Origin of the sequence: Leptospira adleri (genome assembly GCF_002811985.1) — a bacterium.
In the GTDB taxonomy this organism is placed as follows: Bacteria; Spirochaetota; Leptospiria; order Leptospirales; family Leptospiraceae; genus Leptospira; species Leptospira adleri.
The window spans coordinates 57,672-106,966 of sequence record NZ_NPDU01000004.1 but is presented as its reverse complement, the minus strand read 5'-3'; the positions used below and the strand labels follow the sequence as shown (position 1 = coordinate 106,966).

At 43.5% G+C, this 49,295-nt stretch carries 44 protein-coding genes, 2 tRNA genes and 1 pseudogene (1 of these 47 only partly in view); 19 read left to right on the top strand and 28 right to left on the bottom strand.

Annotated features, from left to right (window positions below; translation table 11 throughout):
• The 6 genes and pseudogenes from CH376_RS02805 to CH376_RS02780 all read right to left on the bottom strand — a co-directional run.
• Nucleotides 1–184, bottom strand: a pseudogene (locus CH376_RS02805) (ABC transporter permease); the annotation flags it as partial.
• A complete protein-coding gene (locus CH376_RS02800) occupies nucleotides 181–1,116 on the bottom strand; it encodes an ABC transporter ATP-binding protein (protein WP_100786711.1) in 936 nt (311 codons plus the stop codon). The gene CH376_RS02800 and the pseudogene CH376_RS02805, both read right to left, overlap by 4 nt.
• A 113-nt stretch (nucleotides 1,117–1,229) precedes the next feature.
• Nucleotides 1,230–3,602 (bottom strand): SpoIIE family protein phosphatase, encoded by a 2,373-nt coding sequence (locus CH376_RS02795; protein ID WP_100786710.1) that lies wholly within the window; start codon nucleotides 3,600–3,602, stop codon nucleotides 1,230–1,232.
• 90 nt (nucleotides 3,603–3,692) lie between these two features.
• A complete protein-coding gene (recD, locus tag CH376_RS02790) occupies nucleotides 3,693–5,552 on the bottom strand; it encodes an exodeoxyribonuclease V subunit alpha (RefSeq protein WP_100786738.1) in 1,860 nt (619 codons plus the stop codon).
• Complete coding sequence (locus CH376_RS02785; protein WP_100786709.1) at nucleotides 5,552–8,728, bottom strand: UvrD-helicase domain-containing protein; 3,177 nt, start codon at nucleotides 8,726–8,728, stop codon at nucleotides 5,552–5,554. The genes recD and CH376_RS02785 overlap by 1 nt, the downstream gene beginning before the upstream one ends.
• Nucleotides 8,725–12,147, bottom strand: coding sequence for an exodeoxyribonuclease V subunit gamma (locus CH376_RS02780; RefSeq protein ID WP_100786708.1), 3,423 nt, complete (start codon nucleotides 12,145–12,147; stop codon nucleotides 8,725–8,727). The genes CH376_RS02785 and CH376_RS02780 overlap by 4 nt, the downstream gene beginning before the upstream one ends.
• Nucleotides 12,148–12,256: 109 nt before the next feature.
• Here CH376_RS02780 and CH376_RS02775 point away from each other — a divergent pair, with 109 nt between their 5' ends.
• Both CH376_RS02775 and CH376_RS02770 read left to right on the top strand, forming a co-directional pair.
• Nucleotides 12,257–13,708 carry a RecQ family ATP-dependent DNA helicase gene (locus tag CH376_RS02775; protein WP_100786707.1) on the top strand — a complete coding sequence of 484 codons (1,452 nt, stop codon included), beginning with the start codon at nucleotides 12,257–12,259 and terminating at the stop codon, nucleotides 13,706–13,708.
• 256 nt (nucleotides 13,709–13,964) lie between these two features.
• Nucleotides 13,965–14,975, top strand: a complete 1,011-nt coding sequence (locus tag CH376_RS02770; protein ID WP_100786706.1) for a hypothetical protein — start codon at nucleotides 13,965–13,967, stop codon at nucleotides 14,973–14,975.
• Nucleotides 14,976–15,287: 312 nt separating this feature from the next.
• On the opposite strand, the gene CH376_RS02760 is transcribed toward CH376_RS02770, so the two are convergent.
• The 10 genes from CH376_RS02760 to CH376_RS02715 all read right to left on the bottom strand — a co-directional run bounded on the left by CH376_RS02760 (nucleotide 15,288) and on the right by CH376_RS02715 (nucleotide 21,461).
• On the bottom strand, nucleotides 15,288–15,821 hold the full coding sequence (locus CH376_RS02760) for an SRPBCC domain-containing protein (protein WP_100786704.1): 534 nt from the start codon (nucleotides 15,819–15,821) through the stop codon (nucleotides 15,288–15,290).
• Nucleotides 15,818–17,350 carry an MFS transporter gene (locus CH376_RS02755; RefSeq protein ID WP_100786703.1) on the bottom strand — a complete coding sequence of 511 codons (1,533 nt, stop codon included), beginning with the start codon at nucleotides 17,348–17,350 and terminating at the stop codon, nucleotides 15,818–15,820. Before CH376_RS02755 ends, CH376_RS02760 begins: the two co-directional genes overlap by 4 nt.
• A gap of 5 nt (nucleotides 17,351–17,355) precedes the next feature.
• On the bottom strand, nucleotides 17,356–17,913 hold the full coding sequence (locus tag CH376_RS02750; protein WP_100786702.1) for a dihydrofolate reductase family protein: 558 nt from the start codon (nucleotides 17,911–17,913) through the stop codon (nucleotides 17,356–17,358).
• A gap of 89 nt (nucleotides 17,914–18,002) precedes the next feature.
• On the bottom strand, nucleotides 18,003–18,470 hold the full coding sequence (locus tag CH376_RS02745; protein ID WP_100786701.1) for an SRPBCC family protein: 468 nt from the start codon (nucleotides 18,468–18,470) through the stop codon (nucleotides 18,003–18,005).
• 65 nt (nucleotides 18,471–18,535) lie between these two features.
• Nucleotides 18,536–19,045: an SRPBCC family protein gene (locus tag CH376_RS02740; protein WP_100786700.1), complete on the bottom strand. Its 510-nt coding sequence runs from the start codon at nucleotides 19,043–19,045 to the stop codon at nucleotides 18,536–18,538.
• Between the two features lie 2 nt (nucleotides 19,046–19,047).
• A complete protein-coding gene (locus CH376_RS02735) occupies nucleotides 19,048–19,596 on the bottom strand; it encodes an SRPBCC family protein (protein ID WP_100786699.1) in 549 nt (182 codons plus the stop codon).
• A 15-nt stretch (nucleotides 19,597–19,611) separates the two neighbouring features.
• Entirely contained in the window at nucleotides 19,612–20,100 is a 489-nt protein-coding gene (locus tag CH376_RS02730; RefSeq protein WP_100786698.1) for an SRPBCC family protein, read from the bottom strand.
• A 42-nt stretch (nucleotides 20,101–20,142) separates the two neighbouring features.
• Nucleotides 20,143–20,628: an SRPBCC family protein gene (locus CH376_RS02725; protein ID WP_100786697.1), complete on the bottom strand. Its 486-nt coding sequence runs from the start codon at nucleotides 20,626–20,628 to the stop codon at nucleotides 20,143–20,145.
• Nucleotides 20,629–20,692: 64 nt separating this feature from the next.
• Entirely contained in the window at nucleotides 20,693–21,085 is a 393-nt protein-coding gene (locus tag CH376_RS02720; RefSeq protein ID WP_100786696.1) for a DoxX family protein, read from the bottom strand.
• Nucleotides 21,078–21,461 (bottom strand): ArsR/SmtB family transcription factor, encoded by a 384-nt coding sequence (locus tag CH376_RS02715; protein ID WP_100786737.1) that lies wholly within the window; start codon nucleotides 21,459–21,461, stop codon nucleotides 21,078–21,080. The genes CH376_RS02720 and CH376_RS02715 overlap by 8 nt, the downstream gene beginning before the upstream one ends.
• 246 nt (nucleotides 21,462–21,707) lie before the next feature.
• Here CH376_RS02715 and CH376_RS02710 point away from each other — a divergent pair, with 246 nt between their 5' ends.
• From CH376_RS02710 to CH376_RS02700, 3 genes are all read left to right on the top strand, one after another.
• Complete coding sequence (locus tag CH376_RS02710) at nucleotides 21,708–22,136, top strand: acyl-CoA thioesterase (protein ID WP_100786695.1); 429 nt, start codon at nucleotides 21,708–21,710, stop codon at nucleotides 22,134–22,136.
• Between the two features lie 247 nt (nucleotides 22,137–22,383).
• Nucleotides 22,384–23,199, top strand: coding sequence for a class I SAM-dependent methyltransferase (locus tag CH376_RS02705; RefSeq protein ID WP_100786694.1), 816 nt, complete (start codon nucleotides 22,384–22,386; stop codon nucleotides 23,197–23,199).
• Nucleotides 23,200–23,427: 228 nt separating this feature from the next.
• Nucleotides 23,428–24,807: a PP2C family protein-serine/threonine phosphatase gene (locus tag CH376_RS02700; RefSeq protein ID WP_100786693.1), complete on the top strand. Its 1,380-nt coding sequence runs from the start codon at nucleotides 23,428–23,430 to the stop codon at nucleotides 24,805–24,807.
• Here CH376_RS02700 and CH376_RS02695 read toward each other — a convergent pair.
• The 4 genes from CH376_RS02695 to CH376_RS02680 form a co-directional block, all read right to left on the bottom strand.
• The gene (locus CH376_RS02695; RefSeq protein WP_100786692.1) at nucleotides 24,785–26,362 is read right to left on the bottom strand and encodes an aldehyde dehydrogenase family protein; all 1,578 of its coding nucleotides are present in this window, start codon (nucleotides 26,360–26,362) and stop codon (nucleotides 24,785–24,787) included. The two genes, CH376_RS02700 and CH376_RS02695, sit on opposite strands and share 23 nt — an antisense overlap.
• Nucleotides 26,346–27,713, bottom strand: coding sequence for a proline dehydrogenase family protein (locus tag CH376_RS02690; RefSeq protein WP_100786691.1), 1,368 nt, complete (start codon nucleotides 27,711–27,713; stop codon nucleotides 26,346–26,348). The genes CH376_RS02695 and CH376_RS02690 overlap by 17 nt, the downstream gene beginning before the upstream one ends.
• 158 nt (nucleotides 27,714–27,871) lie before the next feature.
• Nucleotides 27,872–29,113 carry a M48 family metallopeptidase gene (locus CH376_RS02685; protein ID WP_100786736.1) on the bottom strand — a complete coding sequence of 414 codons (1,242 nt, stop codon included), beginning with the start codon at nucleotides 29,111–29,113 and terminating at the stop codon, nucleotides 27,872–27,874.
• 255 nt (nucleotides 29,114–29,368) lie between these two features.
• Entirely contained in the window at nucleotides 29,369–29,749 is a 381-nt protein-coding gene (locus CH376_RS02680) for a hypothetical protein (protein WP_100786690.1), read from the bottom strand.
• Nucleotides 29,750–30,076: 327 nt separating this feature from the next.
• Here CH376_RS02680 and thiM point away from each other — a divergent pair, with 327 nt between their 5' ends.
• From thiM to CH376_RS02630, 9 genes are all read left to right on the top strand, one after another.
• Entirely contained in the window at nucleotides 30,077–30,868 is a 792-nt protein-coding gene (thiM, locus tag CH376_RS02670; RefSeq protein WP_100786688.1) for a hydroxyethylthiazole kinase, read from the top strand.
• A 514-nt stretch (nucleotides 30,869–31,382) separates the two neighbouring features.
• The gene (locus CH376_RS02665) at nucleotides 31,383–32,516 is read left to right on the top strand and encodes a sensor histidine kinase (RefSeq protein WP_100786687.1); all 1,134 of its coding nucleotides are present in this window, start codon (nucleotides 31,383–31,385) and stop codon (nucleotides 32,514–32,516) included.
• A 225-nt stretch (nucleotides 32,517–32,741) separates the two neighbouring features.
• Nucleotides 32,742–33,326, top strand: coding sequence for a TetR/AcrR family transcriptional regulator (locus CH376_RS02660; protein ID WP_100786686.1), 585 nt, complete (start codon nucleotides 32,742–32,744; stop codon nucleotides 33,324–33,326).
• On the top strand, nucleotides 33,323–34,279 hold the full coding sequence (locus tag CH376_RS02655; protein WP_100786685.1) for an MBL fold metallo-hydrolase: 957 nt from the start codon (nucleotides 33,323–33,325) through the stop codon (nucleotides 34,277–34,279). Before CH376_RS02660 ends, CH376_RS02655 begins: the two co-directional genes overlap by 4 nt.
• Before the next feature lie 235 nt (nucleotides 34,280–34,514).
• Complete coding sequence (locus tag CH376_RS02650) at nucleotides 34,515–35,300, top strand: hypothetical protein (protein WP_100786684.1); 786 nt, start codon at nucleotides 34,515–34,517, stop codon at nucleotides 35,298–35,300.
• Between the two features lie 26 nt (nucleotides 35,301–35,326).
• Nucleotides 35,327–36,217 carry a fatty acid desaturase family protein gene (locus CH376_RS02645; protein ID WP_100786683.1) on the top strand — a complete coding sequence of 297 codons (891 nt, stop codon included), beginning with the start codon at nucleotides 35,327–35,329 and terminating at the stop codon, nucleotides 36,215–36,217.
• A 233-nt stretch (nucleotides 36,218–36,450) separates the two neighbouring features.
• Complete coding sequence (locus CH376_RS02640; protein WP_100786682.1) at nucleotides 36,451–37,041, top strand: CDP-alcohol phosphatidyltransferase family protein; 591 nt, start codon at nucleotides 36,451–36,453, stop codon at nucleotides 37,039–37,041.
• Entirely contained in the window at nucleotides 37,008–37,895 is an 888-nt protein-coding gene (locus CH376_RS02635) for a diacylglycerol/lipid kinase family protein (RefSeq protein ID WP_100786681.1), read from the top strand. Before CH376_RS02640 ends, CH376_RS02635 begins: the two co-directional genes overlap by 34 nt.
• Nucleotides 37,888–38,634 (top strand): phosphatidate cytidylyltransferase, encoded by a 747-nt coding sequence (locus tag CH376_RS02630; protein WP_100786680.1) that lies wholly within the window; start codon nucleotides 37,888–37,890, stop codon nucleotides 38,632–38,634. Before CH376_RS02635 ends, CH376_RS02630 begins: the two co-directional genes overlap by 8 nt.
• A gap of 261 nt (nucleotides 38,635–38,895) precedes the next feature.
• Here CH376_RS02630 and CH376_RS02625 read toward each other — a convergent pair whose 3' ends face one another.
• The 3 genes from CH376_RS02625 to CH376_RS02615 all read right to left on the bottom strand — a co-directional run bounded on the left by CH376_RS02625 (nucleotide 38,896) and on the right by CH376_RS02615 (nucleotide 42,215).
• Nucleotides 38,896–39,267: a hypothetical protein gene (locus tag CH376_RS02625; protein WP_100786679.1), complete on the bottom strand. Its 372-nt coding sequence runs from the start codon at nucleotides 39,265–39,267 to the stop codon at nucleotides 38,896–38,898.
• A gap of 3 nt (nucleotides 39,268–39,270) precedes the next feature.
• Nucleotides 39,271–39,507: a hypothetical protein gene (locus CH376_RS02620; RefSeq protein ID WP_125231955.1), complete on the bottom strand. Its 237-nt coding sequence runs from the start codon at nucleotides 39,505–39,507 to the stop codon at nucleotides 39,271–39,273.
• 425 nt (nucleotides 39,508–39,932) lie between these two features.
• Nucleotides 39,933–42,215, bottom strand: coding sequence for an NAD(P)-binding domain-containing protein (locus CH376_RS02615; RefSeq protein WP_100786677.1), 2,283 nt, complete (start codon nucleotides 42,213–42,215; stop codon nucleotides 39,933–39,935).
• Nucleotides 42,216–42,295: 80 nt separating this feature from the next.
• On the opposite strand from CH376_RS02615, the gene CH376_RS02610 reads away from it, so the two are divergent.
• Nucleotides 42,296–42,580 carry a hypothetical protein gene (locus tag CH376_RS02610; protein WP_125231954.1) on the top strand — a complete coding sequence of 95 codons (285 nt, stop codon included), beginning with the start codon at nucleotides 42,296–42,298 and terminating at the stop codon, nucleotides 42,578–42,580.
• Nucleotides 42,581–42,725: 145 nt separating this feature from the next.
• Here CH376_RS02610 and CH376_RS02605 read toward each other — a convergent pair.
• The 5 genes from CH376_RS02605 to CH376_RS02585 all read right to left on the bottom strand — a co-directional run bounded on the left by CH376_RS02605 (nucleotide 42,726) and on the right by CH376_RS02585 (nucleotide 46,122).
• Nucleotides 42,726–42,798 (bottom strand) — tRNA-Ala (locus CH376_RS02605).
• 15 nt (nucleotides 42,799–42,813) lie between these two features.
• Nucleotides 42,814–42,887: transfer RNA gene (locus tag CH376_RS02600), tRNA-Ile, on the bottom strand.
• Nucleotides 42,888–42,960: 73 nt separating this feature from the next.
• On the bottom strand, nucleotides 42,961–44,316 hold the full coding sequence (locus tag CH376_RS02595; RefSeq protein WP_100786675.1) for a YncE family protein: 1,356 nt from the start codon (nucleotides 44,314–44,316) through the stop codon (nucleotides 42,961–42,963).
• Nucleotides 44,300–45,511 carry an acyltransferase family protein gene (locus tag CH376_RS02590; protein WP_100786674.1) on the bottom strand — a complete coding sequence of 404 codons (1,212 nt, stop codon included), beginning with the start codon at nucleotides 45,509–45,511 and terminating at the stop codon, nucleotides 44,300–44,302. The genes CH376_RS02595 and CH376_RS02590 overlap by 17 nt, the downstream gene beginning before the upstream one ends.
• A complete protein-coding gene (locus CH376_RS02585) occupies nucleotides 45,508–46,122 on the bottom strand; it encodes a Crp/Fnr family transcriptional regulator (RefSeq protein ID WP_165781791.1) in 615 nt (204 codons plus the stop codon). The genes CH376_RS02590 and CH376_RS02585 overlap by 4 nt, the downstream gene beginning before the upstream one ends.
• Nucleotides 46,123–46,425: 303 nt before the next feature.
• Here CH376_RS02585 and CH376_RS02580 point away from each other — a divergent pair, with 303 nt between their 5' ends.
• From CH376_RS02580 to CH376_RS02565, 4 genes are all read left to right on the top strand, one after another.
• Nucleotides 46,426–47,511 (top strand): SMP-30/gluconolactonase/LRE family protein, encoded by a 1,086-nt coding sequence (locus CH376_RS02580; RefSeq protein ID WP_100786735.1) that lies wholly within the window; start codon nucleotides 46,426–46,428, stop codon nucleotides 47,509–47,511.
• Nucleotides 47,512–47,546: 35 nt separating this feature from the next.
• Nucleotides 47,547–47,846 carry an ArsR/SmtB family transcription factor gene (locus CH376_RS02575; RefSeq protein WP_100786672.1) on the top strand — a complete coding sequence of 100 codons (300 nt, stop codon included), beginning with the start codon at nucleotides 47,547–47,549 and terminating at the stop codon, nucleotides 47,844–47,846.
• Nucleotides 47,847–47,914: 68 nt separating this feature from the next.
• Nucleotides 47,915–49,090 carry an acyl-CoA dehydrogenase family protein gene (locus CH376_RS02570; protein ID WP_100786671.1) on the top strand — a complete coding sequence of 392 codons (1,176 nt, stop codon included), beginning with the start codon at nucleotides 47,915–47,917 and terminating at the stop codon, nucleotides 49,088–49,090.
• Nucleotides 49,091–49,112: 22 nt separating this feature from the next.
• Nucleotides 49,113–49,295, top strand: partial view of a phosphotransferase family protein gene (locus CH376_RS02565; protein WP_100786670.1) — the beginning only. 858 nt of this gene lie beyond the right edge of the window; the window shows 183 of its 1,041 coding nt (coding positions 1–183); the start codon lies at nucleotides 49,113–49,115; its stop codon lies beyond the right edge, outside the window.

The window sequence follows — 49,295 nt, the reverse complement described above, 5'->3', positions numbered from 1 at the left end:
CCGGAACGATAAAAGATCCGTAATCGACGCCGTCCACTCTCTGAATTCTCGATCCTATGGCCGAGCCGAAAACAATGAAATACAACGAAGTCGAAAGTACGGGAGACGCGATGCTTTGAAAAAGGGTTCTCCAGGTTCTGGACATTTCGAAAATATAAATGGATTTGATTGCGTGCAGATTCATTCCGACTCCTTGACTAACTGAACAAAAATTTCCTCTAACGAACTCTGAGTGGTATTCAGATCTTGAAATTCTATCTTTGCCTTTTTTAATTCCTGAAGAAGCGCCGATATTCCGGTTTGTTTTGCGTGAGAATCGTAAGTATAAACGAGTTGTTTCCCGTTATTGGAAAGTTCCAAACCTTTCGTCTTCAGGGTGGCCGGGATTTTTTTCAAATTCCGGCTTAGATCCAGGATGATCTGTTTTTTACCGAGTTTCTGCATTAGAATTTTCTTATCTTCTACTAGAATTAATTCTCCCTTGTTCATAACTCCGATTCTGTCCGCGATCTCTTCCGCTTCCTCGATGTAGTGTGTGGTTAGTATGATCGTAACCCCGCTTTCCCTAAGATTTCGAACGATGTTCCACATATCTTTTCTGAGTTCAACGTCCACGCCTGCGGTAGGTTCGTCCAAAAATAGAACTGCAGGTTCGTGCGAAAGCGCTTTGGCGATGAGGACTCTTCGTTTCATTCCGCCGGAAAGAGTGATGATTGTGCTGTCTTTTTTGTCCCAAAGAGAAAGTGATTTTAAAAGTTTCTCGATATAATCGGGGTTAGGCGCTTTGCCGTAGAGCCCGCGAGTGAAGCTGACGGTCGCCCAAACGGATTCGAAGGCGTGTACGCTCAGTTCCTGAGGGACCAATCCTATCCTGAAACGTGTAAAACGAAAATCTTTTAGAATGTCTTTTCCGGCGACGTGAACAAAGCCGTCGGTCGGATTAACGATTCCGCAGATGATGGAGATGAGAGTCGTTTTACCGGCTCCGTTTGGTCCGAGCAGGGCGATAATTTCGCCTTCCTGGATTTCGAGGGAAACATTTTTCAAAGCCTGAAAGCCGTTCGAATACGACTTTGAAAGATGATTGATGGAAACAATGGAGGACTGCCGTTTCATGTTTTGATTCTTCTTTAATCGTGTAGAATACGATGGATAGAATGCCTAAAATAGCGGAACCTGTTTTTCAGCCCAGCAGGATTTGGATGAGGAATTCAAGAAAGAACTTGCATTTATTCTCCTAACGTGATCGCAAGAAAAGTCAGATCGTCCGTTAGATCTTGGGATTCTCTAAAAAGATACAGGCTCCTTAAGTGAGAATCTAAGATCTCCTGAATCGGCGTCTCCGAATTTTCACGAAGGTAAGAATGGAATCGGTCTTCCCCGTAAAGCTGTATTAGATTCTTATCAAATACTTCGAAGGCGCCGTCCGAAAAAAGAAATAACCGAAACGAAGAATCAAAACTATAAGATTCCGTCCTGAATTTCGCGGAAGGTTTTAATCCGAGGATCGGTCCCGTCTTCTGTAACGCGATTTTTTTTCCGTCGGCGAGGATGATCTGTTCGGGATGTCCGCCGGACGCATATTGGATTTTGCCGGACTTCGGATCCCAGTCCAATAAGAATGCCGTAAAAAGGGCGTTCAAGTTGTGAAACATAGGATGAATTTGTTGATTCAATTGTTCTAATATGATTCCGGGCGGAGAATCCATGTCCTCGACCGTGTCGTAGTCTGCTTTGATCGCCATCGTCAATAAAGCCGCTTGCGTTCCGTGACCGGTCGCGTCCGCGATAAAAAATCTCCAGGATCCGTTTTGAGTTTTACGGATATCGTAGAGGTCCCCTCCGATCGGTCCCATCGGAAGATACAATACGGACCAAGGGAAAGGCCAATTTTTAGAATTCGGATCCGGGAACATCGACTTCTGCAATTTTTCCGCGGTGTGAAGATCGGATTGGAGAAGACTCAGCGCTTTGTCTCTCTGCGATTCCAAATTCTTTCTCTGAGTGACGTCGCGGATAATCAATCCTACGTATTGATCCTGTTCTATGATCCAGTGCGTGACGGAGAGTTCCAAAGAGAATTCCGTATTATCTTTTTTTAAACCGATCATCTCTATCGTCTGCGAAGGATGATTTTTTCTTCTTGAAGAATAGAATCTTAGAAACGCTTTTTTGTGTTTATTTCGAATTCTCTCCGGAAGAATTTTTTCCAAAGGAGAATTCAGCATTTCTTCAGCTTCCCAGCCGAAAATCTTCACGGCTCCTTCGTTCCAAAAAAGAATCTTACCGGTTGCGTCCGAGACCAGGATCGCCTCTCGAATCGACGCGGAAATCGCTCTGAATTTTACCTCAAGTTCATGATTGAGAGAATCCGTAAACTTGAGAAGGCTTCGGTATCGGATCGAAATCAAGACGGATTGAAAAGCGATAAACAATAAAAACGTGTAAGGTACGATATAGGGAGTCGTTATCAAACCCAGTCGTGAAAGTGTGTCGTTTAAGGCGCCGACCAAAAGAAGAAGGCAAGAGATTAAAAATACGACGGATCCGGTTCTTTGATTGAGAGCGGCCTTTATCATCACCACAAAGACTACTAAGATAAGGGCGAACATAAAGATGAGATAGGCTTCGAAGACAGATTCTAATACGTCCCCTTCAAACATCCAGAAAATTCCGAGCATGAGAAAATTAGGAATCAAGAATATACGATACGGAATCGGCTTGAGCTCGTTCGGGAAAAGGGACCGGATATAGCTTAAAAAAACGGCCGATAGAAAGAACAGACTTCCTTGATCGATTCGGAATTCGAGCAGCGGAGGGAATTGAGGAAACGCTTCAAAGATATAATGTTCTTCGGTGAAAAAAATTCTCAGTCCCAAGGTCGCGCAGACTAACGAAAGATAAATCGAGGACGATTCTTCCTTTGTCAAAAGATAGAAAAAGAAACTGGAAAAGCCGAAAAAGAGCAACGCTCCAAAAGTAAGAAAATCCAATTTTCTTTTCGTTTTATCAATTGCCGAAATGGAGTGGAAGTTTCCCAGCTCCGGAGTTCTTCGGATTCCGCCCACGCCTTCGAACCAATTCGATATTTCTAATGTGATTTCAAGAGGTTCTTTTTCATTTTCGACTAAAAAGTGAACGATCGGCTTTCCGATTCTGCGTATTTCTCCTTCGGGTTTTGCGGAAACTTTGCCGAATTCCAGAAGTTGTTTTCCGTTGATAAAGACTCGATAGGCATTGTGGATTTCATGAAACTTGATCGCATATTCTCCGGCGGAAAGGCCGACGACTTTGAGTTTGTATGTGGCCGCCCCAAAAGCCTTTCCTTTGAATGCGGGGAATTCGCTGTCTTCCCAAAATCCCGGGACCGCGATTACTCCAAGAGATCCTTTATTCGCGAACCCTTCCTGAAATTCCCATTCTCCCGAAAGTGGAACGATTTTATTTTCCGCAAGGAGTTCGCTTGAGATCAGTAGAATTCCGTTCTTCGCTTTGGGAAAAGAATCCGGAATCGGTCCGCAATGGCCCTGCAATAGGATCCAAACTCCGAAGGAAATCCAAAAAATAGAACGGATGAATATTCTACCATAGGACCGAATCATGACGGTCTTTCATAAATTTAAAGTAGGAATCCGCAATCTTTTTATAATAGGTTTCTGTTTTCTTGTAATTAAACTTTGAGGGAAGATGGCTTACGGATTTATTCTGATTCGAAATCCTGTGTTTCGTTTTTGGATGTTTTCTATTCCGAGTTCAAATGTCTTAGGATTTCCGGCTAAGATTACCTGATTTTTAGCGCGAGTGATTCCCGTATAAAGAACCTGTCGATTGAGTAATTTGTGAAAATTGGTAGCCGCGGATTCTCCGCCGTCCGGCAAGTATATTAGAATTGTATCATATTCCGATCCTTGACTTTTGTGTATGCTCATTACGAACGCCGGCTCGTGTTTCGGAAGCGTGTCCAAGGCGAAGGGATAGAGGCGGTCGTCGATCGGAAATACCGCTCTTAATTCTCCGGTGTTTCCCGTTCTGAGAACGATCCCGATATCGCCGTTGAATAACTTTCGACTCTTGTCGTTTTGTGTGATCAGGATCGGGAGCCCTACGAAGTAGAGACGTTTTGCGAGACGTTTTGGAAATAAGTTCTGAACCGGAGCAGAGGTGATTCTGCCGTAAAAATCCTGAGCGGCGAGATTCATGATTTTGTTTTGAATCGACTCCACTCCCCAATATCCTTTTCGAAACACCGTAAGACAACGAAAGCGACCGAGTTCGTTTTGGAACGTTCTAACAAAATTGAAATCGGTAAATTCTCTTCCGTCATTAATTTTCCAGGACGAGATCCTTAGAATCTGCGGTAAAAAAATTCTTTCCCAAAGTTGTTCGACTACCTCGTCCCTCGTCAACACGTCGGGATCCGTTTTCGAAGAATTTTGCAGCCACACGACTTGAGTTGTGTAAACTACGTTTTCACCGATCGTATCGGTTTTTGGAAAAGCGTCGTCGATTCTCGTTCCTAGATTTAGATTTTCGGGATCGTACTTTAGAATTTCTTCGGCCAAAGTTACGATCTTAGAGACTTCTCCTTTTGAGTTTCTTTTTTGACGGTTGCTTTCCTCGAGTCTGGAAATATGATTTCCGTTCTCGGATTCCAAAACGGAAAGGAAGTCGCTTAACACCGCGCCTTTTTCCACGGAAGGAAGCTGATTCGGATCTCCGATGAGAATCAATCGAAACGATCGATCTTTCGGCAACGCTTGAAATAAGGAGAGCATCAGATTAACGTCGACCATCGAGACTTCGTCAACGATGACAAGCCGATGCGGAAGATAACGTTCCCGATTATAATAAAATCCGCCTAACGACGGTTTGTAGGAAAGAAGTCCGTGTATCGTCTGTCCCCTCAGAAAACGATTCTGATCCGAATCGGATATTCTTTTTAGATTCTCCTGGATGGATTCGGTCAATCTCTGCGCCGCCCTTCCGGTCGGAGCTACGAGCGCGATCTCTTCGGCAGGAGGAAGCTCGCCAAGTTCATTCAAAATTTGTAATAAGAACGCGACGACCGTCGTTTTTCCCGTTCCCGGACCGCCGCTTATGATTTGAAACGACGAGGAAAGACAGGATAGAATCGAACGAACTTGTCCTTTTTTAAGATCGAAACTTTTTGATTCCAGTTTTTTAAGAATCGATTCCGCTTTCACCAAGTCCGATCGCGTCCTAATATTCCCGCGAATTCTTTCTTCGAGAAGAGTTTCGAGTTCGGTCTTGGTACGGAATGTTTTTTCGAAATACACCCATTCTTTGTTTCCGATTTTTTCGACGACGAGAGCCGGCGGTTTTGTTTTGAGGTAATTTTTCCATTCCTTTTGAACCGGGATACAAAGGTTTCCGTCTTCGCCGGCTTCCCAAAGTTCATTCAAAATATTTAATAGAATCTTGGAATCTTCTTCCGGATGTTTGGATTGGGTTTTATTTTTCGATTCCAATTCCGAAAGAAGAAGGATGTCTTCTTTCAATTTTTCAGTCCAGGATGAGAAGAGTTCCTCCATCAGAGAAAATCCTCCCAATTCCGATTTGTCAAAAGGCGGACGTTGTCTTTGATTTTGTTTAATCTTTCTAAAGACCAATCGAAGTCCGAATAAACGCCCTTGTTTTCGCCGGCTCTCATCCCTCTTAGATAAAAATAAAAAACCCCGCCGAGTTTTCGAAAGGCTTGCTCTTCTCCGAAAAGATTCTTTAGATATTCGAAAAGGATCATAGCGTAGATATCTCTTTGCAGATCGTATCTGCTCTCCGGACTTTCTATACTCTTTTTCAACGAAGAGAAGGAATAGTCTTCGAGCAGATTGGATTTATAGTCCGCGAGATAGAAACGATTCTCGAATTCGAACACGAGATCGATGGAACCTTTCAAAAAATTACCGGGACCGCTGCTTTGCGGATCCAGATCCAGATGAAAATCCATCTCCGAAATTCTTTTTTCATTAGAAATATCTAATAAACGAAATGAAGATCGGTCTTTTACGGGGATTACGGCGTTTAAGGAATTCCATAGAATTTCGCAGGCTCTTTCTCTGTAGACGTCCTTTTCTATGTCCGCATCTTTTTGTTTGGTTTTGGAAAGCTGGAAGTAATCGAGATGAAAATTCATTCTGGATAAGATCTTCTTTTCGTTTAGAAGTTCTTTCGGCGACTTCGTTTTAAAAAGAGAAAAATCCAATTCTTCCAAAAGAAGATGTAAGAAGGAACCGGTTGCGGCGGACGAGGGAAGTGCATCCTCGGTTTCCGACGGAGAATCTTCTATTTCATCCGATTTAAAAAAATTTCCGTCTTCCAAGACTGAAAGCGATTTTTCGTCCAACGCTACGTCGACTTTTGATTTGAGGGAAGAGTAACTGTGGATCCAGATCGTTTTCGGGGAATACGATTCCTGAAAGATCAAAGGAGTAAAACGGACCTCGGGTGAAACCGTTCGCGTGCGAATTTTAAGATCGGTTTGATCCAACGGCTGCGGAGTCCAAAATACGGAATGAAAGAGTCGAGGATCGGGATCGTTTTCCAAAATCGAATGAAGTCTGGGATATAAAATCTTAAAATACGCGGAGTCTCTCGCCTTCCAATTGTTGATCGGGGTGAAATACGGAAGATAAAGTCTGATTTTGGGTCTTGTGATTCCGACGTATAACAGGCGTTTGTTTTCGTTCAACGTTTGATTAGAATATTCTTCTTTGCTAATCTTTCGTTCTTCTTCGTCGTCCCAAAGGCTCAATTTCCAAGTTCTGCGATTTTCCGATTCGACGAACGGATAGTCGTAGACATCGGGCGTGAAATTTCCGGAAAGATTGAATAAAAATACGATAGGCCATTCTAAACCTTTGGAAGCGTGTAACGTGAGAATCTGTACGGCGTCTTTTTCGGTTTCTTTCTCGAAAAGAGGAAGTTCTTCTTCGTTTCTTTTTTCGGATTGAAGTTGTTTCAATTCTTCTAATACTTCTTCGAGCCCGGCTTGGTTGGCGATTTGAAATTGAAGAAGTTTTCTAAATATCTGTCTGTAGTTGGTCCGCTTTCTTTCCCAGGCGATATCTGTTTCCTCTTCGGTCAAAAAGATCCTGCTGTCCTCTTCGATCGAACGAAAGAGCTCTGCGAATTTTCGCTCCATCGCAAACGTCTTCCAGCGATCCAGGATGGACTTTTCATACGAATCGATGGAATGTTCGTCGAAGTAAGAAAGGCGATCCGGACGTATTTGAAACAAATCGCCTAACAAAAGTTTCCGATAGGAAGAAGGTTTGTTGGGATCTATGAGACACTCTAAGACGTTTCGTATTTGAACCGATTCCGGCGATTGATAAATCCCTTCCTGTTTGTAAAAGGAGCAGGGGATCCCTCTGAGCTTTAACGCTTGTTCTACGACTCTTCCCTCGGCCTTGCTTTTAACCAAGACTGCGATCTCTTTAAGGTCTATTAATTTTTCATTATATTCTTTTTTTTGATCGTCGTAGGTTTCGTAAGCGAAGGCGTTTTCCCGAGTCGCGAGTTTTAGGATTTCTTCGGCAATGAATTGTCCCCAGGCCACTCTGGCGTCGTCGGTTTTCCAGGTTTCCCTTCCCTGAAACCGCACGACCTGAATCGGACCTTCCTTGTGCCGCGGACTCAGTCGAACCTTTCCTTCTTTCTCAGGATGTTTTACTTTTGTATATTCGATCGGTTGCGATTCGAATCCCTTTTCAACGATCGGAAAAAAACTAAGTTCTCCCTCTTTCCCGCCGAAGATTTCGTTATAACCTCGGATGAGTTCGGATACGGAACGATAGTTTACATCGAGCGGAATTTCCTCCGCGTGATTTTTTTTGAGTTCCCTTTTTGCGTTCAGATAAGTTCCGATGTCCGCTCCTCGGAAACCGTAGATGGACTGTTTGGGATCTCCGATGAGATACAATGCCCTTTCGGATTCTTGCCGATTCGAATCCAGAAATAGCTGCGAAAATATTTCATATTGTGCCGCGTCCGTGTCCTGAAATTCATCCAAGATTCCGATCTTATATCGGTTTTGGAGGGCTTTTTTTAAGAACGGGTTTTTTAAAGAATCTCTGGTCTTAAGAATCATTTGATCGTAACTCAGCCAATCCCCATTCTTAAAATCCTCCTCTACCATTTCCTTTGCGATGAGGGCCGTTTTTTGCAGAAACGTTGCCGGGCCCAACGGCGTAGAATCGTTGTTATACGGATATTTTTTCCCGCTTAAAAGTTTGGCCCCCGCGGCAAGAATTTGATCCCTATTTTTTAAAAATTCTGATTCGGAAAGAAGAGATTCGAGTTCGTTCGGAGCCGCCCAATTTTTCCATTCCTGATGTTGAAGCCGATAGAGCGCGATCTTAAGTCTTTCCTTTGCGTCCGTCAAAATCCATCGGGAAGAAGTTTCCGTTTCCACGGGATATTCCTGTAAAATCATATTACAAAAACCGTGTATAGTTGAGATCGTAACCTGATCGAGTTCTCTCGCCTCTTTTGTGAGATCGGATTGAAGCAGTTTTTTTCGGAGCCTCTCCTTCAATTCGCCCGCAGCCTTTTCGGTGTAAGTAAGAATCAGGATTTGCGTGAGAGGAATTTTATGCTCTTGGATCAGATCTCCGACGATCTCCATGATCGTATACGTTTTTCCGGTTCCCGCGGAGGCTTCTACAAAACTGGATTTTAGTTTGAACGGCCGAGTCAGATCGCTCATAGGTCCTTTTTCCAATCCAAGAACGGTTTGTAAAAATCTTTCGCCCAGCGAATTTCGGAACTTAAAACGAGGTCGGGAGTTTTGCGATATAGTTTTACGAGAGAGGAAAGATTTTCCTTTACCGAATCCAATTCCTCTTTCAGATAATTTTTCCATGCGGCTTCGTCTTCGAACTTTGCCGTATCGTCCGGGGTTTGTTTTTTTCCTGAGGCTCCTTGAATATTTTTCACGAAATAACTGAGAAATGCCTTTCTGGGAAAAAAAACCGGTTCTTCCCGAAGATAGAGTTCCGCTAATCTTTGCAGATATTCTTTACCGGTTAAAGAGTCTTCGGGTTGATACTGTATCGGAAGAAAGTTTTTCTTTTTTGAATCTTCGGAAGGACGAGCTTTGAAGGAATAAATTTTGAAATTTTCACCTAACGCAGAAAAGGCGACGCCGGTGAGGAACGGAAAACTCATTACCTTCCAGTAATCTTTAAAGCCGTAAAAATTTTCGGATGGTTTGTCTTCCAGGCTTTTCGGAAGGAGCCAATAAAGGACGCCTTCCTTTTCCACGACGTGTTCCCATTCTCCTTTGATCTTTAGAGTTCTTCCGGAAGTTCGTATGAGAACGGAAAGTTCCGGAATTTTTTTACAAAGATCTTCCGAAAGTCCCGTGTCTCCCAAGCTCAGATAAGAATGGTATTTTCCGCCTTGGAAGAGAGGTTTCCAGCCGGAGAGCAGCTCGCTCGTTTGTCGAAGATATCCCAAAAGATCCGCTTCTTGAATTTTTGCGAAGACCGACTGAGGGAAGCGGGCCGACCGTTTTTCTTTTTGTAAAACGGGAAGCAGCGCGGAAGATATAGTTTCCTCGTTCCAGGACCAAGGCTCATTCGATACGAGATCCGGCATCATGATCGCATACATTTTTTTTAATATGTTTGCCTCTGCGACGGCGTCCAGATCGAAGAGCTCTCCTTCCTGTTCCGAAGGTTCTTCTTCGTCCAAATACATTCCCAATCTTTTTTTGAGATAAGTGTCCAGCGGATCGCTTAAGAATTGGGAAATTTCCCTCAGATCGATTTCGTTGACCGGCGTTGACGCGGAACCTTTCGTGAGGTCGTCGAGATTTTGGAATCGGCCCAGGATTTTTTGATCGTTTCTGTCTCCGTTGACCCAGATTCTCGCAAAATCGAAACTTACGAGACCTTGCGCCATATCTTCCGGAGTATGTTCGTATTTTATACTATACGAATGAAGTGGAAGTTTGGTCGCTTCCGGCAATCCGAAGAATTCCATGATTTCGAAAAAATGAGAGCAGGGTTCGAACGTTTTATCTTCCTGAAGATTTTTTCCCACATAACTCAACGTAAGGGATTCTTTTGCGGAATGAATCGTTTCCCATAATAGAGACTCTTGGATTTCTCTTCGGGAAACGTCCCATTCTTCTTTGAGATCTTTTCTTAGATTGAGTTGGGAGCGGTCGTTGTTTCCGGGAAATTTTCCTTCTCCAAGTCCGAGAATGTATATATGTTTGAAGGGAATCGGACGCATCGGTTGCAAAAGAGAGATCGTGACTCCTCCGGTTAGATACGCGCCTTTGCGGTAGGGGATCTGATCGAAAGTTTGTTCGGTGACGAATTTGAGAAGGGCGACTCCGTCTTTTTCATTTTGCAGACGGATGCCGTCCCATTCTTCGAGAGAATCCAGCCACCCGTAAAAAAGTTTGGCTTCCTGTTCGTATGGTTCCGAAAATTCAAAAAGTTCTTCTAAAGAATTTCTTAATATTCTAAAATACTCCGGGTTCCATTGAGGGTTTTTGTTTTCAAAAACGGAAAGAACGCTCTTTTTGGTTCTCAATATCGTTTCCCATAAGGCGGTGAGATAAAAGGAGGTTTCGTCCGATTCCGATTCGATCGGAGGGATCTTATATTCTGTCCAGGCCGTTTCTTTGGAAAGAATCGAAGACAACCGAATTCTTCTCATCCCGTTTGAAATTTGAAAGGAGTCGACTTCTCGGCCCTCTTCTTCGTAAATCATTCCCGCCGAGTCGATCATACTTTCCAAGTCTAGAACGGACTGAGAGTGAATTCTAAACCTATTCTGAAGAAGAGGATTTCTGAGCAAACGGAGCAGATTCTCCTTTGAAATCGCAGGGCCGGAACAGAACTCCCAAACGTCGATTAATCCCCGATACAGCAAGGACGCGTCGTTTGCTTTGATGTCGGTCAGCGAGTAGGGGATTTTTTTTCGGATCGGAGGGAAATCGTTCTGCTTTTCGTTTTGCGAACTTTGCAAAAGGATTCCGCCGTCTAACACCCATTCTACGGTCGGACGATAGACTTTCATATCCGTAACGAGGATCGCAAAATCCAAATAAGTCAACTTGGGATTCAGATTCATTTTGTAGAGGATGTCGTTTGCGACGGCTTCCATTTCGCGATACGCGGAAGGAGCGTTCCAAAACCGTACTGATGCGTCGAAAGCAGGTTCGTTTTGTTTGATCGGTTTTTGTTTTCCGTCCAGTAGGATTCTGAGCGAGTTCAGTTTCGGCGGAAAGTCGTGCGACGTTTCGATATGTTTCAAAGAAGTCGTTTCGATACGGTTCATTCTTTCCGCGAGATGGATTTGAGGATTGGACCAACTCTGAGGACCGGAAGAGTCTTTCTGATTCTTCTTAGCTTCCGTATGAAATTGATAGAGATAAATCGGAAGCCGATCTATTTTGGAAAGGGATTCTAAAATTCCCAAGTAAGTGTCCGATAGATTGGACAAGCAGAAAAGATGAAACGATGGAAATTCCTTGGGGGAACGTTTAGGATTCTTTCGGGCTTCCTTCAGAAGAAACTGAACCAAGGTGCTCGGCTCTTTCGAATCGAGAAAAACTTTTTGATAGAGTTTCTTTTGAAAAAGATAGTATTCGTCCTCTTGCGGCAACGGAGAAGGACGACTCGAGATCGACGGTATTTCCAGCCCTTTTTCTTTAGCCCAGGCGGATATCCAACTCGATCTGTTGAGCTCGTAATCTTTGATAAGCGAAGTCAACTTTGCGCTGAGAGAAAACGCGCGCGGAATGCTCTGAAGGAAGGAATTTAAAAAACGTATTTCGCTTTGATCTCTATTTTCGATCAGATAGGTTAGAATTTTTCTTTGATTGGCTTCCTGACTCGGGAAGGTCGGATGCAACGGATCAAAATCGAAACCCGCTCTTTTGATATAGAATTCCTCAAGAGCTTTTTCTAAAAATAGAAAGCGGAAGTTCGCGGTGATTCCGTTGATGCGGGCGAGGTTGAAATTCAACCATAACTTCATGTTCGTACTTGGGATCACGATCACGGGCGCGCGTAAGGGAGAATCTATCCTTTCCGCGAGGACGTTTTTTGAGAGTTCGATCGCCATGTTTTCGAGCGATAGACTTGTGATATGCGTGATTGACAAACGTTCCCTCTTCGAATCCCAGAATTACGAGCATTCTAAGAATTCGGCGAGATGGCAAGTAATTACATTTTCTCTTGCTCTCAAAGATCGATCGAAGAATGTATTCTGAATGCCTTCCGTTTCCGAGCTCAAAACTTTTTTCGGGATTTCTTCTTTTCGAACTTCTCAAGAGAACATCATCGGCGACGTTCTTTCGGGAAAAAATTGTCTGGTTATCATGCCGACCGGAATGGGTAAGTCGATCTGTTATCAATTGCCTGCTTTGGCGATGGAAGGATTGACAATCGTCATTTCACCTTTGATCGCGCTGATGCAGGATCAGGTCTCCAAACTGAAGACGCTCGGTGTGGACGCCGGTTATATCAATTCTTCTTTGTCTAAGGAGGATCGAATTCGAAGTTATGAGGATTTAAAAAAAGGAAAGTATAAGATTCTTTACGTTTCTCCAGAAAGATTTCGGAAGCGCGCGTTCTTGGAAGCCCTCCGTGACAGAAATGTTTCCTTGCTTGCCGTCGACGAAGCGCATTGTATCAGCCAATGGGGCCACGACTTCCGTCCGGATTATACGAAGATTTCCGAGTTTAGGGAGATTCTTAGAAAGCCCGTAACGATTGCGTTAACCGCAACCGCAACTTCCGAAATACAAAAAGACATCGTGCGTCAGATCGGTTTGGAAGAATCGGAAATCGAAGTTTATAACGAAGGTATTTGTCGTCCGAATTTGTTTTTGGACGTTCGAACCTTTGTGGACGAACCTGCGAAGGTCGACGCGATCGTGGATCTTTTAAAGACGCGGAAAGAAAGTACGATCGTATATTTTAATCTTATTAAGAACATAGAAAAGTTCAGCGAGAAGTTGGACATTCAGAAAATTCCTCATCGGATCTATCACGGACAATTGGCTCCGGACCAAAGGAAACGGATTCAAAATCAGTTTTTAAAATCGGAGGATATGATTCTTCTCGCGACCAACGCCTTCGGGATGGGCGTGGATAAGCCGAATATAAGGACGATCATTCACGCGGAGCTTCCGTCTTCTCTGGAAAGTTATTATCAAGAAATCGGACGCGCGGGAAGGGACGGGAATCCTTCCGATTGTCACGTTTTTTATATACAAGACGATCTTACCGTGTTGATGGAATTTATCGAATGGCAAAATCCGGACGCTGTTTTTATCGGAAGAGTTTTTCAAACGATGCAACACTTGGGGGAAAAGCTGGCTTCCTTAACTTACGAAGAATTGCAGTCCAAGGTCGTTCATAGAAACCGCGGAGACCATCGGCTTCAAACGGTGCTCAATCTTTTTGAAAGACACGGAGTTACCTCCGGAGAATTGGAAAGAAATTCTCTGAGGTTGAAAGGTCCGTTGACGGACGCTCTCCTTTCTCCGGAACTATTGGATCTAAAAAAGAAAACAAGTCTCAAACGTTTGTATCAGATGCTTCTTTATCTCAAGTCTGAAAAGTGCAGAAGAGAATTCGTCTACGAATATTTTAATGCGACATTCAAGGGTTGCGGGAATTGCGACGTCTGTCGTTCGAAGGAAGAATTTGCTGGTTGAGTTTTGTCCCGCCACATTTTCTTTCACATCGGACTTAAAGTCCGAAACAAGTCTTTTTACGTGAGAATTAGTTTGTCGGAACAAATTTTTCATTTAAAAAAAAGATTTGCGTTTTAGTTCGGAGTCGAAGACGTGCGTGCGGTTTTCTATTTTTTGCGGAATGGAAATAAATTTCCATTCTTTCCGATTTGAATTTTGCAAGAATCTTTGTCTGTTTTGAAATCGAACTCGATACCAATAATAAATAGAGGTATTTATGATCGTTCGAATTCTTTCGATTCTTATTTTTTTGACCGTCGTCAATTGTGCGAGTTGGGAACGTCTTGTTTCCTCGCAAAGATGGGAATGGATCGGCTCTTCTCATTATAAACCCACGCAGATTTTTGTAATCGATCCTAAAAAGGATTCCGAAATAGAAGCGGACGAAGGAACCAAGATTCAATTTCCAAGCGGGAGTCTTGTGGACGCGGACGGAAATCCGATTTCGACTTCCTTACGCATCGAAGTTTCCGAATATTATAAAAGTGAGGATATCCTCCTCTCCGGTTTGACAACTGCTTCTCTCGGGAGGCCGATACAAACAAAAGGAATGATCTTTCTGAACGCATTCGCGGAATCCGGAATCAAAGCGCAGGCGAATCCGAAAAATCCGCCGAAAGTTTCCTTTGCCGGAAACGTAGAGCCGGGTTTTCAAATTTTCTACGGAAGTAAAACCAAGGAAGGAACGGTGGATTGGTCGACCGAAGTAGCAAGAACGACTAACGTTTCAAAAGCGGATTTGGAATTGACTCAGCCTTCGCCGACAAAATCTCAAACTGCATCGCAGCCGAGCAGAAGACTTGAAATGCGTATTGCAGAAGACGCCGGATCGGAAGAAAGACCGGGAATCGCAAAATCGAATTATTTTCCGATACTGAGTCTCGGCTGGATCAACTGCGATCGATTTCTCTATATGGGAGCTCGTCTGGTTTCTCTTTCTATCGAAGCGGATTATCCCTCTTGGGAGGAAGAAACAACTTATCAATTGATCATTCCATCGATTCGTTCCGTGATGCCTGCGTATAAGGACGCGTCCAATCGGATCGTTTTTCCGAATCTACCTCCGGGGGAAAAGACGATCGTCTACGCATTGAAACGGTCGGGTGTTACGCGCTGGCGGATTTGGACGAAAGAGGTGATAGTAGGAAAGGAAGAAAAACTCGTTCCGAATTGGGAATTGGTAAGGCCTAAAGAATTGCTAAAACGAATCCAGTCATTAAATTTCTAAACGTATAAAAACGAATCGGTCTTTTCGGGACCAATGACGAGTTAAGAAATTATTTTCTACATTTTCGAAGGAATTTTCGCTCTTCAAAATAGAAGCGACTGTATCAAAGAAATATAATCTTTCCCGAGTTTTTTTTCGGGAGTTTCTAAAGACTGATTTTTGTCTTTCGAAAGGACGGGATGGAACAATAGTTTTCCCGTTTTCTTTTTCGCATTTTGATCGGAAGATCGTTCCGAAAGAAAATTCAAAGTTTCTAATTCGATTTCAACTTTCATTTTTTTACGTTAGACGAAGTCGCGATTCGCTTCGGTTTCAGACCTTTGTTCTTTTGACTTCCGCGTCAAAACGATCCAGACTTTCGGACCAGCCTTCGATCATTCCCATTTTCAGAAACGCTCCCTTGATCTCATTCGTTCGGAATAGCGTGTGGATTTTGATTTTTGTCCTGTCGACCGGTTCTTTCTCGAATGTGACGGTGATGACGGAGTTGGAAGCGAATTCTTCGCCGGTCCCTATTTCGTTTCTCATACTTTCCAACCATTCTTTCGGATGTTCGTCCAAGGTTTCCGTGTAGACGATTTTTTCGTCGGGGATGACTTCAAGAAAAGTTCCGCGTATCGGATAGTCGATTCCCTCAGGAGAGCGCATAACGTAGTAATAGTTTCCTCCGGGGCGAAGGTCGATTTCGCAAACCGGATTCGTAAAACCGTTCGGTCCCCACCAACGGGCGACGTGTTCGGGAGTGGTCCAGAGCTTGAAAATCAGATTTTTAGGCGCGTCGAAAATTCGGGTAAGAATCAGAATTCTGTCAGCCGTTTCCACCGTCACCGGGTTTTTCTGATTCAAACTTCTTCTCCTCTTCCCAAACTCTTACGAAGAACGATCACGATGACCGCCAGAACCAGCGCGATACCGGCGCAAAGGATCGAGACCAATTGAAAGGAGTCGGTAAACGCTTGTTTGGCGGGAATGAGGAGTGAATGGCCGAGTTGTTCCGGCAATTCTTTCGCGATCCCTACGGCGGCGCCTAACGTTCCTTTGGCGGCTTCCGCGGATTCGGGACTGATTCCTTCGGGAATCACTCCTTTCATCCGGTTTTTATACACGGCGGTTCCTATACTTCCCAAGACCGCGATCCCAAGGACGCCCCCGAATTCTACTCCAGTCTCCGAGATGGACGCGGCGGCTCCGGCTTTTTCAGGAGGAGCGGCTCCCACGATGATATCCGTTCCTATGATTACCACGGAGCAAATTCCCAAGGAAAGAATTACCGATCCCACGACTATGTACGCGAGTCCGGACTGATCGTTGACGAGCGAATAGAGCGACATTCCGATCACGGTCAAGACAAGTCCTCCCGCCACTACAAGGGCCGGACGTATTCTTCTTACGATCATCGGCACGGTCAGCGAGCCGACCACGTTTCCCGCCGCAGAAGGCAAGGTCCATAAACCGGCTTCCATCGGAGATAGTCCGAGTACTAATTGGAGATATTGGGCCAAGAAAAGAAAACTTCCCAACCCGACAAAGATCGTGAGGCTGTTTGCGACGAGCGCGGCGCTAAATGCGGGAACTCGAAACAATTCAAGATCGATCATCGGGTCTTTCAGATTTTTTTGCCTGTTGATGAAAAATACTCCGACTAACAGCCCGAAGACGATTGTAAGGATGGAAAGAATTCCCCATCCGTATTCGGCGACTTGTTTTAATCCGAAGATGATCGAAAGGACCGATATTAAGGAAAGAACAGAGCTCGGAATATCCAGTTTCCCCGCGTTCGGATCCTTAAATTCCGGTAAAAGTTTTGGTCCGACGATCAAAAGAAGAATCATGACGGGGACGCTCAAAAGAAACACGGATCCCCACCAGAAATGTTCCAGAAGCAATCCGCCGATCAAAGGACCGATCGCTCCTCCGATCGAAAAGCTCGTTCCCCAGATTCCGATCGCTACCGTTCTTTGATGGTTATCCAAAAACATATTACGGATCAATGATAGAGTTGACGGAGCTAAGGTCGCGGCCGTGATTCCTAGTAGGGCCCTGGTAGCGATCAACATTTCGGCGGTTTTGGAAAACGCGGCAAGAACCGAAGCTACTCCGAAAGCGAAGGCTCCTATCATAAGTAGTTTTCTTCTTCCGATTCTATCTCCTAAAGTTCCCATCGTTACTAAAAATCCCGCGACTAAAAAGCCGTAGATATCTACGATCCAAAGAAGTTGGGAACCCGAGGGTTTTAAGTCTTCGGTAAGATGAGGAACCGCAAGATAGAGAACGGTGAGGTCCATTGCGTAGAGTAAACAGGGAAGTGCGATCACCGCCAGTCCGATCCATTCTTTTCTGCCGGCGAGGTTTGTATTGATGTTTGTTTGATTCATTCTATTTATTCTGCCGGTCCGTAGTAGAGAAGCATGTTACCGGAATTGAATGTTCTCGTTTTTAGTAATTTGAGTTTTTGCGGATTCGACAATCCGAGAAACAAGGGTTTCCCTTTTCCTAACAAGATCGGGTTTACGAAAATTCTAAACTCGTCGATCAAACCTTCCCGTATCAGAAAAATTCCGAGCTCGGAACTTCCAAAAACGGCGATGTCCTTTCCGGATTGTCGTTTTAATTTGAGAACTTCTTCTTTGACGTCGCCGGTTATAAGTTCTGAATTTTTCCAATTTACGGACTTCAACGTCCGGGACGCGACTAACTTTTTTATCTCGTTCATTCTGTTTGCAACGATCGGATCGTTTTGAACGGCTTCATCCGCTGGCCAGTAGTTTGCCATCAGTTGATAGGTGATTCTTCCGAATAGGAGCGCGTCGATTTGATTTAGGAAATCGATCGCGTAATCGTTGAACTCTTCGTCGACGACGTGCCAATCGATTTCTCCGTTCGGCCCTTCGTAGTAACCGTCCGCCGTGATCATCATCTGAAAGATAATCTTTCTCATGTTCTTATTCCAAATATATAATTATAAAAATTGAATGTATCGAAGTTGATCTTAGTTTGGATTTTGTAGACAATCCGTTTTTTGTCGAATCAGCGCGCCATTCTGATCAGTTCCGCTTCCAGTCTGTCGAAGTTTTGTTCGTTCCCAATCTCGATGTATTTTTTTACCCGATCGAATTCTTCCGCAGTGTCGAAGACCATGCCGAAAGATACCTTTGTCCGATTTTCAATTCTTTCAAAATGAATCGTGGCGACGTAGTGATGCTGAGAAACGTGTTCGAAAAGAATCTTCTTAGGTTCGTCGATCTCCACGAAAACGCTGTGATTCTCATAGTTTGTCCCGTCGGGTCCGTGCATCACGAATTTCCAATTGCCGCCGGGTCTTAGGTCGAATTCGTGAAACGTATTCGTAAAGTCTTTCGGTCCCCACCAAAGTTTCAAATGCTCCGGCTTAGTCCAGGCTTTGAACACCAGATCTACAGGCGCGTCGAAGACTCGCATACTTACGATTTCCCTTTCCGAAATTTTTGCAGGGAGTTGTTTTTCTTTTTCCGTCATACGACGCTCCTGAAGTGGGCCTCCTGGAAATAATATTTGAACGACCCACATTCCGTTTTTCTAATTTACTGTTTTGCCAAATACGCTTCGAGTTGATCCATCGTTCCGGTAAATCCCTGATTCATCGAATCGAAGTTGTCTCCGAAAATCTGAATCTCTTCCGGAGACGCGTTGATCGGAGATCCCTTCAATCTGAGAACGGTTTTTCCGTTTTCTTCCGTGAAGATAACCGTATTCAGAATTTCCAAAGGCCAACCTTTCGCCATCGGATGACGAATCATACCTGCGTTCTCATCGGAAAACGAAACTATAAACACTAGTTTTTCGGGAGGGGTGATCTCTCTGTAGATAAATCTTCCCCACATAGTTTCGCCGTCGGGAGTTGTCATGCTGTAATGAAATAATCCTCCCGGTTTCAAATCCAAATGAGTGACGCCCATCTTAAGTCCTTTTGGTCCCCACCATTCCGCGAGTCTTTTCGGTTCGGTCCACGCTTTCCAAACGAGATCGCGCGGAGCGTCGAAGGTTCTCGAAAGAGTAAATTCAGGAATTGTAATGTCCTTCTTTTCGCTCATGCTTATTTTCCTTCGCCGATTCTTTTTAGGTTATCCAAGCCTGTTTCGAATTGTTTTCCGATCATCTCGTCCATATTTAAGAATATTCCCATCACCTTTGAAAGGAAGACGTTCTTTCCGAACATGGCCCAAGTTACCTGAGTCGTATCTCCCTTTTTTTCCAAAGTGAATTCGGCCGTGTTGTGAGCTTCGAAAGGAGCCAAAAAATCGAGTTTGATTATGATCTTGGAAGGAGAATTCGCCTCCGTAATTTCCATACGTCCTTTTCCGATATCCTTGTTTCCTTCCCATTCGTAGGTCGTACCCACTCCGTTAGCCGGTCCGCTATAAGTCTTTTTCATGGAAGGATCCACTTTTTCCCAAGGAGACCATTCGACCCAAGAGCGGAAGTCGCTTATCAACGGAAAAATTTTTTCAGGCGCAGCTTTGATGCCGATCGATCTTTCGTAACGAAATTCTTCAGGTTTTGTGCTCGCGTAGACGAGAAGGATCACGATTGCGACGACCAAAAGGCCGACGACGGATATTAAGATAAGTTTGAGCATAGACATAAAATTCTCCTTTGATTAATTTGCGGCCTTTGCGAGATATTCTCCGAGTCGATTGAGAGTTTGATTCATACCTTCGATCGCTCCGTATTTTTCCACGACTTCGTCGCGCGCCGCAGCCGTTTGGAAAAGAGAAATCATGGTAAGTTTGGTTTTGCCGTTCTCCTCTTCGAAAGTTACGGTCACCTGGAAATCGCCGGGATGATCTTCCATATCCGAGCCGTGTTTATAAACTAAACGTTCCGGCTTTATAACTTCGATATAGGTGATTCGATTGGGATAATCGGTTCCGTCCGGACCGTGCATGATCAGCTTCCAGACACCTCCCGGTTTTACTTCCATCGTTTCGATCGTATTCGTAAAACCGTTCGGTCCCCACCAATTGCCGATGTGATTTGGATCGGTCCAAACTTTCCAGACCAATTCCCTCGGCGCGTCAAACACGCGTGAGGTGGCGATTTCGCGGTCTGCGGTGTTCGATTTTTGATTGTTAAGCGAGTTCATCATTTTCTCCGTGTTTATTCTCAACAGAATTATCGATTGAAAAAGCTATTTTAGGCTTTCGTTAAGTTTATCGATCATCTCGTTCCAACTTGCCTTCGTCATTTCGCTTATTTCTCCGGCAGGAAGTCCGATATGTCTAAGGGTCAGCTTTGTTTTTTTTTCGATTGTCTCGAACAAAAGGGACACGGTCGTCGTTTCAGGGAATTCTCCGGTGAAGCCGTAATGAGACGCAGGAACCGGATTTCCGTTTTCATCCGAGAACGAATCCGAATATACGATTTTTTCCGGAATTACGATTTCACGGAAAAAACCCGTGCTCCAAAACTCTTGACCTTCCGGGGAGCGGAGTCCGAAGACGTATTTCCCCCCGACTCTGAAGTCAATTCTACAGGCGGGTGAAGTGAAGTTTTTCGGTCCCCACCAACGCATCAGACGTTCGGGATCCGACCACGCTTTGAAGACGAGTTCTCTCGGCGCGTCGAAGATTCTTGTGATAACGACTTCGTTCAGTGTTTGGTCGTTGTTTGACATTTTGACCGGTCCTTTTTGAATTCTAAGATTGTTTTTTCCGTGATTATAATATATTATAATATTCTTATAAACTCCAGACGCCAGGCAATCTTCTGCTTTCAGGACGAAGCGCCCAGGAAACTGCGACTAACGCGAGACCTACAAGAGGCATTACGATATGGATTGTTTCAAAACCGGATATTCCGTTGGAAATGGATGCGGAAGTGAGGTTGAAAAACATACCGGCGTAAGCCCATTCTTTTAAGAGAGGGAATTTAGGAATCGAGATGGCGATCGCGCCGAGGAGTTTCCAAATTCCGAGAAGAGCGACGAAGTAGAGGGGATACCCGAGTTTGCCCATTCCTTCTACGACTTCCGGTCCTTGCACGGTGTAGGCGTAAGCCGCGAAAGCGTAATTGGCCGCGACAAGTACGGTGGTCACCCAGTAGATTATGGTTTTGATTTTTTCCTTATTCATTGTCGAATTTCCTTTGGTTTATTTCTTCGTTTTTCTCGTTCTGCTGGAGTTCCCGCAAATAATCATCCAGTCGATCGAGTCTGGCTTCCCAGATTTGTCGGTATTCGTCGATCCAATCAGCCACTTCTTTCAGCGGCCCTGTTTCTAAACGAGAAGGTCTCCATTGTGCCTCCTTGCCTCGGGAAATCAGTCCCGCTTTTTCCAAAACCTTTAAGTGTTTGGTGATAGCCGGAAGACTCATGGCAAAGGGTTCTGCAAGTTGCTTCACGGTAACGTCTCCGTACCGAAGTGTGGCTAAAATCTTTCGCCGAGTTGGGTCGGCCAGTGCGGCGAAAGTGAGACTGAGATGATCTTCTGTAGCTTCTTGTTGAACCATTTGGTTAATTAACCTTATGGTTAAGTTATCACTCAAGGCAGGTTTTGTCAACCCCTAATAGTCAAAAAACGGGAAAAATCGATCGAAAAAAGAGAGGAGCAAAGGATATACCCTTCAAATCCATGTGTCCACCGGTTTCTAAGGTTTTGCATACAAATTAATAATTTTATATCAAACTAAGATTTGCATAGAAACGAAAACGGTTCATTTTGTTTTAGGAATATTGTATTCTAAATGGAGTTATCAATGAGTTTGATTTCAAAAGAATTCCAATATGAGATTCCGGTACTTTGGAGTCAGTGTGATCCCAACGGTCATCTCAACGTGGGCAATTTTCAGGTATATTTGCATGAGGGAAGAATGGTTGCCCTTGAAGAAGCGGGGCTGGGTTATTCCAAAATGAGAGAGGCGAACATCGGTCCCATGATTCTCCGTTCTGAAACCGATTATAAGGCGGAGATTCGATATCCGGAATCCATTTTTATAACCACACGTTTCGGAGAATTTGACGGTTCTCGTTGTAAGATTTTTCAAAAACTCATCCGAAAGTCCGACGGGAAGGTCGCCTGCGATTCTATTTCCATTTGTATCATGTTCGATTTTGGCAAAAAGAGACCGTGGAAATATTCGGAAGAATTGTTAAATGCGTTGGAGCTACGCGAGAGTGCCGTATAACAAGACGGCTTTCGGCGTTTTTATTTCATGAAGATTCAATGATATTCTCCCGGTTCTTGTTCTTCCCGACGCTTCATGGAGATTGTTTTCGCCCGAGAGCGGACCAAAAATTGGAAATAACTTATAGAATAAATCGTCAAACATCGTTTTGGCGTTAATTCCCGGCGATATGGATTCTATTTACGGCAACGGGCCGATTCAAGATTTTGCTCGCAATATTTCACGGATCTCGTAAAGAGTAGGATTCATGTCCAATCCATTATCTTCCGTTGAACCTTGGTCCTTAGTCGCCGAAGGATATACGAAATCCACGAAACAATTTTTAGAAACCTATTCGCTCAAAGCGATGGATTTACTCGGATTAAAATCCGATCACGTCGTCTTGGACGTCGCTGCCGGTCCCGGAACGCTTGCGATCCCTCTTTCCAAATCCGTAAAGGAAATCTACGCGATCGATTTTTCCGAGCCGATGATAGAACAACTTAAAAAAGGAATGAGAGAAGCGAACGTCGAGAACGTGATTCCTCTTGTGATGGACGGTCAGAAATTGGAGTTTCCGCAAAATCATTTTGACGGAGCTTTCTCCATGTTCGGTCTTATGTTTTTTCCGGACAAACTCCAAGGTCTCAAGGAGATATACCGAGTTCTTAAACCCGGAAAAAAAGTCGCAGTTTCCGGCTGGGCTCCGGTTAAAAATTCTCCTCTGATGCAATTTCTTTTCGGCGCGCTTCGAAAAGCGAATCCTGAAATTCCCGAACCCCAAACCAATCCTTCTAGTTTCGAAAATCCTGAATTCTTTCGGGAACAATTGAACGCGGCCGGTTTTCGGGAGATCGATATTCTTCCCTTTTCCAATTCGATCGAAGTAAGCGATGCGGAGGAATTCTTGGATTCTATGATCGAAGGAGGAGCGCCTCTTCAGTGGATGAAAAGTAAGATGAAGGAATCCGTTTGGGACGAAAAAAGAAAAATCATGTTAGAACATCTTAATTCTCAACTCGCAAAACTTCCGATCTCCCTTTCCTCCGAGGCTTATATCGCGGTCGCAGAAAAACCGGATTGATTTTTTTCGTCTTTCGGTTTTTCAAAAATAAGAATGTATTTTAAACCGAAATGCTAAAGAAATGAGTGTGTATTTTAAAATCTATGATACGCAGATAACGTTCGAAGACGCGTTTTCATCCTTGAATTTTAGAATATAGCTTTTCTTCGTTCGATTCAAGGGATAAATGCAGTCTCAAAATGACGAGTAGAATCTTTTTTACTCGGAGGCTGAATTTCAGAAAGAGACATGACCAAATTTTTTCTCCAGTTGAAAAAAACTTTGAAAAGCGAAATCACTTTTTCTCTTCTTCAGGGAGCCTTTGGAGTCGTCGTATTCTGGATCGTTTTGCGTTTTTATCTACGTGATTCCGTAACACCCGAACCTCATTGGATCATTCTGAATTTCTTATATACCGTCTCGGTGACACTTTATTGCAATTTTAGAATGATCACCGGACGTTGGTCTGCGCTTCTCTGGGCGAATCGTTCTCTTCTTCTTTCGTTGCCGTTACCCGCGTTTTACGGATACTTTACGTTTCTTGCGCCCGAATACTTTCCGGTCATGTTTATCTTTGTGATCAGCATTCAGCTTCCGGTTTTGGGTCTTGCAAGAAGCGTATATCTTACTTTATGGTTTGTAACTTATTACTTCGTTTTTTTCGGATTACTTCTCGCGTTTAACGCGGAATACTTACAGCTTCATATCAAGTCGATCTTCGTTTTTTTGATCGTATTCTTTTTTATGCATGTTTGGCTTTTGAGAGCGTCCGAAAGCGTTCGAAACATGGGAAATCAACTGACGCGTCATCTTGTCGAAACGAAAAAACACAAACGAAACATACAACGTCTTCACAGAGTTCAGGCAGTCGATCTGACTCTTGCAAGAAGATTACAACAGGATACTCTTCCGGATCTTTCTAAAACGACACGATCGGATCTTAATATAGCCGCGAAATATTTTTCCTTGGAGAAGATAGGAGGGGATTTTTACGACGTCGTGAATCTTGGCGAAAATAAAACCGGATTTTTTATTTCTGACGTTTCCGGGCACGGTGTCGCTTCCGCATTGGTGACGATGATGACGAAGGCCGCTTTTCGAAACCACTGCCAGGACGTGAAAGAGCCGGACCTGCTCCTCGGTTTGGTCAATCGGTCCTTGTGCGGGATGTTGGAAAAACAGGATCTCTTTGTGACCGCGTTCTACTGTGTTTTGGACAAGGACGGAACGCTGACTTACGCGAGCGCGGGACATCAGCCGGCGTTGGTAGTTCGGGAAAATTACAGCGAGATTTACGAATTAAAAAACGAGAATACGTTCATTTTGGGAATCGAGCCAAGTTGGAAATATTATTCTTCAAAACATAAATTAAAAAAGAATGATAAACTAATACTCTTCACGGACGGATTGATCGAGGCTAAAAATAAAATGGGAAGGGATTACGGAGAATCCTGCTTTGAGGAATTTCTTCTTGCGAACGCGAGACAACCCGCCGGACCTTTTTTAGATCTGATGATGTTTGATCTGGAAGAATTTATGAAAGGAAAAAATCCGGAAGACGACATTGCGATCCTTTGCGTCGATTTTCGCCCGAACAATCCGCCGATTATTGAATCAGATCCGCCGTGAATCCTCTTCTCATCGTATTTTCCGTGATCGTTATCGGTTCTAAAAAGCTTTTGAGATAATCGGGACCTCCCGCCTTGGCTCCGACTCCGGAGAGTTTGAAGCCGCCGAACGGTTGTCTTTCGACGATCGCTCCGGTGATCGCACGGTTTATATAAAAATTTCCGGCTTCGATCTTTCGTTTCGCTTCCTCGATATGTTCCGGGTTGCGGGAATAAAGTCCTGCGGTGAGAGCGTAGTCGGAGTCGTTCGCTTTATCGATCGCTTCCGAAAAATTTTTTACTCGAAAGAGAGCTACGATCGGTCCGAAAAATTCCTTTGTGGCAAGTTCGCTGTTCCAATCCTGTTCTTCGAAAACAACGGGCGCAAAGTAATGGCCTTCAGTCTTCGACTCTTCCGAAAGAACCGCTTGAAATAGGATCTTACTTTTGTGATCGGCGACGATTTTTTCCAATCTTTGTTTCGACTCTTCGGTGATGACGGGGCCGATCTTCGAGGAAAGAATTTCGGGAGAGCCGATCTTTAAAGAAGCGACGGCTTCCAGAAATCTGGTTTTGAACGTTTCATAACAAGAATCTAATACGATCAACTTGGAAAGGGCGCTGCATTTTTGGCCTTGAAAACCGAATGCGGACTGAAGCGCGCCTTCAACCGCAAGATCCAAATCCGCGTCCCCGTCCACGATGATCGGATTTTTTCCTCCCATTTCGCATAACGCACGTTTGATTCTTCTCGAGTCGGGTCGAAACGTCCCGCATTCTTTGAGGATGGATATTCCAACTTCTCTCGATCCGGTGAAGTTGATCACTGAAACGTCCGTGTTTTTTACGATTTCGGCTCCGATGTCCTCTCCGTTTCCGGGTAAAAAATGAAAGACTTCTTTCGGAACGCCCGCTTTTAAAAAGAGGCGGTAAATATAAAGCCCGATCGCTGAAGATTGTTCCGCCGGTTTTAAGAGGACGACGTTCCCGCAAACGAGAGGTCCGGCGCACATTCCCGTTAAGATCGCCGCGGGAAAATTCCAAGGTGAAATGACGCCGACGATCCCTTTCGGTTTGTAAGAATAAAAATTTTCTTCTCCCGGCAGATCGATTCTTTGTCCTTGAAAAATTCTTTCGTATTCCTTCGCGTAGTATCTGCAAAAGTCGATCGCTTCGACGACGTCCGCTTCGGCTTCGGGAATCGTCTTCCCGGTTTCCAAAAGGATCAGCGCTGAGAGTTCGTTCCTATTTTCAAGGATCAAATCTCCAACATTCCACAAAATCGAAATTCTGTTTTTAGGATCGAGTCCGCTCCAATTTGAAAAATATTTTTTTGAAATTAGAATCGAGTTCTCCAAAACGTTTCGATCGCTAAGCGAATATTCGGTAGTGATCTCTTCTATCTTCGCCGGGTTTCTATGTTTCTCTTTGGGAAGATTTTTGATCTCTTCTCCTCCTACGATTGCCGGTACGACAATCGGAAAACTGCCGCGGATTTTTTGAATCGTCGGAAAGATCCATTTTCTGTTTTCCTCTTTCGAGAAATCACGGATCGGTTCGTTATAGAAGTTCTGCATTGGAGATCGATTCCTTTGGGTTTTTCAAGAGATGAGAATAATCCATTCTTCCGGAAAGAAAATTCTGCAGGAAACCCTGGTTGGACGTGTTTTCCAGAAGTCTTCTCACCAAATAGGCCATTCCGGGAAGAATATCGCCTAACGGCGTATATTCGCGAATCCGATATCCCATTTTTTTTAATACGACTTTATAAGAATCTCCCATTCCGTATAACATCTGGATTTCAAAATCCCTTTTCGAAATTCCTTTGCTCTCCGCATAGGTAAGAATCGCGGAAAGACTCCGAATGTTATGCGACGCGAACGCCGATAGAATCCGAGGGTAAGAATCCAAAAGGATTTTCGCGCATTCCTCATAGTTTAGGTCCGTTTCGGCTTTATTTTCGAAGACCGGGATTTCCCAGCCTTTTTCCTTGGCCCGGATCACTTCGTATTCCCAATAGGCTCCTTTTACGAGACGAACCGTTATCGGGATCTTTCTGGTTTTGGAATATTCTAAAATTTGAATTAACTCTTTTCGGGAATCCTTTAGATATGTTTGGATTACAATTCCGAAATGCGGATAATCCGAAAATTCCGGTTCGGAAAATATTTCGAGAGCTAGGGATATTAGGATTTCCTTATAGTCGTACTGTTCCGCGTCCAGATTTAAAAAATAATTCCTGCTTTTAGCGAGCCGCAGTATGGGACGAAGTTTCTCTTTTAGGACCGCGGCGGATTCTTCCTTCGCCAACGAAGAAATCTGAGAATACAAACTCGAACATTTGACAGATACGTTTACGAAAGGACAAGCTCCGTAGTTCGTAGTTTCGGATCCCGCAAAAGAATCCAAATTTTCTATAGTTCTAAGATATTGTTTTTGATAAACGTTTGCCTCTTTTTCGGAAAGCGCAGATTCTCCCAATATGTCGAGCGTAAATACGGAGTCTTTCTTTCTTAATTTTTTAAGGCGTTTTGCCGCTTCCTTAAAATCTTTTCCTGCGATAAAGTTGCCGGATGTTCTAAGGACGACGGCGCGGATTCCTACGCCGAATAAAAAAGAGATCGGAAAGATCCCGAGGAGGAAGCGTAGGAACGGGCGGATCCAGTTTGGTATTTCAGTGTCTTTGTTTAGAAGATAAAGAATGAAGTGTTCCGTGATTTCTCTGCTCGAACGTAAAGAGGGAAGAACGTCCACAAAACGGAACATCTCCACTTTGAGATTCGGATAACGAAAAGAAATTCCGAGAATTTTTTTGATCCAGAAATGTTTCGAGAGATAACGGGAGGATTGGCTTTCGTCCTCGCGGAAAATTCGCATACCTAGGACTTGCGTCTTGAGTTCGATACTTTCGGATGCAATCGTAATCATTTTGTTACCCTTCGGCAATATAAGCAAAAGAGAATGCAGTTTTAATTCTAAGTTTTATGATTTCCAAGAAATCAAAAATTGAAAGCCATAAAAATAGAATTTATATGAATTCTTGGTAACAAGCGTCTTCCAAATCGAAGACGAACGGGCTCGAAAGTTTAGTCTTTCCATTCCTCAGCCAATCGAATCCGCTCCAGAGTCGTCGGATGCGAATGGTAGAAAAACACTTCCGCCGGATGCGGGTTGAGTCTCCCTTGATTGTCTTTTGCCAACTTGATTTCCGTATTGATAAACGACTTTCTGTCTTTTGTCAATACGAGCGCTTCTATATCCGCCTCGGTTTCCTGCGTTCTGCTGAACGCGCTCCAAACCGGTCTCGTAACGGATCCGAAAAGAGAAAGGAGTAAGAACAGAAACGGAAGCGTCGACGGGGAATAGAATTCGCGCAGAGAAATCGATCCTTCGTCTTTGAACTTTTGAAAAAGATAGGCCAATAAAAAACATAAGAATAAGGTTTCGATGGTGCTGATCGCGATGTCCTTGATCTGATGATCGTGAGTCCAGTGCCCTATCTCATGTCCTAATACGCTGATGATTTCCTCTTCGGTGTGATTTTGTATGAGAGTATCGTAAAGAAATATTTTTCTGTTTTTTCCCCAACCGGTAAAATACGCGTTTGTGTGACCGGAATATTTGCTTTCGTTGATCACGTAGACGTTTTCGACTTCAATTTGCGCTTTATCGCAAAGTGTGATGATCTTTGTTTTGAGACTTCCTTCCTCGATCGGTTTGTATTCGTAAAAGAGCGGAGTGATAATGATCGGAAAAAGAATCGAAAACAAAAGTCCGAAAATAAGGGAAACAGCCGGAACCAGATACTTCCAGGCTTTCTGAAATTTTTTGAGTAAGAATGCGATTCCGATTACAGCGATGCTTCCGCCTAACGCGGCGATCCCAATCGATTTACCGGTATAAATCGCCCAATCCAGAAAAGTCATTTTAGAAAAACCGAATTGGTGCTCAAGTACGAATCCGAAATAATACTGAAACGGAATCGAGATTAAGAATTGTACCGCGCTAAAGATCAGAAAGAAAAATAAAACCGTAAGATAAAAACGATTCCCCGTCTTTTTTCCCAAATAGGATTCCAGTTTTACGGAAAGCGGGGAAAATACAAAAATCCCGGCGACTACAAAATCCAAAAGATCGGAAAGTATCGACGCAAAAAACCCGCCTCTCGCGTATTCGATCCCTTTTTGTATGTCCGCTTCCGTAAAGTATTTTAGAATTTTCTCATGTAATTGAGGCGAGTTGTCTCCCTGGTATGATAGATATTTCATCGTCAGAGTAAAAAGAATCTGAAGGACGTAAAAGAGCATAAGAATCGTTTTGAGTTGCATTGTGATTTCCGAAGTTTTGAGGCTGAGCGATTTTCGAATTCTTCCCGGTTTAGTCAAGTAATTTCAGGTTTATGAAACGCATTAGGGATACGGAAAGCGCGAAGCGTCTCGAACCTATTCAGTTTGGTTTTGTTTTTCGGTAACGCCGTTCGAGATGAGTCGCTTTTGCGACGAACTTGGAGTAGCCCGACCCGCTTGCCTTTTCTTTTGAACTTTTTTATTCGAAAAATTTGCAGGCGGGGAATGCCCGAATTCTTAACGTTTGTCGGGCGGCGGAGGAAGTGCGTCCTTGCATTTCGCGCTCAACTCGGCTTCGTGAGATTTCAGACAACGTATCGGTCCGCCGTGTTCGGCGTTTGAATCTTTGCAGAATTTTTCTTCGTCGCTCGCGCAGGCTTCCTTCATCGCTTTGTGTTTTGTTTCCATTTCCGCGAGGTGGGCCTTGCAGGATGCGGAAAGTTTGGATTCGTTTTCCTTGAGACAACGATGTCCTTCCGGCCCAGGTTTTGCGTCCTTACAATAGGTTTCTCTTTCGGTTCTACAGTTGTCTCTGTGCCCTCCGTTCGGTTGTGCGAATGCGCTTAACAATGGAAATAAAAAGATTCCTATCAACACCGTTTCTCTGAAAAGTTTCATCGATTGCTCCCAAGGATTGTTCGATACGATTTTATGCTCGATCGCCGTCGTCTTTGACCTCTTCGATACGGAAACGGTTTCGTTTTTAACGGGATGATCTATTAGAATTTTATGATGGAATGATTTTCTTTCGGAAATTGAATCGGATCGTCCGTTACGGCATCTCCAGTTTTAAACAAACGATTGAAATACGGATTTCGATTCGCGGGCGAAGATTTGAAATGGGTCTTCCTTTGCAAAACACGGAGCGTTTTTACTTTTCCGATCGGATGAAAATTCTTTACAGATTCGATTCTTTGTTTAGGAATTGAAGAAGTGGAAAATCGGATGTCAACCAACGAAACGATCGAAAGAGTTTGGCCGGCGCCCGAGATCGTGGAAGATCTTGCAGCGCTTAGAAAAAATGCCCCCCTAACACATGTTATAACCAATATCGTCGCGAGCAATTGGACCGCGAACGTTCTTCTCGCGACCGGAGCTTCGCCTGCGATGGTCATCGCAGAAGAAGAAGTCGGGGACTTCGCAGCGATCGCAAGCGGAGTTTTGATAAACGTCGGCACGGTTACGCACACGGACGCGAAGTCGATGAGAATCGCCGCCGCCTCCGCAAACAAAGCGGGAACTCCTTGGGTTCTGGACCCGGTCGCGGCGGGTGCGATTCGTTATAGAACGGAAGTCGTAAAAGAATTGCTCAGTCATAAACCCGCAGTCATTCGAGGGAACGCTTCCGAAATTCTTGCGTTATCCGGAACAGCGGGCGGAGGAAAGGGTGTGGACTCCACGGCTCATTCCTCCGATGCCCTGCCGTTTGCGAAAGAACTTGCGGAAAAAATCGGAACGGTCGTGGCGGTGAGCGGAGAAATCGATTATATCACAGACGGAACTCGAACCATTGTTGTGCGCGGAGGTCATCCGCTTATGACAAAGGTAACAGGAGTCGGTTGTTCGCTCGGGGCCTTGATCGCCTCCTTTTTAGGAATCCAAAAAGATCCGATACGCGCCACTGCGTCCGCATCGGCTGTTTTTGCGATTGCAGGTGCCAGAGCGGCCCTGCAATCCAAGGGGCCCGGAAGTTTTGCCGTCTCGTTTTTGGACGAGCTCGGTAATCTTTCGTTATAATCTCCTCGGTCGCAGGAAATATTATATAAGCCGGTCATAATCTGGTCGCGGGCCGAATGTTTTACTAAGAAGCATATATACGATATAGAACGCATAACGTTCTAAGCGTTTGGTTCTAATCAAAAAGATTTTATTCTAAGAAGAATTGAATCTCGTTTTGAGCGAAGTGTCCGCTATGAAAACCCGGAGAAAATCATGAGACGGAAGATGTTTTCGCCATCGTTCGATTGATATCGTTTGTAATATTAGGAAAACTCGATGTAGCGTTATACTATGCTTCCCCAGACGAGAGAGAATGAATTCCTTGGAAGCTAAGTCATAGGTTCGATTGATTCGTTTTTTAAAAATGAGCGTTGCCGCACGCAAACATCGATTCTAAAAGACTGAAAATATCGAATTTACCGAAGGGAAAGACGGATTACGTCTTAGAAAAACATTTGTATTTTGTCGGATAGCCGGGAATGATGTCCCACGTTTCCGGATAAGTTCCCTTCAAAAAGAATTCTGAACCCGCATGTTTTTTGAAAAAATAAATCGAATCTATGGAAGAAGGGATTATCTCACTCGAAAGAGGGCGTATCATCTTTATGTAACCGATCTGGTCATTTTTATCGTCTCAATCGTTGCTTGTCTTCTTTATATCAAACAGGGAATCCGGATCGGCTTTTTGATCTTTGCTATTTCTGCGCTTGTGTCGATCGGTTTTTTACTGATCAATCGACTCGAAGCTGCGATCTATTCGATTCTCTATCTGAGTCTCACCGCGTTGACCTTCGGAATTTTCTTCGGAATGCAAACCGGGAACGTTTATTTTTCGATGGCGACGATCATTATATTGTTCTTACATTTTTCCAATAGTAAACTTACGATCGCAGTTTCTTGTTATACGGGAATATTGATGGCGATTCGAATGTATCAGTATTGGGGAAGAGGAGAATTGAGTTCCGCTTTCATTTTCGATACCATTCTGAAATTTATTCTTTTTTGTACGCTTGCCATCATTACGGTTCGAGTTCTTAGCAGTCACAAAAAAGAAAAGGAAGTTTTTATTCGGGAAATTCATCATCGAGTCAAAAATAACCTTCAGATTTTGAGCGGTTTTGCAAATTTGCACCAAAACAATGGAGTCAAGAGCGGCGATAAACAGATGGAAGGATTCAATGAAAGAATTCTAATGTTATCCAAGATTCACGACGCAATCTACAAATCGGAAACCGATTACGAGATCGATCTTAACAAAGTTTTGGAGGAAATCGTACGCTTGATAAGAATTCAAAACGACTCTCCTGTCGAATTGATACAATGTGAGAATGCGGCGCCTTTGAGTATAGAAATATCGGTTCCTTTCGCGATGATCGTCTACGAATTGTTGAACAATGCGGTTCGTCATTCCCGCAATGGAAATTCAAAAGGTAAAATCACCGTTGAATTAAATTTTACGAACAAGAGATATTCTCTTACCGTTTTGGATAACGGTCCAGGGATTCAAAAGGAATCCGTTTGGTCTCAACCGAAAACGACCGGCTTTACTTTGATCTCGATTATGACTCAACAACTGAAGGGAAATTTTCGATTTGATTCGAACGAGTTCGGATCAAAAGCGGTATTGGAATTTTCCAATCAAGATCTGTTCGCCAGTCTTCTCTGACGGAATGATAGTTAAGAAATTTTGAATGTTTCTTCGCGATAAAATCGGGGAATCTTTTTTTCTCCATTTCTAAGGACAAAAATCGTCAATTACTACGCCTGACCGCACTTGTTCGAGACATCTCCGGATTCTTCATTTTGAAACTCGGTTTCTATAGAAAGAATTCGTATAAAAGGTTTCAAAAAATATGTTGACTGGTCTATATATTTATGGTTTATTTGAGGAATGAGTGAAAAAGGAGCCGAGTCCAAAGAGAGGATGATTCAGGCAATGGCCTTATCATTGGAGACCAGAGGTTACAACGCTACAGGGTTAAACGAGATCGTCGCATCTTCGAAATCTCCCAAAGGATCCATCTATTTTCATTTTCCGGGTGGAAAAGAAGATTTGGCAGCGGAGGCGATTACCGTTTCCGGAAGGGAGATGGGGTCAATGTTTAAAGTTCTATTAGAATCTTCTAAAACGCCCGCAAATGGGATTGGAACGATCTTCAAAGTTTTAGAACGCAAGTTGATCGAGACGGATTTTAAACAAGGATGTCCGGTTGCGACAACCGCTTCCGAGACCGCGTCCCAATATTCTTCCGTAAATGACGCGTGTAAAGCCGTATTTGCGGAATGGAATGAAGAGCTCGAAGCGTATTTTATAAAGTCGGGTTGGGTCAGGAAAAAAGCCTTAGAGTTGTCGACTTCGATTCTTTGTCTACTTGAAGGCGCAATTCTTCTTTCTAGGACAAATCGTGATTCGGGTCCGATGAGATCCGCGGCAAATACCGCAAAGTTATTGATACAGAAAGGAGAGAAAAAATGAAACGTTATTGGATCGTTTTTGGGATTGTTGGAATTATTATTTTAAGTCTTCTGATCGCATTAGGTTATCCTAAATTAGAAATCTCTTATTATCCTAGGGAAGAGAGGGGAAGCCGCAAATCTTTGGCGTTCCGTAATCCCGGGGTTCGTTTTGCGCTCTTAAAAACGGCGATCGCAGATACGTCGGAGGCGTTTTTGTTCGAAGGAGGAAATCTTTTCAAAAAAAGGGTGATTTCTCATTCTGCTTTGCTCGTGGAACATCCGAGCGGAAAATTCTTATTCGATACGGGACTTGGAAGCGATATAAATGAACAATTCGCCTTAAACCCGATTCATCTTCGGGTATTGATGGCTTACAAAGATCACAGACCCGCAGTCGATCTTCTCAAGAAGGAGGGGTACGATCCGAAGCGGATCGAAAGAATCTTTCTTTCCCATATGCACTGGGATCACGCTAGCGGAATCAAGGATTTCCCTTGGGCCAAAGTCCTGACGACCCAGGAAGAACGTTATGCTGCATTTGCTTCAAACGTAAGACACGGCTATATCCAGAGGCAATTCGACGGAGATCTAGTTCAATGGGAGAATTTAGTTTTTAAGGACGCTCCTTATGAAACGTATTCTAAAAGTCTGGATCTATTTCAAGATGGAAGTATTGTCTTCGTTCCTATGGAGGGGCACGGCGGAGGATCGATCGGACTTTTTATCAATCTGTCCGAGAAGAAAAGATACTTTTTTACGGGAGACATCAGCTGGTCGAAGGAAGGTTTTTTGATTCCCGCACACAAACCTAGGCTCTCGAGAAGAATCGCGGACAAGGATCCCGATAGTCTTGGAAAAGAGTTGGCGAGGGTGCACGAGTTGATTCTTAGCAAGCCGGAGATAAACGTCATTCCAGCGCACGACTCGATCGCACAAGAAGGTCTTGCAAACTTTCCAAACTGGAATCGATAACGAATCGTACCTATAGTTCGAGTTCTCTCAAACCGAAGTCGTTTAAATTTTTCTTGCACAAGGATTTTATCGAATTAAAATCGCCGCTCGTTTTGATTCTTTCCGAAACTCGCGTTTAAATGGAATGCTATCGTTTTAGAGAAGTGACGTTCGGCGGCTTTGTTTTTTTTAGACGGGTCGATCGCGTTCAATCGGGCTCGGTTATTAAGAATATCGGTCAATAACGGAAACTAAAATGAACAAACGTATTTGTACGATCGTAATTCTTACTTTGCTTTCGACGGTCCCAGTAAAATCCGAAGTTGATTTGGAATATCTGGAATATTATCCCGAGGATTATGATCGGAGCAAGGGCGTTCTCATAATCATCCATAGCAAAGCCTACGATTGGGATCATTATCTGAAATTCGGGAAATCGATCGCCGACGCGTTGCGAGTTCCTCTAGTCGTTCCTGTTTTTAAGAAGGAATATTGGAACGACTACGCGGTCGTAATCGACGGAAAGCAGAGAGGAGATATTTTTTTACAGGAGAACCTTAAAAAGGTAGAATCGGAACATAAAGTCAATATAAATCGTCTGTATATGTACGGACATTCCGGAGGAGCTCAATTCGTACATCGTTATATTCTAATGTACGGTTCGCGAGTAAGAAAGGCTTTTATTTCCGCTCCGGGCTGGTACACTTTTCCGGATTTCGGAAAAGAATTTCCTACCGGTCTTCAAAAAAGGAAAGACTTTCCCGATGACGTGTCTCTTGAATTTAAGAATTTCTGCAAAACTCAGCTGAGCGTAACTGTAGGAGAATTGGATACGACGGACCCGGCCGTTCCCAAAGACGGATCGTACGGAAAAAATCGTTTGGAACTTTCAAAAAACTGGGTAGTTTCCCTAAATCGATTTTTAAAACGGGAATGTTCTGAAGTTGCCGAAATCCCACTCCATATTACTCCCGGCCAAGGTCATACCGGTTCGAGCAATTCCGCTCAAAAACAACGAGTGATCGAATTTTTTAATCGATAATCATAAAACAGGAATATTCAGTTTATATGAAGTTTTACAAAGAGCTTACTTCGGTTTCGTTTCCGGAAGACGATTGGGAAAAAACATTTGAAAAGAAACTTCGAAAACGAAGAGGACTCGTATTGTTCGCGAGTTTGCTCGCCGCTTTCGGTTTGTATTATGGAATTTTTCTTTTGCATCAATGGTTCCGAAGCGGCTTCTATTTTGTTCTTCCGTTGTCCGGTTTGTTTTTACACGCATGGATGATTCTTTTGGTTCACGAAGGCGCGCATCGAAACTTGACACGTTCTTCCTTCGATCGATGGATTTTAAATGGTGCGTCCGCACTGGTATTTCTTCCGTTCTATGGAGAACCTTTCCGTAAAATTCATCTTTATCATCACGCTCACACAAATCAGCCGGACGATCCGCTTTGGCCGGAGTGGAAAAAAAATCTGTTTCAAAGCCGAAGGCGACTTTATGTTTTTGTGGAATTGCTCCCTTTGTTTTCAAGCGTAGCGGCGATTCTTTTTAGAGAACGGGGACCGATCCTGAAAAAAAAACAATCCCCTGCAAACTTTCATTCGCGAATCCGTTCGATTTTATTTTTATGTTTTTCATTTTCGATTTCTATTCTTCTCTATTTAGAATGGAATCCGAATCCTTGGTTTATCTTCGGTTCCTTTCTCTTTGCGAACGTTTGGGGTTCGTTGAGACATTGGTGCGAACATACGGGTGTTCGAGCCGATCTGGAAAGCAATACTTTCTTTTTTCCTCTGGGAATGGGGATCGGAAATCACGAGACTCATCACGCGGATCCGAGTCTTTCCTGGATTTCACTATCCTTAGGTCTTAGGCGAAGAATTAAGACTACAACGATCGGAAATTGTATCCGAGGCATTTGGTCCAACCCCCGGCATATACATTATGAATCCTAAAAGTAACGTTCGTCTTTTTTCTATGTCCGAGTTTCCGTTTCGGATCGATATAAACCTTCGAATCCGTTTGTTTAAAAATCGATTTTTTAGAGATTTGATCCGGGCAAAGGAAGATTTGGAACGTCGATTCGCTTAACATTTCAAAAATGAATTGATACAGAGATAAAATCCGGTAATCAGGACGAAGATAAAAAGCCCGCCTAACGTTTGTGCGAGAATAAGGAAGCAATGATATGTTTGAAAAGACCTGGATAAAAAACATACCAAATACGATTTCGTTTTGCAGAATTCTTTTGTTTCCAGTTTTGATTTACTTAACCTTTCTGGAAGAACGATCTCTTTTTTCCTGGATTTTTTTCGCAGCCCTTTTATCCGATATTCTGGACGGTCTTATTGCGAGAGCTTTAAAGGTCCAATCCGCGTTCGGCGCGAAGATAGATTCGATCGCGGATGTGTTGACTTTTTTATCGGGAATTTACGGAATTCTAATATTCGAGCCTTCTTTTGTATTCGATTATCTTGTTTGGATTCTTGCAGTTCTTGCGCTATATTTTATCGAGATGATTTATTCTCTGTTTAAATTCTCATCCATTTCGAGTTTTCATACGTATGCGAGCAGAGCGGCCGCATACGCTCTCGGGATTTTGTTTATGACTTTGTTTTGGTTTGGAGCTTGGAGTCCTCTTTTATATCTTTCCTTTTTTCTGTGTTCTTTCGCTTACTTAGAGGAGATTGCGATTCTATTCTACTTAAAAGAACTAAGACCGAACGTTCGAGGTATGTATTGGATATGGAAACAAAACAAGAACGTTTTGCAATCTTAAACGGAAAGAGCGGATCTAAGAATCCATCGGATAATCATATTCTGAAAACTTATTTGGAAGGGAATGGGATCCCTTGTGAAGTGACGGATTTCCCCGGTCACGCAAAAGAGATTGCGAGAGAAAGATCCGATGTGAATGAGATCATAGTGGTCGGAGGCGATGGCACGTTGCACGAAATTCTGTCCTCTTTGCGGTTGCCGTTTCCTAAAATCCGTTTAGTTCCCGCCGGAACCGGAAATTCTCTTGCGAGAGATCTTGGTCTTGGAAGTTGGAAAATGTCCTTAGACAAATTGGCGTGGGGAAAAGAGCTTACGATCGATCTTATGGCTTTAGAAATAAAAACTGAGGAAGAATTTTTTTCCTGCGTTTCAGCAAGTACGGTTTGTTTCGGTTTTCCCGCGAAGGTTACGCAGATGGCAAACCGATCCTTCAAACGTTTTCGAAAATTTTGTTATCCGATTGCGGCGGCGCTCGGTTCTTTCTTGAATACGAGAGAATCTTATTCGATTTCGTATGATCAATTTTCGGAGAAGAGAAAATCTTTGTCCGGCGGAATTATAAACAACAGCAAACACGTAGCGAACTTTGTGGCGTTTCCGGACGCGGATCTTACGGATGGAAAATTCGACGTCGCGGAATTGGATGCCGGATACGTCAAACAATCGATTCATAACCTTTCTATTTTAAGTAAGACGTATTTTTACGATCCGCCAAACCGTCTCAAGGCGGTTTCCTCTTTTGTCAAATATGAAAATCCGGGTCTCCTTATGGTGGATGGAGAAGTTTACGAAAATGTAATGGAGTTTTCCGTAAAAATTCTCCCGAGGGCGTTGAGGGTTCTTTCACTTGGATAAGGAAATTTTACCGATTTTTGTCTTTATTTTCGCCGGGTTTTTAATCGGAGGCGTTTGGTTTTTTATCACTGGAAGAAAGAAAGATGAAGACGAAAGAAAGAAGAGGACGGCGAAATATTGGTCTTATGCGGGGATCGTCACCGGCGCCACCTTGTTTTCCGCGTTAGGCGGAATTTACTGGATCCTATTTTGTCTTTCGGTTTCTTTCGGCGCGATTTTAGAGATAGCAAAGGCTGCGACCCGGTTTTCGGGGTTTTTTCGGACTACGATACTCGTAATCGGCTTTATCGTTTTCGTTCTATTTTGCGGAAGCGGTTTTCTTTTTTCGAATCGGTCTTTGGTTTTTACTTATATCTGCGTGGCCGTTTTTGACGCGTTTAGTCAACTTGCTGGTCAGAGTTTGGGAAGAACAAGGATGGCGCCTCAAATCAGTCCGAATAAAACTTGGGAAGGATTCGCGGGAGGCGCGTTTTTTGCCGCGTTATTCGGTCTTTTCTTTTTTGCGGTGATCGCTAAGAATCCGCTCGAATCTTTGCCTCTTACCTTTGGAATCTCTGTTTTGAGTCTGAGCGGTGATTTGAGCGCGAGTTGGCTGAAGAGGAAAGCCAAGATCAAAGATTATTCTAATTTTCTTCCGGGACACGGAGGAATTTTGGATCGTTTTGATTCTTTGATCTTTACTTTTGCGTGTTTGGTTTTGTTACGGATATTTGATCTGATTGCCTTCGCCCTTGCTTGAACAAATTGGGCTATATATTGAGCAATGAATTTTATCGACTTTAGTAATGAGTTAATTAATAAAACAACGGGTTGTCTCAAATAAGACGGTTATGAATGAACGACGAGAGAAATTAAAATTCGGAAGATTGGAATCTTTTCTAAGAGCGTGTAGTATCCGGTGAAAGTAAAAAACTTATTTTATTAATATGGGTTTAACTCAAAGATCTCCGAATCTGATAAACTAGAAATATCGGAGATCTTTGAACGGATCTGGTTGACCTTATTTTTTTTTGCCTTTTGCAGGGGCAGCAGATTCTTTCCAAACTTCGCCGGTTACAATGAGTTCTTCATTTCCGTAGATGAAAGGAATATAGTAATAGCTTGTTTTAATTTCCGCATTTTTCAGAAAATCTCCACCGCTTTTGGTAAGAGCTTCCGTAATTGCTTCGTTAATGCGAGCAGTTAGAGCTAACGTGCCGACGGGAATTACGAAGAAAATATTCAAACCTGATTTTCCTTCTTCAGTCGGTTTTATTTTTTCGAAATTTTTTGAAAAATCTACCTCTTTGTGAGATAGAACTGCGTAGCTACCTTGAAAAGTGGTGCAGTTAACGAGAATCGCAACAAGAGCGAGAGTCAGTATTCTAATCATGTTTTATTCCTTAATCCAGCATTCTGCTTTCACGGTTGAAGTTAAAAATTCAAGGAAAAGTATCGCTTGATTTTGGCTTCTAAATTCAACGTTTTTCATGAAAACACAGTTTTCTTTTGTCTGCAATTCACTTGTTAAAAGTCCGTAGTCCTTATCAGCACTAACGGCAATACCGAATACTCTGGTGACTAAATTGGTAATTTGAACGGCTGAATTACCCATTTTATATTTTGCGTTCAAAGGAACATCCTTTGAACTAACGGTCTTAATTGGCATGATACTGCAATTTGCAATAAAGATTGCAAAGAGGCAAGATATCAAAATTAATCCTGATCTTTTCATCATTTTTCCCCGAAGAATTTTAATCTTTTCGAATTTAACTTAAAGTTAATCGCTATTTAGAGTCAGAAAAAAAGAATCTCGAGAAAATTGCAAATTAAATCGGTTTCAGTTAAGACAAAATTCGGCTATTGAATGTTTTTTCTTCCTTTATCAACAAAATGTCCCTAAAATGAGCGACCATAGAGTTCGATTATCTAAGAAAATAAATAACAAGGAAGGATCAAGTAAGCGAATGACGTTTACCTTCGATACAAATTGAAAACATTTTGTCCGGAAGTAAAGGATTTCCGTATATAAGGATTTTCGATTTCGTTTATCAAAACCTATCCCAATTCTCCGAAGGAAAGAACTTTTGTGGGACAGTTTACGACACAAGCCGAGCAGCGGACGCACTGAACGTTGTCCATCGGGATTCCTTTGTTTGCGTAGCTCATAACGTCGATACCCTGATGACAGACCTTTGTACAAATGTTACAGGAAATACATTTTTTCTTTTCGGAAAAGATTCGAAACCGGCTGAATCTTGCATAGATGTGCATAAGCGCTGAAAGCGGACAGAAGAATCTGCACCAAACCCGACCGCTTAGAAAGAAATACGCTCCGACTCCGGCAACACCGGCTAAGAGGAGGTCCACTACGACGTCGTAGACTTTTTTGCCTCCGTCTCCGATTCCTCCCAAAACATGAGTAAAAGGAAACCAATGTGAAAGGAAAATTTCACTCATCTTGAGAAGAGTGATAACCGTCGCAAAAAGGAGAATCCATTGACCTGAGTTTTCCAATCGGTTTGCCAATTTCCCGTGAGGCATCCTGGTTCTAGTCTCATCTCCTAAGGTTTCCGCGAGTCCTCCGCAGGAACAAATCCATCCGCAGTAAGCGCCTTTTCCGAAACGATAGACAAGATACGGAATCATAACGAACGTCTGCGTAATCCCGTATAACAACCAAAAGGTGGTGATCCCGGTATTATAGAAGATTCCCATGTTGAGAGGCCAGGCTAAAATCAATCCGTATGCGTTCCAATACGCCCCATAAGGAAAAACCTGAGTAAGAATGAACCCGCTCGGATCCCCCAAAAGATCGTTCTTTCCCAAAAAAGGAAGGACGATCTCGGGCAAAAGAAAAAGAGGAAACACCTGGATCAGAATCAGAGTCCAGGTTTGTCTTTTAATATATTTCGTGGGTCTCGATTTTATTCTTCTTAAACCGAAGGTAAGAATGGTAAGAGAATATAAAAGTGTGTAGTGAAAACCGGGTTGTTTTCCTAAAAACAGAAAATCATAATACTTCCCTCCTACATAGACCGTAAAAAAGTATGCGGTCGCGGAGAATATATAAAAATTTTTGAATGTATTCCAGGAGTCGGAAAACAATTCTTTTCTTTTGTTGAATAGGTGAACTCCAAACGGAATTCCAAGAGCTAAAAAAACGATCAAGGATCCTAAGGCGATCGAAGAATAGAGGGCGCTTCCGTAGAACGACGCTTTTCCGAAGTAGACCACATTTGCGAAAAGAATCATTTCCAAGAAGCCGATCCAGTCCCAAAAACGTTTTTGATTCTGGATTCTGAGGCCGATTTTTTTTAAGAAGTCGATCGGCGCGTTTGAGCCGATTTGAACTAAGACGTTTGAATTGACGACGGTTCTAAACTCCGTGTTTCGTTTTTTTGATCCGGTATTTCGGAGTCTGACTTCCTTTTCTTTTATTTCCACGACTTCGCTCTCATTTAAGAATTCTATCTTCCCGTTTCGAATCAGAGATTCCAGTTTCTCTCTGTTTTCGGATTTGGGACGCACCAATTCTTTTCCTCGGTAGGAAAGTCGAGTCGAGTTTGCATAATCGCTGATTGCGACGGCCGCTTCTACGGCGGAATCTCCGCCTCCCACAACGAGGACGTCTTCTTTTTCAAAGTCCTTCGGATCGATCAGACGATGATAAACTTTCGGTAATTCTTCTCCGGGCACTTGAAGATTTTTTGCGTCGCCGCTTTTTCCGATCGCAAGAATGACTTCTTTTGCAAGGAATGTTCTCCCGTCTTCGCAGAGAACGGAAAATCCCGAAACTTCTTTCCGGATCCGAGTTACCCTGGCTCCGATTTCCAAAGGGAGATTCCACTTTTTGAAAGAAGATTGAAGATCCTCCAAAAGACTTTCCTTGCTTCCGTTTAGAATTTTTATTTCAGAGTCGTTTTTCAAATCTTCGGGTTCCGCAAAGATCGGTTTTCCCTTCGGATAACTTCTGATCGTGTGAAATAAATCATTGGATTCTAATATAACAAAATTATAATTTAATTTTTTGAATTCGATTCCGGCGGAAATTCCCGCGGGTCCTGCCCCGACGATCAGAACTTCGTATGCGGAATCGTCCGATTTTTCGGATCGTTCCGATGTTTCCCGTTTTCGTTCGATCTCCCGGGCCACTTTGTATCCGCTTTCCACCGCGAATTTTAGAAGAGGAAGCCCCGTCAAATCGCCGATCACTCGAATTCCGGGAACTGAACTTTCAAAAAAATCGTTTACTTCCGGATAGACTTCGACAGGGCCTTCGGGAGCGTCGTTGTGCAACCAGGAAAAATAACGCGAGAGGAGGGGAATCTGCATTTTCATGATTTTGCCTTTTTTGTTTTCGGAGATCGGATTCTCTTCCGAATGTGCGTTCTCGTCTCAAAGTAGACGATCGGGTTGATATGAAATTCTATCTCGTTTTAAAAAAGTTACAAGGTCTTTTTGAAAACGCTTCCGCCGAGGGAAAAAGAAATTTAGAGAATTCTAATGTATTCCGCAGTTTGACTAAGGTTTTGATTATAGGTTTTACGAAAGCAGGAAAAAAGCGGCGTTTGGCGTTTATTCAATTTTTAATTGAGCCTATTCTGGATTCTATCCGTAAAGGCGTAACAATCATTTTTTTCTTGCAAAAGTTTTGTTGTTACCCGCGAAACCGCCAAAGTACGGCAGATCGATCGGATTTGTAGAATTAAGAAAGCAGGAAAATCTTCCCGTCAGATTCCGAAAAACATATTCAAAAAACAGAATCTATTATTCGTATTAGGATGTTTGCTTGAAATCTCAAAAAAGAAGAAAGGGGAAAATCACCGAATTTTGCGGGAAAATTCGGTATGGAGCTTGTCGGGATCGAACCGACGACCTTCTGAATGCAAATCAGATGCTCTCCCAGCTGAGCTAAAGCCCCTTTTTCAATACCGGATGGGCCTGATGTGATTTGAACACATGACCCCACGCTTATCAAGCGTGTGCTCTAACCAGCTGAGCTACAGGCCCGGTAAGAGACATGTTTTTAATTGAGTTCTCAAAAGCAACAGTTTTTTAAGAAAAAACGTTCTTCATTTTAAAACTAAAATCCGTCCCTTCGATAGACTCGAATTTGATGATCTAAAAAATCCGAAATCACAAGATATCGATTGTCCGGTGAAACGTCGAGACCGGTCGGTTGATTTCCTGCTTCCCAAAATTCTTTCACCGTATCGGTCGCGGTATCGATGACGTAGACTCTTCCTAAGACGTGACCTTTTTTAAGATAACCTTCGGTCGGGTTGTTCGGACCTCTGCAGGAAACGTAAAGATATTTCCCATCGGGAGAAAGTGCAATCGTATTCGGTTTATCGAATACTGGGATCGTCTTCTGGACCTTCTTTTCTTTGAGATCGTAGACTTCGACTTTGCTACAGCACATATCGGAAACATAGATTTTATTTTCCACAGGACCGGGAACGATATGTCTTTTGTTGCCGGGAGGTCCGATCGTATCGATGAGCTTTTCTTTTTCCATCGAGTAGATTCCGAGTCTTCCTCCGCTTGATTCCTGATTGCTCGCGGAGAACTGCGCGATATACAATTCCTTTCCGTCTTTGGAAAGGAGAAGCCCTCTCGGAAGCCCGATCTTATCCGTCTTTCTAATTTCGGTTTTTGTCTTTCTATCGATCACGGAAATGTCTTCGCTGATCCAGTTGGAACAGTACACGAGATCTCTCGTAGGATCGTAGAGAAGAATTTTCGACCATTTTCCGGTAAGATCCACCGTCGCCTTGTAAGCGAGAGTTTTTAAATCGAAAACGTGGACCGCGTTTGCCTGCATCTGGCTTACCCAGAGTTCGTTGTGTTCGGGGATCGAAATCGTTTCCACAAATCCGAGTTTCTTTTTGTATTTTTCGGGAGGAGAAAGGCGGACCGTTTCTCCGGTTTTGATGTCGAGGACGTCCATTCCTTCGTCTTCCAAGAGAGGAATAGCGAGTCTTGTATTGTCGATGAAACGCACGCTCTTAGGCTGCATTCCGGTTTTAAGACGGGCGGTAAATCGGTGCGTTACGCCCTCTTTGTCGAGAGCGATCAACTTTTCATTTAAGTCCGCCGCGTTCTTCGCATAATAAGAAGAATTCTGAAAGCCGGGCGACGAAAGTTTCAACTCGATTCCCTTGCCGTCGGTGTAAACCGGGATTTCCATTTCGACGAGCGCGATGTTCTTATCCGTTTCCAAAACCTTAAAAGGAAGAATTTCGTCTCCCGTTTTCACGATTGTTCCCTTATAAGGATGGACGCTGAATTTCACCGAGGCCGTTCCGCTTTTTTCCCGATTTGCCGGAGACGAAATGAGAGAAGAATTTCCGCTCTCGCAGCATACGAGAAACAGAAAGATCGGAATCAGCAAGAATGTGTTCGGTCTTAAAAACGAATTCTTAAATTTTGAGTTCACTGGACGCTCCGGAGTATGGATTCTTTTTAGGCGGAATTTGGTTTCCAAGGATGACGTTCATCCATCGAAAAGGACGTATTAGAAAATGATAGAATGCTAATGTAATGGAAAGGACCAAGAAAAGATGAAGCGAAAACTTTGCGGAGATTCCCAAAGAACTGTGAACGACGTAAAAGCCCGCGAGTAAAGAAACGGGATGATGGATCAGATAAATCGGGAGACTCGCGGTTCTCATGTATTCCGTATATCGATTTTTGAAATCGAAGAACTTCTGAAAGATTCCGATCAAAAGCCGAATGAACAGCCAGCCGGCCGCGCATTTCAGAAAGATATGAAGAATTCTTCTCCAGTTTCCCGTGTAGCCGAAGTAAGACCAGAAAGGATCGATTCTGCTGATCTCGTAAAAACCCCAGAAGCTAAGTAAAGCGAGGGTTCCCCAGATCCAAAATTTGTCCGACTGAGGTTCTAAAAGAAGGTTCTCTTTGGAAACGAGCAGACTTCCACAAAGAAAAAAAGTGTAGTTGTAAACGAAATTCACGGGTTCGATCGCGAACCAGGAATCGTCCTTCATATAGAAAAGATTGATCGCGCAGGTTCCCGCGACGCTGATCAAAGTGAAGATCGAGATCGTTGTAAATTCCTCGAAGAACGTTTTTTGATCGGGATCTTTTTTTAGAAACGACGAAAGAGGGAGCGTGATTTTCCGGATCAAAAGATGTAAAACCGTGAACAGTATTAAGAAATAAAGAAACCAAAGGTGAGACGGGCGAATATTACCGTTTAAGAATATTCTAAAATAGAAATCCAAGTAGGAAGGTTTTTCGCCGGCTTGTAAAAGGGAGACGAACGATTGCATCGGTGCGAAAAGCAGAATTCCGATCACGGTGGGAATGAAGATCCGGAAGATTCTGACCCTCAGAAATTCTTTGAGAGTTTTGGATCGAAAGACGACTTCCGTAAAATAACCCGATAAAAAAAAGAATAACGGCATTCTGAAAACGTGCACCCATTCCCCGAACACGTCGAAAATTTCGGATCTTTCCTCGTTTCGAAGGGGATATTTGATTTCCGCGGCGTAGACGATCGCTACGTGAAACACAAGTCCGAGCAGAAGGGCGAAGGAACGAAGATTGTCTAAGTAAAAGAGTCTTTTTTTATTATTTTCTTTTACTACTAAAGATTGCTTTGAGTTCAAGCATCCACCGTATATTTAAAAAGGGCTTCTCGAATGATCAAGGTGGATGGATCTTCTTTCGGCTGTTCCACCATTTTGTCTTTTACCAATAAGCTGATCGCCTGAACCAAGTCTTGATGTTCCAAGCCTACTCTTAATATCGCCCATTTCATAAAATGATTGAGATGAATTCTGTACGAAGTTCCGTCCGGTTCGCCGTGGGTTTGAGCAAAGTTGATGAGCGCGGAAGTGACTAAATTCTTTTTGTCGGCTTTCAAAAGAGAGGCAATTGTTTTGTTGGTTTCCCGCAATCGCGAGGAAAGAATTTTTACGATCTTCATGGAGAAGCCGGGATTTGTTTGTATCAGATTAAAAAAAGCTCCTTCGTTGATCGCGATGAGCGAAACATCGGTTCTTGCAACCGCTCTCGCGCTGCGAGGAGTTTTGTCGATCAGTGCCATTTCGCCGAACATATCCCCCTCTTTTAATTCTACGAGGAGTTTATAAGCCTCCTTTACTTTTTTGTGAATGCCTACTTTCCCTTTTACGATCAGATACATCACTTCCGCTTCCTGATTTTCTTCAAAGATAATGTCGGATTCTTTATATTCAACGCCCAGTTTATGGACCATGGATTCGGATATTTTCATAGCTCTTGACCGACCTCATTTATAATTTGATAAGAATTTTGACAGAAGGCAGATTCAAAATAATTTCAAGAGATCAACACCAGCATGAAAGGCCGCGGAACCGGAATCAATCAAAATCTACAATTGAATTCTGACAGTTTGAAATGTTTGATTCTTTCTTTGGTCTCTAATTTTTTTATATCAAATCATAGAATGAATAGAAACTTATAATTAGGTAAATTCATGTTGACTCTTCATTTGCTTCCGTTATTCCTTTGGGTCTTTAGAACTCAAGTTGGAGGGAGCATGAGCCGTACTCGGATTCTTGCCGTTTTTTTAATTCTTCTTTTATTTGGAATCGGATTTTATATCCTCAAACCTTCTCCGATCGACCCGTTGGCTTACATACCTCCGATTCCGCCCGCGATGGAGGGCGCCTTTTTCCCCAATCAACTGTTAGCCGATTCGGAATTGATCGCTGCGGGAAAATTGCAAGGGCCCGAAGATATGGAAGTGGACGATCATGGGAACGTCTTTGCCTCCTGCGAAAACGGCAAGATCATCCTCATTTCTCCCGAAGGAGACGTAAAAGCGCACGCTGCGACCGGAGGCCGACCCTTGGGCAGTAAACTTCTTCCAGACGGGCGTTTGATCGTCGCCGACGGAGAAAAAGGTCTTTTGGAGATCGGAGTCAAAGGGGAAATCAAAATTCTCAGCACCGAGGCGGAAGGTCTTCCCTTTCGATTTACGGACGATCTCGACGTAGCAAAGGACGGAACCGTTTATTTTTCGGACGCCTCGGATAAATACGGAAGTCAGGAATATCTCTTCGACTTAATGGAGGCAAGGCCGAACGGAAGATTGTTGAAATACGATCCATCCACCGGTAAGACCGAGGTTTTGTTAAAAGAATTATACTTTGCTAATGGAGTTGCTCTTTCACAAAAAGAGGATTTCGTTTTGGTGAACGAAACCTATCGATATAGAATCCGGCGTTATTGGCTGAAAGGGCCCAAAGCGGGCACGAACGATTTTTTTATCGAGAATCTTCCGGGATTTCCGGACAATATTTCGGCCGACGGAAACGGAACCTTTTATCTGGCGCTTTTTACGGTTCGGAATTCTTTGTTGGATTCTATTCTGCATCCGCGCCCCGGTCTCAAATCCTTTATCGCAAAACTTCCCAAATTTCTATGGCCGAAAGCCCAGCCTTACGGATTTGTGCTTCTGTTGGATGAGAACGGCATTCCTCTTCGGAGTTTTCAAGAACCGAGCGGAAAACATCTGAAGGCGATCACATCCGTAAAATATAAAAATGGTTTTCTCTATTTAGGCAGTCTTCACAATGATCGAATCGGAAAATACAAATTGAATCCGCAGAGTAACCCGTGATTGCGGAAAGATTCCAATTCCAGTAAGAAGAAAGAATGAAGAAGAAAAAGAAATTCCCTTTTGAGACCGAAACGACGTTGCAACTGATGTCCGCGATTTCGGATCCCGTTAAGCTCAAGATCGCAAAAATTCTTTCGTGTCATCGCGAAGTAAAGGCGGGGGATATCGCGAAAGAATTCGATATTTCAAGGACTACGATTTCGCATCATCTCAATAAAATGAAACTTTTGAATCTTGTATCTTCTAGAAAGGAAGGGAAGGAAATCTATTACTCCGTTGATAAAACGCTTATCGTGGATACCCTAAAAGAAGTTGTAAAATTTTTGGAAGCCTAAAAGAATGAAATATGTCGATGAGTGTGAACATATAAATATATAGGTCGCCGATTTCGAAGGGAGGAAGAATGGATTTTACAATACCGGCAGAAGTGGAAGATATTAAAAAAAGAGTCCGCGATTTCGTGGAAAACCACGCGATTCCCGCTGAGGATCATTACGATTACGATCATGGTAGAATGCCGGAGAAGATCACCGAAGAACTCCGTAAAAAAGTAAAAGAACTCGGACTCTGGACTCCGCATCTTCCCAAGTCGGAAGGCGGACTCGGATTGGACATGGTCGGAACCGCTATCATTTTTTCGGAGCTGGGAAGATCTCCGATCGCCCCTTATCTCTGCAACTGCGACGCACCCGACGAAGGGAACATGCACCTTCTGCATATCGCCGCGAACAAAGAACAAAAAGAAAAATATTATTATCCGTTAATTCAAGGGAAAATTCGTTCCGCATTTGCGATGACGGAGCCGCCTCCGGGCGCCGGCGCGGATCCTCAAACTCTTTTCACAAACGCAATCAAAGACGGAAACGAATACGTGATCAACGGGCATAAATGGTATTGTACGGGTGCGAACGGCGCTTCTTTTTTGATCGTCATGTCCAAGGTCGCCGATTCTTTTAGAAGAACCACGATGTTCTTGGTCCCGACGGACACTCCCGGTTATACGATGGTGAGAGAAATCGGGGTGATGGGTTCGCACGGTCCCGGCGGTCATTGTGAATTAAAATTCGAAAACGTTAGAGTTCCGGAATCCGCGATTCTCGGAAGAGTAGGCGAAGGTTTTAAATGGTCTCAGGAACGTCTGGGCCCGGCTCGCCTAACACACTGTATGCGCTGGCTCGGACTTGCGAGAAGATCGATCGAAATCGCAAGGGAATACGCTCTCAAAAGACAGGTTTTCGGACAAAGGATCGCGGATCACCAGGGAATTCAGTGGATGTTCGCCGAATCCGCGCTTGAAATAGAATCCGGTTACATGCTCACTCTGAAAGCTGCTCACACACTCAGAGCGGGAGAAGACGCAAGACAGATCATTTCCATGGCGAAATGGAGCGTGTCGGAAACCCTTTGCAAAGTGATCGATCGTGCGATTCAGATCTGCGGTTCTCACGGATACGGAAGGGATATGAAGTTGGAATTGTTTTATAGGGATGCGAGAGCCGCGAGAATCGCCGACGGACCGAGCGAGGTTCACAAGATGGTGATCGGAAGAAACTTGGTGAGCGGCAAACACGAATTTTAGAATATTAGAATTTACTAAAAATATGAACGACATAGAATTAAAGAATGTTCTGGAAGGATATCTTTCCGAACGATTGAAGGGCAAGACCGAAATTCACGCGATGGTTTCTTTGAGCGGAGGCGCCTGTCAGGAGAATTTTCTGGCGGAACTCAAGGTTCAAGACGGACCTGAAAAAGGATCCTATGAAACCGTATTTCGGACCGAC

What these genes read in the sequence shown, in the direction of transcription:
- CH376_RS02645 (WP_100786683.1), top strand. Translation starts at nt 35,327, where the DNA reads ATGAAGTTTTACAAAGAGCTTACTTCGGTTTCGTTTCCGGAAGACGAT.
- CH376_RS02740 (WP_100786700.1), bottom strand. Translation starts at nt 19,045, where the DNA reads ATGAGCGAAAAGAAGGACATTACAATTCCTGAATTTACTCTTTCGAGA.
- thiM (WP_100786688.1), top strand. Translation starts at nt 30,077, where the DNA reads ATGTCAACCAACGAAACGATCGAAAGAGTTTGGCCGGCGCCCGAGATC.
- CH376_RS02575 (WP_100786672.1), top strand. Translation starts at nt 47,547, where the DNA reads ATGAAGAAGAAAAAGAAATTCCCTTTTGAGACCGAAACGACGTTGCAA.
- CH376_RS02735 (WP_100786699.1), bottom strand. Translation starts at nt 19,596, where the DNA reads ATGTCTATGCTCAAACTTATCTTAATATCCGTCGTCGGCCTTTTGGTC.
- CH376_RS02775 (WP_100786707.1), top strand. Translation starts at nt 12,257, where the DNA reads ATGCCTTCCGTTTCCGAGCTCAAAACTTTTTTCGGGATTTCTTCTTTT.
- recD (WP_100786738.1), bottom strand. Translation starts at nt 5,552, where the DNA reads ATGGAGGAACTCTTCTCATCCTGGACTGAAAAATTGAAAGAAGACATC.
- CH376_RS02725 (WP_100786697.1), bottom strand. Translation starts at nt 20,628, where the DNA reads ATGTCAAACAACGACCAAACACTGAACGAAGTCGTTATCACAAGAATC.
- CH376_RS02685 (WP_100786736.1), bottom strand. Translation starts at nt 29,113, where the DNA reads ATGCAACTCAAAACGATTCTTATGCTCTTTTACGTCCTTCAGATTCTT.
- CH376_RS02610 (WP_125231954.1), top strand. Translation starts at nt 42,296, where the DNA reads ATGAAATTCTATCTCGTTTTAAAAAAGTTACAAGGTCTTTTTGAAAAC.
- CH376_RS02705 (WP_100786694.1), top strand. Translation starts at nt 22,384, where the DNA reads ATGTCCAATCCATTATCTTCCGTTGAACCTTGGTCCTTAGTCGCCGAA.
- CH376_RS02650 (WP_100786684.1), top strand. Translation starts at nt 34,515, where the DNA reads ATGAACAAACGTATTTGTACGATCGTAATTCTTACTTTGCTTTCGACG.
- CH376_RS02665 (WP_100786687.1), top strand. Translation starts at nt 31,383, where the DNA reads ATGTTTTTTGAAAAAATAAATCGAATCTATGGAAGAAGGGATTATCTC.
- CH376_RS02795 (WP_100786710.1), bottom strand. Translation starts at nt 3,602, where the DNA reads ATGATTCGGTCCTATGGTAGAATATTCATCCGTTCTATTTTTTGGATT.
- CH376_RS02730 (WP_100786698.1), bottom strand. Translation starts at nt 20,100, where the DNA reads ATGATGAACTCGCTTAACAATCAAAAATCGAACACCGCAGACCGCGAA.
- CH376_RS02710 (WP_100786695.1), top strand. Translation starts at nt 21,708, where the DNA reads ATGAGTTTGATTTCAAAAGAATTCCAATATGAGATTCCGGTACTTTGG.
- CH376_RS02750 (WP_100786702.1), bottom strand. Translation starts at nt 17,913, where the DNA reads ATGAGAAAGATTATCTTTCAGATGATGATCACGGCGGACGGTTACTAC.
- CH376_RS02585 (WP_165781791.1), bottom strand. Translation starts at nt 46,122, where the DNA reads ATGGTCCATAAACTGGGCGTTGAATATAAAGAATCCGACATTATCTTT.
- CH376_RS02745 (WP_100786701.1), bottom strand. Translation starts at nt 18,470, where the DNA reads ATGACGGAAAAAGAAAAACAACTCCCTGCAAAAATTTCGGAAAGGGAA.
- CH376_RS02580 (WP_100786735.1), top strand. Translation starts at nt 46,426, where the DNA reads ATGAGCCGTACTCGGATTCTTGCCGTTTTTTTAATTCTTCTTTTATTT.
- CH376_RS02655 (WP_100786685.1), top strand. Translation starts at nt 33,323, where the DNA reads ATGAAACGTTATTGGATCGTTTTTGGGATTGTTGGAATTATTATTTTA.
- CH376_RS02695 (WP_100786692.1), bottom strand. Translation starts at nt 26,362, where the DNA reads ATGCAGAACTTCTATAACGAACCGATCCGTGATTTCTCGAAAGAGGAA.
- CH376_RS02640 (WP_100786682.1), top strand. Translation starts at nt 36,451, where the DNA reads ATGTTTGAAAAGACCTGGATAAAAAACATACCAAATACGATTTCGTTT.
- CH376_RS02615 (WP_100786677.1), bottom strand. Translation starts at nt 42,215, where the DNA reads ATGAAAATGCAGATTCCCCTCCTCTCGCGTTATTTTTCCTGGTTGCAC.
- CH376_RS02635 (WP_100786681.1), top strand. Translation starts at nt 37,008, where the DNA reads ATGGAAACAAAACAAGAACGTTTTGCAATCTTAAACGGAAAGAGCGGA.
- CH376_RS02625 (WP_100786679.1), bottom strand. Translation starts at nt 39,267, where the DNA reads ATGATTAGAATACTGACTCTCGCTCTTGTTGCGATTCTCGTTAACTGC.
- CH376_RS02785 (WP_100786709.1), bottom strand. Translation starts at nt 8,728, where the DNA reads ATGAGCGATCTGACTCGGCCGTTCAAACTAAAATCCAGTTTTGTAGAA.
- CH376_RS02720 (WP_100786696.1), bottom strand. Translation starts at nt 21,085, where the DNA reads ATGAATAAGGAAAAAATCAAAACCATAATCTACTGGGTGACCACCGTA.
- CH376_RS02755 (WP_100786703.1), bottom strand. Translation starts at nt 17,350, where the DNA reads ATGAATCAAACAAACATCAATACAAACCTCGCCGGCAGAAAAGAATGG.
- CH376_RS02680 (WP_100786690.1), bottom strand. Translation starts at nt 29,749, where the DNA reads ATGAAACTTTTCAGAGAAACGGTGTTGATAGGAATCTTTTTATTTCCA.
- CH376_RS02660 (WP_100786686.1), top strand. Translation starts at nt 32,742, where the DNA reads ATGAGTGAAAAAGGAGCCGAGTCCAAAGAGAGGATGATTCAGGCAATG.
- CH376_RS02690 (WP_100786691.1), bottom strand. Translation starts at nt 27,713, where the DNA reads ATGATTACGATTGCATCCGAAAGTATCGAACTCAAGACGCAAGTCCTA.
- CH376_RS02770 (WP_100786706.1), top strand. Translation starts at nt 13,965, where the DNA reads ATGATCGTTCGAATTCTTTCGATTCTTATTTTTTTGACCGTCGTCAAT.
- CH376_RS02800 (WP_100786711.1), bottom strand. Translation starts at nt 1,116, where the DNA reads ATGAAACGGCAGTCCTCCATTGTTTCCATCAATCATCTTTCAAAGTCG.
- CH376_RS02700 (WP_100786693.1), top strand. Translation starts at nt 23,428, where the DNA reads ATGACCAAATTTTTTCTCCAGTTGAAAAAAACTTTGAAAAGCGAAATC.
- CH376_RS02570 (WP_100786671.1), top strand. Translation starts at nt 47,915, where the DNA reads ATGGATTTTACAATACCGGCAGAAGTGGAAGATATTAAAAAAAGAGTC.
- CH376_RS02715 (WP_100786737.1), bottom strand. Translation starts at nt 21,461, where the DNA reads ATGGTTCAACAAGAAGCTACAGAAGATCATCTCAGTCTCACTTTCGCC.